Genomic DNA, 57,671 nt, shown 5'->3' on the forward strand with positions numbered 1-57,671 from the left:
ATGGCGGCAACATTAATTGTTGGTACACGGATTGAAAAACCATCAATACGGTTTTCCATTTTGGGCATGACTTGTTTTAATGCACCCAAAGCAGAAGATGTAGTTGGAATAATATTTTGTCCTGAGGCACGTGCGCGGCGTAAATCTCGATGTGCATGATCCAGTACAGATTGATCTGCTGTGACCGCATGAATTTCAGTCATTAATGCGCTGTCAATTCCAAATGCATCATCAATAATTTTGACCAAAGGGACTAAAGCTTGTGTGGTACATGACACACCCGAAATAATTTGATCACTAGCTTTAACATCATGATGATTTACCCCATAAACAATGGCAGCATCAACAGTATCAAAAGGTGCAGCACCGATAATGACGCGTTTTGCACCAGCTGTTATATGTTGTGTTGCAGCGGCTCTTGAACGAAACAGCCCTGTACATTCTAAAACAACATCAATGTTAAGCGCTTCCCAAGGCAATAATTCAGGATTGGCTTGTCTTAAAATTTGCACTTTCAGTTTAATTTGTCGCGCGTCAATCGACATATAAAGCTGTCCATGTTCTTGTACGATATTCACTGCACCGTCAAAGCGACCATGGGTAGTATCGTATTTAAATAAATGAACCAGCGTTTCAACATCTGCAATATCGTTAATGGCAACAATTTCAAAATGGAAGTTTTTCGGATTTTCAAACCAAGCGCGTAATACATTCCGTCCAATTCGCCCGAATCCGTTTATTGCCACACGTTGCATCAGATGTCCTTTTACAGCCAAACTACTTTATGCGCTATATGTTATAAGATTTAGCGTGACTACTGTTAGAATATGCTTTATTTAGTCATAAAAATTTCTCAAAAATAATTTTTTGATTCAGCTAGGATAAAAATAAATGTATCCATCCATTAAAAATATTTTTAAACTAAATCAATTATTTTATCTTTACTGCATGATTTTACTAGCCTTTCTATATACACAACCAACACATGCACAAAATGTCTATTCAAACTGCTCAGAAACTCTGACTCAACAACTCATTCAAAAATTCAACTTAAACACACAACAAAATTTAGATGCGCGTTATCCTGTGTTCCAAACCTGCTTAACGATCAGTAAACACCAACAGATTATTGCAATCAGCAATCCTGTTGCTATGCAATCTGAATTTGCGGATTATGATTTGAATTTATATTTGATCGATACCGCATCTTCAAAAATTTTAAATCATTATACTTATCCAAAAACCATCTCTTCCGATGCCAGTCAGTTTGAAAATTTAAAATTTGATATCAATCCTTACTCTAAAACTCCCCATACTCATGTTATTGGATTGGCCTTAACTTATGGGCATTTAGGTAGAATTGACTATACAATACGTGAAATAAAGTTATTCAAAATCAGCAATCAACAAATGCAATTGGTTTTAGATAAATTTATGACGAATTACTCAGCTAGCGAAAGACCGTCTATATGTGAAAATAATGCACAAACTGAGACTCAAATTTTACTTCACCCCTTAAAACAGCAAAGTCATGGTTTAGCAGATATTCAATTAACTGAAAAATCCGAACGTATAACGCTTGATGAGAAAAACTGTAAAACACACCGTATCGTCAAAAAACAAAGCCATATTATGAAATTCGATGGGAAAAAATATCGTTTTAAACATCTTAATTTTTTAGACTTTGGAATTTGATTAAATTTTGCAATTAAAAAGGTTAGATCATGAAAACATTACAAATTGTATTGAACACTGCACTGCTTTTGATTGCTGGAAATAGTTTTGCAGTACCTTATCAGCGTTGCTCAGACCAACAGCAACAACAATTGATTCAACAATTTAAATTGGTCAATCAGCGTTTTGCCAATACTGAAGCCAAAACATATCAAAGCTGTATCCATTTAGACAATCAACAAAAAATTCAGCTTATTGCGATCAGTCAACCGATTGCTTATAAATCTTATGATGATATGGAACATGATCTAAATTTATACTTAATTGACTCTTCTCAGCATAAAATTCTGCAAAAGTATAAAGCACCAGAAACTTTTTACTCAGATGCAGATCATTATGATGGAGCAAAACTCCACAGCACTAGATTTTCAACCTTGCCGAATACAGATGTGGTCGGCTTAGAGACTTCATCATCACATGAAGGTGGTTTTACCTATAGCCATAATAATCTTGCTTTATTTAAAGTTAACCCTCGCCAACCAATCAAACAAGTTTTTGCGGGTATTGGAACAAATAATAGTGGTTATGAAAGAATTGGAAATTGTGTAGGAAATAATACCAGTTCAGATGTGAGACGTATTTTAGTGCTTTCAAACAAAACCACACATGGTTTACAAGATATTGTATTAAAAGAAACCAAAGACCAAACGAAAACCAACTATAAAACCTGCACTTCGGTAAAAAAACAATATAAACAACAACAGACCATTAAATTTAATGGTCAAGTATATAAATTACAGCATAATGATCTATTGGGAATTGACCCTTTTTAAGCAAGCTTAAATACGATAATGGCAATGTGGCTATGTTTTAAATTTATACAACCAAAATTTACCCCAGATGAAAGTTGAAAATGTATAGAAATACCAATAATTCACCTTAAAATCATTGGTGGACACTACATTTTCCGTTATACTTTGGCGTTTTTAAAAATAAGCCCGTGTGGTGACTGAGCACAAAAATCAGACTCAGCAACGCACTTTTAGCCAATACGAAAATTAAGGAGTGACTTGGTTGTGAGTACTCGTTTTATGACAACTGCTGAAATACGTGAAGCATTTTTGCGCTACTTTGAATCGCAAGGACATACACGTGTCGCGTCAAGTTCACTTGTACCTGCCAATGACCCTACTCTGCTTTTTACCAACGCAGGGATGAACCAGTTTAAAGACTGTTTCCTTGGATTAGAAAAACGTGACTATGTTCGCGCAACGACGTCGCAAAAATGTGTCCGTGCAGGCGGTAAGCACAACGACTTAGATAATGTCGGTTATACAGCACGTCACCATACATTCTTTGAAATGTTAGGTAACTTCTCTTTTGGTGATTACTTTAAGCGTGACGCGATTCGTTTTGCTTGGGATTTCCTTACTGGTGAAGAATGGTTAGCACTACCTAAAGATAAATTATATGCCACTGTTTATCATACAGATGATGAAGCGTTTGACATTTGGAACAAAGAAATTGGCTTAGCTGCAGATCGTATTATCCGTATTGGTGACAATAAAGGTGAAAAATACGCTTCTGATAACTTCTGGGCAATGGGTGATACTGGCCCATGTGGTCCTTGTTCTGAAATTTTCTTTGACCATGGCGATCATATTTGGGGTGGCTTACCAGGTACACCAGAAGAAGATGGCGACCGTTTTATTGAAATCTGGAACAACGTTTTCATGCAGTTTAACCGTACTGCTGATGGCGTACTGCATAATCTTCCTGCACCATCTGTAGATACAGGCATGGGCTTGGAACGTATTTCTGCTGTTTTACAACATGTCAATTCAAACTATGAAATTGACATGTTCCAAGACCTATTAAAGTCTGCTGCTGAAATTATTGGTGTTGATACATCTAAAGCGGTTGCAACCGCACAAGCAAACAATAAACCTATTGAATACCCTGCTTCACTTAAAGTGGTCGCAGACCATGCACGCTCATGCTGCTTCCTGATCGCAGATGGCGTTAACCCTTCAAATGAAGGTCGTGGTTATGTATTGCGTCGTATTATTCGTCGCGCAGTACGTCATGGTAATAAAATGGGCGCAACGGGTACATTCTTCTACAAGATGTTGCAACCATTAATCGATGCTATGGGCACTGCTTATCCTGAGCTTGAACAACGTCGTAATGTAATTGAAGCAGCTTTGATTCGTGAAGAAGAATTGTTTGCCAAAACGCTTGAACAAGGTTTAAAACTGCTTGAAGGTGAATTAGCCAACCTCAAAGGTAAAACCATTCCAGGCGAAACCGTCTTTAAACTTTACGACACTTATGGCTTCCCTGCTGATTTAACCGCAGATATCGCACGTGAACGCGAACTGGAAATTGACGAAGCTGGTTTTGAAGTTGAAATGGCTGCTCAACGTCAACGTGCACGTGATGCAGGTAAGTTTGCTGTTGACTATAACAGTATTGTGAAAGTAGATAGCGAAACTCAATTTGATGGCTATGAAGCAACTCAAGGTCAAGGTCAAATTATTGCGATCTATAAAGATGGCGTACAAGTTGATGAAGTCGTTGAAGGCGATGAAGCACTAATCGTATTGAACCAAACACCGTTCTATGCAGAAAGCGGTGGTCAGATTGGTGATACAGGTCTGTTCAAAAACGATACTGGTATTTTTGAAGTTCAAGATACTAAAAAATCTGGTGGCGCTTTTGTCCATCAAGGTATCGTGACAATGGGAAGCCTAAAAGCGACTCAAAATGTTGAAGCAATTGTAAAAGCAGATCTTCGTGAAGCAACTGCACGCAATCACTCTGCAACTCACCTTTTACATGCTGCTTTACGTCAAGTATTGGGCGAGCACGTACAACAAAAAGGTTCGTTGGTCGCTTCTGACATTTTACGTTTTGACTTTGCCAATGACCAACCGGTGACATTTGAACAAATTCAACAGGTTGAACGTATTGTAAACCGCGAAGTAATTGCAAATACCGCCGTTTCTACTGAACTTTTAGACATCGATGCAGCAAAAGAAAAAGGCGCAATGATGTTGTTCGGTGAAAAATATGGTGATGAAGTTCGTGTACTTTCTATGGGTTCAATCCAAGATGAGAAAAATTTCTCTATCGAACTTTGTGGTGGTATCCATGTAAAACGTACTGGCGATATTGGTCTGTTTAAAATCACCTCTGAAAGTGGTGTTGCAGCAGGTGTTCGTCGTATTGAAGCTGTTACAGGTACCAAAGCGCTTGAAATCGTTCAAAAATTTGATGCAGACATTTTGCACATCAACGATTTATTAAAAGCACAGAAAGATCAAACTGTTGAAAAAGTTCAATCAACGCTAGAAACAGCACATCAATTGCAAAAACAAATTGAGCAATTGAATCAAAAATTGGCGAATTTCCAAGCCTCTGATTTAATCAGTCAAGTGACGGAAATTGCGGGTCGCCAAACACTTATTGCCACAGTTCAAGGACAAGATGCGAAGTCTGTTCGTCATCTTCATGACAGTGTCAAATCAAAATTAGATAATGCAGTGATTGTGCTTGCGGCTGTAGAAGGTGACAAAGTTAGTCTTATCGCATCTGTAGCTAAAGATTTCACTGCAAATCTAAAAGCGGGTGACATCATCAAACACTTAGCAACTGAGCTTGGTGGTAAAGGTGGTGGTAAACCTGACTTAGCACAAGGTGGCGCGCCACTAAACGAGAAGTTTGAACAAGTGATGGCAGATTTAACTGCTTGGCTTGCTAAAAAATAATACTTCACCTTTTGTGTAACTGACCCTAATGCCGATTAGGGTCATGGCTTATATGGAACAACTATGGCATTAATCGTTCAAAAATATGGCGGTACTTCTATGGGTACTCCCGAGCGCATTTTAAATGTTGCTCGTCGTGTAAAGCGTTGGCATGACCACGGCCACAAGGTTGTAGTGGTTGTATCCGCAATGAGTGGTGAAACAAACCGCTTATTGGCTTTAGCGAAAGCCATTACCGAAACCCCTGATCCTCGTGAACTAGACCAAATGGTATCTACGGGTGAACAGGTAACGATTTCAATGTTAGCAATGGCGCTCAATTCAATTGGTGTTGAAGCTAAGTCACTCACAGGTCGCCAAGTTGGTATCAAAACTGACAGCGCGTTTACCAAAGCCCGTATCGAATCTATTGATACAGATGTGATGACAAATCATTTGGATGCAGGTCGTGTCATTGTTGTTGCAGGCTTCCAAGGTTTCGACATTGATGGCAATACAACAACTTTAGGCCGTGGCGGTTCTGATACTTCTGGTGTTGCACTTGCTGCGGCATTAAAAGCAGATGAATGTCAGATTTACACAGATGTGGATGGGGTTTATACCACTGATCCCCGTGTTGCACCTAAAGCAAAAAAAGTTGATCGTATTTCATTTGAAGAAATGCTTGAAATGGCATCTCTCGGTTCTAAAGTATTGCAAATTCGTTCTGTTGAATTTGCAGGAAAATACCAAGTGCCTTTACGCGTATTATCAAGTTTTGATAATGACAATGATGGCGCATTCGACGAAGATTTCAAAAACAATGTCGGAACACTAATCACTACTGAAGCGGAAGACAATATGGAACAGCCAATTATTTCTGGTATCGCATTTAACCGTGACGAAGCTAAATTAACAATTTTAGGTGTACCTGATGAACCAGGTATTGCGTCTAAAATCTTATCGCCTATTGGTGCTGCAAACGTTGAAGTGGATATGATCATCCAAAACGTTGAAGAAGATGGCACAACTGACTTCACTTTTACCGTGAATCGTGGTGAACTTAAAAAAGCCAAAGCAATCCTAGAAGAAACGGCTACAGCGATTGGTGCGCGTGAAGTTGCTACGCGTGATGACATTGTTAAAGTGTCGATTGTTGGCGTTGGTATGCGTTCTCATGCAGGTGTTGCAAGTAAAATGTTTACTGCACTTGCAGATGAAGGGATTAATATCTTGATGATCTCGACTTCTGAAATCAAAATTTCCGTGATTATTGAAGAAAATTACTTAGAACTTGCAGTTCGTTCACTCCATACAGCCTTCGGTTTAGACCGTGAACATGGCGAATCGAGTGCGCGTGCATAATTTTTGATCAAATATAGCAACTTATTCGCTGTTTTGACCAAGAAAAAATCAGAGCCACTATAGTGTTTTCTATAGTGGCTCTGTTATATTAGTTTTTGAGGTTTTAGAGAAATTTCAATAGAGCAATGTGAAAATGAAAAATTTGTCACATTATTCTGTTAAAATTATCGGTGCTATTTAAAGTTGTGTTTTCTAGTTTTTAGAAATTCATCGCAGGTTTAGCTTTTAAGCAAGGAGATAAACATGCTGATTCTGACCCGCCGTGTCGGAGAAACTTTGATGATTGGGGATCAAGTCAGTGTTACTGTGCTTGGTGTTAAAGGCAACCAAGTTCGTATTGGTGTAAATGCCCCAAAAGAAGTTTCTGTACATCGCGAAGAAATTTATCAACGTATTCAACATGAGCGTGCTATGCACGAGCATTTGCAACATATTGATCAAGATTATCAACCTTCTTTTGAAGATGATAATTCGCAAAACACCTATAATCGTTAAGATTATAGTGGTTTTGGAAACTAAAGCGGCTTTTAAGCCGCTTTAAATTTTTATTGATCAGTAAAAAACATCATCCGTTTTATTCAAGACCCAGTGCTTTTTTGACTGGCGAATAGCTACGGCGATGTTGATCAATCACCCCATGTTCAGCGATGGCGTCAAAGTGTGCTTTGGTTGGATAACCTTTATGTTTAGCAAAACCAAATTGCGGATACAACTTGTCTAGCTCAACCATTTCATGATCACGCGTTACTTTGGCTAAAATACTTGCCGCACTGATCTCAGCATGTAAAACATCCCCGCCTACGACCGCATCACAGCTCATGCTTAAGCCTTTAGGAACTTTATTGCCATCTACAAGCACATGTTCTGGTCGCGTTTTAAGTGCCTCTACAGCACGTCGCATCGCCAATAATGAAGCTTGCAAGATATTCAGCTCATCAATTTCTTGATGTGTTGCTTCAGCAATTGCCCAAGCAATCGCTTTTTCCTGAATCTCAATGAATAACTTTTCACGTTTTTTTTCAGTTAATTTTTTAGAATCATTTAACCCTTGAATTGGGTTGTTTGGATCTAAAATAACTGCAGCTGCAACCACAGAGCCAACCAATGGACCTCGTCCTGCTTCATCTACACCAGCAACTAACATTTTCTTTCCTATCCTAAAAGAAGCTCAACAGGTTTTATCTGAGTTTATACATCATCATCTTGAGATGATGACAGATCGAAAGCCCTTTTCTTTCTACATAACTTCAATCAAGTGATCAAAATTTAGAATATTTTGCTTAGCGTGAAAGACGCCATTTAAAGAAAAGAGCATCAGTCCTAAGACCATGAATTTATCAATATACAAAAAACTGTATCAATAAATTCATATGTCTTTGATGCTTTAATGCAACTATCTCATCGCTTCTGCAACACATGCATTAATTGTTTTTGTCACGACATTTGAAACAATCGTAGCACGCGCTTGAGGATCTAAAGCAGCTGTTGCTAAATCTACAGTGCTAACACTTTGTGGTGCCTTTTCACTGACACAACCACAAATTTCACTTTGTACATTGTTTTTCTGGTCTGCAGTCATGACTTTTGTTGCAGTCTTCCAAGCAGGTAAATTATTCAGTTCAGTTGTACATTTCGCATTTATCGCGATTTTAAGCGCAACACCACCTAACTGCTGAGTTGTTGACGCTGCTGCAGCACCTGTTGGATCATTGGTCGCGCAAGCCGTTAGAGCTAAAGCGATTGAAGCAAGAAAGACAACGCGTTTTTTCACAATTTTTTCCTTTTTATGAGATAAAGCTAGGCTATTTTGCCTAAACTAACACTTGGATTAAACTAAAATTTGAATAATCACCTCATTAGACGCTAAATGGATAAATATTTCACAATTATTGCTTTAAGCGTTGCAAATTTAAAACAATACGTTGAGTTTTTAGAACTGATTTCTTTTAATAAAATCCATATTATAAGCACTAAATTAAATTGGAATCTGTGTCATGCAACAAAAATCACAATACTATACAAGGACAGCACAATGGTTGCATTGGATTATGGCAATCATCTTTATTACCGCTTGGGTCATTGGTTTTTATAGTGGCAATTTTTTAAGCTATGATGTCGATGGACCGTTTAAAGGCGATGTCATTACTCTACATAAGAATATTGCATCGGTGATTATCTTTTTGGTCATTATCCGTATCTTTTGGCGTTACACTCACCCTGCCCCTGAACTACCTGAAACCATGTCACCATTGATGAAAACTTTGGCTCATTTAGGTCATTTGGGTTTATATTTCATGCTATTGGCATTGCCAATCACTGGATGTTTATTTAGCTGGAGTGCTGGCCATCCCGTGCCTGTATTGTACTTATTTGAGATTCCAAGACTTGTACAAGATAACCCCGATTTAACAGCGATTGTTAAACCTTTACATATTTATATTTCATGGGCTGCTGGCTTACTTCTTGTCGGACATGTTCTCGCTGCGCTCAAACATCATTTTATTGATAAAGACAATGTATTGAAAAGTATGACACGACAAGGTTAGTCATATACAGATTAAAAAGCCTATTAAAAGCACATCAAAACGGTGTGCTTTTTTTTATATTTTTATTGTGGTTTAAATTTATGGCGCTTTAAATTCTAGATCTTTACTTTAATGCTTCTTTCGCACAACCTTTTAAACTATTCATCACTGCTTGTTGAATCAGCTTATTTTTTGCAGCTTCATTAAAAGTTGCCATCACCAGCTGTTTAGCTGGTACATCGTTCAAAGCATTCTCACTGACACAGCCACAGATTTTTTGCTGTGCATGTTGCTGTTGTGCAGCTGTCCATAAAAATGAGGATGCTTGCCAAATCTTTGACGCTTTTAACTCACTGGCACACTGCTGTTCGATTAAAGGCTTTAGCATTTTCTGCGTAATCGTTTCTGTGCTTGAGTCTGCACATGCAACAGTCACAGGTAAAATAATGAATAAGGTTAAACATGTTGTTAAAAATTTCATTCTATTTCCCTCATGAAAAAAAAGCAGTGTTCACACACTGCTTTTATATGCTTAAAGAATATAGCTTGATTTAAGCCAATTGATCAATTTGATTGTTCCATTTTTGCTTTTCTTCATTTGAAATAAATGACGCTTCAAATGAATTTTTTGCCAATTGCTTTAACTCTGTATTTGAAAGATCTAGTGCTTCAGCAATCGAAATAAAATTATCATTCATATAGCCACCAAAATAAGATGGGTCATCTGAATTGACAGTCACATGCACGCCTTTTTGCAATAAACGGTGAATATTATGTTGAGCCATATCATCCACCACACACAATTTTAAATTGCTCAGTGGGCAAACAGTCAAAGGCATCTTTTCTGCAATTAAACGTTGCATCAGTGCTGGGTCTTCTTCTGAGCGTACACCGTGGTCAATACGGTTTACTTTTAATAAATCTAAAGCTTCCCAAACATATTCAGCAGGCCCTTCTTCTCCCGCATGTGCAACCACCAAGAAACCTTCTTTGCGTGCTTGAGCAAAAACCCGTTCAAACTTAGCTGGTGGATGCCCAACTTCGCTTGAATCTAAACCTACAGCAATAATTTGATCTTTATACGGCAAAGCTTGCTTTAACGTTTCAAATGCTGCTTCTTCACTTAAGTGACGCAGGAAGCACATGATCAAATGAGAGCTTATACCCAACTTTGTTTGAGCATCATCGCATGCACGTTGTAGACCATTGATCACCGTTTCAAAGGCAACCCCGCGGTCAGTATGTGTTTGTGGATCAAAGAACATTTCAGTATGTACAACTTTATCTTCTGCACATTTTTCAAAATATGCCCAAGCTAAATCATAAAAGTCTTGTTCATTGATCAGTACATTTGCACCTGCATAATAAATATCAAGGAAAGACTGTAGATTATGAAAGTTATATGCTTGTTTGACTTCTTCTACAGATTTATACGGGATATCAATTTGATTACGCTGAGCTATTGCAAACATCAACTCAGGCTCAAACGTGCCTTCGATATGTACATGGAGTTCTGCCTTAGGTAAGGCACGAATAAGTTCTAATCTATTCACGTTTTTCCTCAAACTTATTAAATTAAATTTCAATCATCCAAATCACTTGGATTCATTTCAATCTGATTAAAACAAAAAAGGGTGCAAACTTGAGTTTACACCCTTTTCTTATTTAAATTTATTAACCACCAAATGCAACGAATTTAATCACCCAGAGCACAGCAATGATCCAAACCATATATGGAACTGTTTTCGCTTTACCTGTAAATAATTTAACCAATGCATAGCTGATAAAGCCCATTGCAATACCGTCTGCAATAGAATAAGCAAATGGCATAAATACAATGGTTAAAAATGCTGGAACTGCTTCAGTAATATCATCCCATTCAATATTGATAATGCCTTGAATCATCAACACACCAACGAATAATAATGCTGGAGCAGTCGCAAATCCGGGAACAGATTGAGCCAGTGGTGCTAAAAATAAACACGCTAAAAATAAAATACCGACAACAACTGCAGTTAAACCTGTACGACCGCCTGCAGCAACACCCGCAGATGACTCAATATAAGGCGTTGTTGATGATGTACCCAAAGCAGCACCGGCAACAATTGCAGTTGAATCTGCAAATAGCGCTTTTTTCAAACGTGGTAATTTACCATCTTTCAATAAACCAGCACGATGTGAAACCCCGACCAATGTTCCGGTTGAGTCAAATAAATCAACCAAGAAGAATACGAAAATTACGCCTACCAAACTTACCGTAAATAAGTTTTCAAAATTCATTTGCATGAATGTCGGTGCAATAGAAGGAATCGAACCAACAACCCCTTTAAATTCATTTAAACCTAAAGCTGTTGCAATACCAGTGATTGCTAAAATACTGATAATAATTGCGCCACGAATTTTATAGTGGTGCATAATCACGATCAGGAAAAAACCCAATAAGGTCAGTAAGACTGTAGGTTGTTTTAAATCCCCCAAACCCACCAAAGTTGCTTGATTTGCAACAATAATGCCTGAGTTTTTCAATGCAACCAGTGCAAGGAATAATCCAATACCACCACCGATTGCAAATTTCAATGACATTGGAATCGCATTGACAATGGCTTCACGGATTTTAAACATGCTAATTGCAATGAAGACAAGTCCGGAAACAAATACAGCAGCCAAAGCGGTTTGCCACTCAACGCCCATACCTAAACAAACGGAATAGGTAAAATAAGCATTCAGTCCCATACCTGGTGCAAGTGCAATCGGATAGTTTGCAACAACCCCCATGACCAAACAACCAATCGCAGCGGCTAAACACGTTGCCACAAATACGGCGCCATGATCCATACCTGTTTCTGAAAGAATCAATGGGTTAACAATGATGATGTAGCACATTGTTAAAAATGTCGTTAAACCTGCCAGTATTTCGGTTCTAAACGTCGTTTTATTTTCGCTCAGTTTAAATAAGCGTTCAAGCAAACCCGCTGAAGGATTTGGATTCGTCATTGTTGAGCCCCTGTTAAGTTTGAGCTATTCGTTGATAAAATCGAGTTCATTTAAAAAAATGCTAAATGCCGTCAATTAAGGCCATAATTCAGCATTCAATAAACATACCAAAATGACATTTCCGATAAAAAACTTGAATTAAAAAAGCTGCAGATTAGCAGCTTTCATTTTCTAGAAGGTTTAACGGTCGTTATCGATTACATATTACAAATTATAACATACAGTTTAAATAATTTTATCAATCTGATGCTTTTAGTCATCCAATTCATGTGAACTCAGAAGTTTAATGCTTTAAGGATATACAGTACGTAAATCAAATCACCGTATTACTTACTTTTAAATGATTGTGATTATTAGGATTAGACTCAATTTTCCGAATGGTTAAATTCGCATCTTTGATAATATTTTGCATTTCTTGTTGTTTTTTCTGTTGCGAATCGACATAAGAAAAATAGCCTAGAAATATCACACTACTAAACACGAAAAAAGTTACAAGCTTTACCATTTCAAAATCAAATCAGGGTATAAATTTCGCTGATTATACACATAAATGTGACATAAATAACACTTTAACAATAAAATTGTCCGACAAATCACAAGTATTAACTTGCGCTTTCATAGTGCATATCAGGCTTTAAATCCTGCTATACATCTAAAATGGTGCTATTTGTTTTAAATGATGATAAAAAAACAACATGAAACTTGATGAATCATAGGCAATCTTTAAATACATAAAATGTTTAACAACAAGAGTTTAGACAGCTTAGCTTACACACTTTTAAAAGCATGTAAGCTTTTAAATCCATAAGATTTAAATACACTATTCAAAGATTTAAGCCAACTCACTTAAGTTTTACATAGGGCCTTCAACTGATATTTCCACCTAAGGCTGCAATCAGTTGGGCTGTATTTTTTAACTGCAACTGCTTGAGCTGTAAAGTTGCCTGTTCCGCCTGTAAGGTTAAATTCTGTGCTGTGACCACTTCTAAATAACTGACTAAGCCAGCGTTATAGCGTCGAGTTACAACTTGTTCATTTTCTAAAGCAAGTTTAAATAGTTGAGCTTGTTCAAATTGTTGCTGTTTAAAACTGGATGACTGTAAAAGCGCGTCTTCCACCTCTTTCCAACCCGTTAAAACAGCCTGTCTATACGCTGCTGCTTTTTCAGCATAACTCGCTTGTGCTTGTGCAATCTCAGTCTTACGTTTTCCACCGTCAAATATCAATGCCGTTGTTTGTAAGCCAGTCGACCACAAGTACTGTGGTGCTTGAAACAGTTGACTCAACACGCGACTATTTACTTCACCCGTTAAGCCAATACTGAGATCGGGTAACCATGCCGTTTGAGCCAAGCCCAATTGGGCATGTGTTGCAGCCAATTCACGTTCAGCACGTATCACATCAGGGCGCTGGATAAGCATCCGACTTGGTAGCTGAGTTGGTAATATTGGAACTTGAAAGTGCTGTTTCTGTTTGGCCAATTGAAATTGAGCAACCGTTTTACCTTGTACCACAGCTAAAATATTTTCTTGTAAATCACGTTCTCGCTGGGTTTCTATCTGCTGGATTTGAACTTGCTTGAGTTGTGTTTCAGCCTGTATCACATCCGCTCTCGCGATCATCCCTGCAATATATTGGTTATTTAAAATTTTGACGGAACGCTGATAACTGTGTTGGGTTTGTCGTAAAACATCCAACTGCGCATCCAGTACTCGGATATTCCAATAGCTTTCTGTGCCCAATAATTGTTGATTGAGTTTAACTGCAGCTAAGTCAGCCTGTGAAGCCTCTAAATTTGCCTGTTGCCCTTCAACTGCTTTGGCGACCCTGCCCCATAAATCAGGAATCCAACTGACCTGAACACCCGTTGTAAATTGGTTATTTGGCGTACTGTCCTTTGTTCCACTACGTTGTGCAGAACCATTTAACTTTAAACTTGGCAAACGGTTAGCGCGTTGCTGCTCAAGTAAGGCATTGGCTTGTTGATATCGTGCTTCCGCTTGTTTCAGACTCAAATTTTCTTGATTCAATTGTTGCATCAATTGACTAAGAATAGGATCTTGAAAAATTTCCCACCAAGTGTTGGCATTGACTTCCAAGCTTGCGGTTTTTTTCCAATTTAAAACAGCATATTTATAATGATCATCCGTTTGAAGGACTGGCACTTTATATTCAGGCGGATGCAACACAACAGTAGAATTGCATGCAGTCAATATCAATAACACACTAAGGCACATGACATTTTTAACGATTAAACTCTGCATTATATTTTCCTATTTACCTCAATGAAGTGCATATTTATTTTTCAATTTCAAACAAGATTCAGCACATTTTTCCAACACCAAATACAAGACAGGCGTTGTATACAACGTCAATAATTGACCCAAGGCTAAACCACCCACAATGACAACACCCAAAGGCTGACGTAGCTCCGCCCCTTCTCCCCAGCTAAGTGCCAGTGGAATTGCACCCAGCAACGCTGCGGTATTGGTCATCAGAATTGGACGAAAACGGAGAGCTGCGGCAGACAAAATAGCCTGATATGCAGTCTTGCCTGCTCTTCTTTCTAATAAAGTAAAATCAATTAAAAGAATGGCATTTTTTACAACAATTCCGATCAATAAAAACATGCCCAAAAGTGCAATTAAGGTGAATTGGAAATTAAATAACCATAAGGTCAACAAAGCCCCCAAAGCCACTGCGGGTACTGTCGATAAAATCGTCAATGGATGAACCAGACTTTCATAGGTAACCCCAAGAACGATATAAATAAGTAAGATCACCACACAGACAAGTAACGGCGTCGATAAACCAGCCTGCAAACTTTCTGCCTCGACATCTTTATCTGTCATGATAAAAATTTCATTGGGTAACATCACTTCGGGTAAAACACTACGAATAGCCGCATCCGCTTGTTCATAGCTATAGCCTTGTTTAACCACATAACCAATCCCCATTGCGGCATATTGGTTGCGTCGATAAACCCGATCATTGGTAATACCATAAGACCATGTGGCAAAATTACTGAGTGGTACAGCAATCCCTTGTTGGTTTGGAATGCGTACATTTGCCAGCGCTTCAGGATGTTCAGTAAAGTGTTTATCGACTTCCATCACCACATAAAACTGTTGGGTTTGATCATAAATAGTCGAAATTTGGCGCTGCGAAAATGAGTTATTGAGTACGCTTGAAATATTTTCTATATCCACACCCAAACGACGTGCTGCTTCACGGTCAATGTCTAAAGTCACATGCTGAGCACCTTCATCGCCCATGGTTTCAACTTCTTCTAACTCTGCAAGCTTCTGCATTGCCTGAGCAACTTTAGGCACCCACTGACGTAGCAACGCAACATCATCAGATTGCAGTAACAACAAATAATCTTGCCCACTTCCACTTGAAAATGGATCATCCAATTCTAGTTCCTGTTTGACTTGTGCAGAAAAAATCGCACCTGCCAGCCATGGGGCATTTTTTTTAATTCTATCTACAATTTCATGTGAAGATTTGCCATCTCGCTCTGCTTTGGGTTTTAAACTCACCATTAAAAAAGAATTGGTGATTCCACCAGCACCACCAGACGTACCAATCACATCTTTGACTGCGGGATCCTTTAATACACTTTCACTAAAGGTGGCGATTTTGGGTTGCATAATTTGAAAGGAGAAACCATCATCCCCTCGAATAAAAGCTTCAACCCGTCCAGTATCTTGCTCAGGTAATACCCGTTTGGGTAATGTTTGATAGACATATACAGAAGCAGCAATTGCACCGCCCCATAGCAAAATGACCAAATAACCGTGTTTGATCATCCATTTCAGTGAATGCAAATAGAGCTGACTCAAACCCTGCATCAAGCGATGGCTATAGCAATATAAAGCCTGATGTTGATAACGCTCTAATGGTTTTAAACAGCGTGCAGATAAGCTTGGCGTAAGGACTAGGGAGACAAATACAGATAAAATAATAATAAAAATCAGTGTTAAAGAAAACTCTCTAAACAATCGTTCGATTACACCTCCCATAAATAGCACGGAAATAAAGATCACCACCAAAGCCAAATTCATTGCCAGCAAGGTCAGACCGACTTCTCGAATACCATTTAAGGCAGCCTGTATAGGCTGTTCACCCTGTTCTATATGACGTTCAATATTTTCCAAAACTACAATTGCATCATCAACCACGAGCCCAATCGCAACAATCACCGCCATAATCGACAAGTTATTCAATGAAAATCCAGCGAGATAAACCAGGCTGCATGCGCCAATCAAAGTCACCAGTAAAGCAATACTTGGAACAAGAGCACTTTGCAGACGACCTAACATCAGTGCGACCACAATAATCACTAAAAGCATGGAAAATAATAAAGTATCCCTTGCCTCATTTAAGCCCGCCCGAATAATTTCCGATCCATCCATCACTGTGGTCAGTTGTGAATCTGCTGGAATTAATCTGCTTAACTCTGGTAGTTTTTCTTTGATCTTTTCAATTGTGGCAACGGTATTTGCATTGGGTTGACGGCTGATTTTAATAATAACCGCTGGTTTGCCATTGTGAAAACCACTTACATAACGGTTTTCGACCGAATCCTGTACCTCAGCCACATCTTTTAAACGGACAACTGTCTGACCATTTTGATGTATGATCAAATTGGCAAAATCATCCGCTTTTTTTAAACGACTTGGAAGCTCAACTTGCCAACGTAACTGTTCAGTTTCAATTACCCCTAAGGCTTGTACTGTATTACTTTTTACAATCGCTTCACGAACTTGCTCCAAAGACACCCCTTGTGAAATCAAGGCATTTGGATTGAGTTGAATTCGCACAGCTGGCATAGATGCCCCGTCAATGACAACTTCCCCAACCCCATTAATTTGCGCAAGATTTGGCTGCAGCTGATTACTGGCAATTTCATAGAGTTTGCCCGCAGAAAGATGTTCTGAACTCAGTGCCAAATAAAAAATTGGACTCTGGCTTGGATTGATCTTGAAATATTCAGGAGGGCTTGGCATTCCAGAAGGCAGCTGTGACATCGCAGCATTGATTGCAGCTTGGACCTCTCTGGCGGCTTCATTGATGTCAGTCTTTAAATCAAAATGCAAAACCACTTGGGTTGCGCTTTGATTACTTGAAGAATTAATCGCTTTTACCCCTGAAACGCCCATCATGGCACGCTCTAATGGCGTCGCCACGGTGGCAGACATACTTTCAGGACTTGCACCAGGTAAACTTGCTCGCACCACAATCGTTGGAATATCTGCCTGTGGTAAAGCGGCTACAGGTAAGCGAAAATAGGCCAATATACCCAATAATACAATTGCGATTCCCAGTAAAATACTGGCAACAGGTCGGTGAATAAAGGTCGAGAGAAAAGTCAAAACTCTCTCCTTGTCGTATCATGATCTGTGGGTAAATCATCTACAGATAAATCTGAATTGGTATGTTGCAATGAATATTGCAGACGATCAAAAAATAAATAAACCACTGGTGTAGTAAATAACGTCAGGACTTGACTTAAAATCAGACCACCCACCATGACGATCCCAAGAGGCTGACGTAATTCAGCCCCTGAACCCGATGCAAGCATCAATGGAATTGCCCCAACCAGTGCCGCAAGAGTAGTCATTAAAATTGGGCGAAAACGCATCAGTGCGGCTTGATAAATCGCTTGCTGTGGTGACAATCCGTCATTACGTTGTGCAGCCAAAGCAAAATCCACCATCATGATGCCATTTTTCTTGACCAGACCAATCAATAAAATGATCCCAATCAAGGCAATCATGTCCAGTGGTCGATTGACCATAAACAATGCCAACAAAGCACCAATTGCAGCAGATGGCAAGGTAGAAAGAATGGTTATCGGGTGAATAAAACTTTCGTACAGAATGCCCAACACAATGTACATGGTCACTATTGCTGCAATCACCAACCAAAAAGTATGTTGTTGCGAGTTCTCATAGGCAGCGGCTGCACCTTGCAGTTTGACTTTGACTTCTGTTGGTAGATTTAGACGCTGTTGTACGCGATCAATCGCTTTGATCGCATCCCCGAGCGCGACCCCTGATGCAAGATTAAAAGATACCCCATTGGCCGGAAATTGTGATTGCTGTTGCAGAATAATAGGCACGCGTTTTTGCACAATATTGGCAACAGAACTGAGTAATATCGGCTCTCCTTGCTTATTGTGAATATAGGTTTGCCCTAAAGCATCTATACCTAGAGTGAATGTTGGGTCAAGTTCTAAAACAATACGATATTGATTAGATTGCGTGTATAAAGTTGCAATTTGGCGCTGCGCAAATAAATTTTGTAAAGCTAAACTGATATCTTCAATGTTTAAACCCAAACGTGCTGCGGCATCTCGATTGACATCAATAAATGCTTGTAAGCCTTGTCCACCCTCTTCACTGGTGACTTGTGCAAATTCAGGTTGTTGTCGTAAAGCATCAACAAATATAGGGGTCCATTCGGCTAAATCTGTCGTTTTAGCAGCGCTTATACTCAGTTGATATTGAGTACGACTGATTTTATCTTCAATACTCAGCTCTTGTACTGGTTGCATCCAGCCTTGAATCCCTTCAACTTGAGCGAACTGTCCTCTAAGTCGTGCCATAATTTGATCTACAGGATCTCTTTCAGCATGCGGCTTTAGATTAATTAAAATACGTCCATTACTTAGTTTTGGATTATTGGCATCTATACCAATAAATGAAGACAAACTTTCCACAGCAGGATCTTTTAAGATCTGCCCCGCGAGTGTTTGTTGATGCTCACTCATGGCTTGGAATGAAATATCATCAGGCGCTTCAGTCACCACCTGTATGACACCACTGTCCTGTACAGGGAAAAAGCCTTTGGGAATCATCCAATACAGCAGACCCGCTAAAATGACGGTACTCAACATCACCGCAAGAGTCAGTACTTGATGCCGAAAAACCCACTGTAAAGCTTTACCGTATTGCTGGATAATTCGGTCTAGACTCCAGCGACTGTGAGAAGTTGAATGTTTGGCATTTTTTAATAAATATGCGCACATCATTGGCGTCAATGTAAGCGACACCACCAATGAAATTGCGATTGCTGCTGCTAAAGTGACAGCAAATTCATGGAACAGTCGCCCAACCACATCCCCCATAAACAGTAATGGGATTAATACTGCAATCAGTGAAATCGTCAGGGAAATTAAGGTAAAGCCGATTTCTTTAGATCCTTTAAGTGCGGCTTGTAATAAGCTTTCTCCTGCCTCACGATGTCGTGCAATATTTTCCAACATCACAATTGCATCATCGACTACAAAGCCTGTCGCAATGGTGAGTGCCATTAAAGTCAGGTTATTAACAGAGAATCCTAAAAAATACATGACGATAAAAGTACCAATAATCGACAGTGGTACGGCAATACTAGGAATAATCGTAGCGGATAAATTTCTTAAAAATAAAAAAGTCACCATCACCACCAAGCACACGGCAAAAACCAATTCTTTTTGCACATCATCAATGGAGCTGCGAATACTCTCAGTTCGATCGGTTAACACTCGAATTTTGACATTTTCAGGCAGATTTTTTTGTAGCTCAGGCAATATTTGCTTAATCTGATCTGCAACTTGAATCACATTGGCATTCGGTTGGCGCTGTACATTGACCAAGATTGCAGCTTGACTGTCTGCCCAAGCCGCCATATAGCGATCTTCGCTCCCTTCTATGACTTTTGCCACATCTCTAAGACGTATCGGTGCGCCATTGTTCCAGCGTAAAATTAGATTTTCATAATCTGCAATCGAACGAATCTGATCATTGGCATCCAACATGGTGGTGCGATATGGTCCATCAAAGCTGCCTTTGGGTTGATTTGCATTGGCAGAATTAATTGCAGAACGCACATCCTCAGCACTCATTTTATAGGCAGCAAGTGCCGCAGCATTCATTTGCACGCGTATTGCTGGACGTTGCCCACCCGCGAGGCTGACCATCCCGACACCTGAAAGCTGAGAAAGCTTTTGCGCAACTCGGGTATCCACCATGTCGTAGACTGTTGTTAAAGGTAAAGTTTCTGAACTGATCGCAAGGGTAATCACAGGAACATCAGCAGGATTTACTTTACGGTAAACCGGTGGTGCTGGTAGATCATTGGGTAATTTACTGCTGGCTGTACTGAGTGCTGACTGTACTTCTTGTTCAACGACACCAAGTTCTGCGCTCAGTTCAAACTGCAAGGTAATAACGGATGCCCCCACTGAACTACTAGAAGACATTTGCTTTAAACCAGCAATTTTACCCATTTCTCGTTCGAGTGGTGCGGTGATTGTGCGTTGTACTGTATCGGGATTGGCGCCAGGTTGAAAAGTATAGACTTGAATAATTGGATAATCGACCTGTGGCAAAGCAGAGACAGGCAACAACCGCCAAACCAAGAAGCCACTCAACAGCAGTGCTAACATCAATAATGTGGTTGCGACTGGACGTAAAATAAAGAACCGTGAAATATTCATGATTTATCCAGCAGTTGGCTTGGCCGTAGAAATTGGCTGTTGATTCTCTACAACAATTTGAACTTCTTTGCCTTCCGAAAGACGATCAATTCCTTCAAGTACTACTTTTTCGCTCCCCTTTAATCCGTCTAAAACTTCAATTTGACCATTCGATGTCATCCCCAGTTTTAACATGCGAATTTCGGCTTTATTTTGCGGATTGATGATATACACATAGCTGCCTTTTGCACCATGTTGTACAGCATCACTCGGGATACTGATTGCATTTTGAATGGTTTGAGTATTTAAACGCACATTGACAAACTGATTTGGGAATAAGGCATCATCATAATTATCAAAAATTGCTTTTATTTTTAAAGTCCCTGTACTGATATCAATCTGATTATCTATTGCTTGTACATGCCCCAGCGCAAGTTGTTTTTGCTCTGTTTTATCCCAAGCAGTTACCAACACTTTATCGCCATTTTTTAATGCTTGACGCAGGTTTGCTAAGTAGTTTTCTGCCACTGAAAATTGCACAAAAATTGGATGAACTTGAGTGATACTGACTAAACCAGCACTTTCATTGGCTTGAATAAGGTTACCAGCATCTTTCTGTCTAAATCCAACCCGCCCCTCAATAGGCGCATAAATTTTAGTATAAGACAGCTGTAGTTTTGCAGCATCTACTTGCGCCTTGTTCGCCTGTATTTGACCTTTAAGCTGGTTGACCAGCGCCAATTGCTGTTCTACTTGTTGTTTCGCAATTGAATCTTGTTTAAACAGTAATTGATAACGCTGCAACTCTGTTTCAGCATTTTGCAATTGTGCTAAATTCTGCTGCCGTGTTCCTTCAGCCTGTGCAAGTGCGACCTGAAACGGCGCTGGATCAATTTGTGCAAGGAGCTGACCTTTTTTTACGGTTTGCCCTTCTTTAAAATAAATCTGCTGTAGAACCCCGGAAACCTGACTTTGTACATTCACAATATGCGTAGGAATGACTGTACCAATTGCTTTAATTTCAACCTGTAAATCTTGTCGTTGTACTGGTACAGTTCGCACGGGTACAGGTTTACTCCATTGGCTATATTCCTCTGCGGGTTTGGATGAGGTTTTTTTCCAATAGAAGCCTGCTAGTCCGAAAATAATCAGCAGCATAAATCCAATTAAATATTTAAATTTACGGCCAATAAAACTTTTTTTGGGGTTTACATTTACAGATGGCTTACTCATAAAAACTCTTATTCATAAAGTCGCAGAACGATCAAAATTTACAATTGCGAAATAATTAAAGTGAAATTTCACAGATACCCATTGTTCATCTCATTAATAATCAAGAATAAATAAAGGTTAGCTTCGCTAATTATCATGTTGCATTTTGTAATCTTTATTATTGCATTTAATAATCATTATCACTATCATTATTTTCAACACTTTCTTCCTCCAGCAAAACTCCATGTAGTTCGCTTTTTAAACAGGCAACTCTTATGCATTTGAACGTACAAAAGCAGCAATGGTTTGATCATATTTATCAAGACCATCAAAATACTTTACTTTTGTGGTTCAAACATAAACTTCACAACCATCATCACTCTGAAGATCTTAGTCAGGAGGTTTTTTATCGTGCATTAAAAAGTAATTACTGTTTTGAAAATATTAAAGAACCCAAAGCATGGTTATTGGGAATTGCGAAACATGTAATTATTGATCATTGGCGCCACCAACAAGTTGAACACTTATATTTAGATGCGTTAATACATACACCACAGGATGGCTATCCATCTGTAGAACATGAAATATGTATTCGAGAAAGTTTGTATCAAGTTCATCAAACACTAGAAAGACTACCCGAACGCGTAGCACAGGTCTTTTTATTATCTCAAATGGAAGGTATGACCTACCGCGCAATCGGTGAAAAACTTAATATTTCTGAAGCTACGGTAAAACGAGATATGAAACAAGCTTTTTTAGCCTGCTCCAGCATTTATAACACAACCTTTAATTCATAATATTTTTTACCTACAAAACAATAGATTAAATAAAAACTAGTATATAAATCCAATTAAACATATTTTAAAATTTATCTCAAACTTATTTAACATCCATTTACTGATTAAAAAAGTTGTTTTAAGCCCTCTCTATCTCTCACTATTCACTCTTGTGATCGACTGTTTTCGCATCCAAGTACATACACACTATTTAAATAATAAAAAAATGAGCTTTTTTTTAAAAATAAACGACTAAGTACATGAATATGACTCATACGAGAATCTAATGAAGGAACATCAAAGCAAACATGCATTAGCAATTGCAATTCGAACTGCACTTTGGGGCGGATCTATTTGTTTAATACATGGAACTGTATTTGCAGCACCGAACCCATCTGATGACCAAGAACAAAATTCTACTCAGCTTCCTACCATCACTGTATCTGCCAATAATACCAATAGCCTTACAACCGAAGGCTCTGGTTTATATACTGCTAAAGCCACCACAGCATCAACAGGCTTGGCACTCAGCCTAAAAGAAACACCGCAATCGGTTAGTGTGATGACCCACCAAAGAATGCAAGATCAAAATCTTACACAACTGACCGATGTTGCAAACCAAGTTGCAGGATTAACAGTTAGCCAGTCTGGAAATGTAGGTTCTGATTCTTCACCAATTTACTCACGCGGTAAAAGTGTAGATAGCTATTTACTTGATGGTGTAAAACTCCTAAGTACCTACTCTTCTATTTTTCAAAGCCAAGACACTACGCTTTTCGATAGAATTGAAGTGGTACGAGGAGCGACAGGTTTAATGACTGGTGCGGGTTCCGCCAGCGCTAGTATTAATATGGTTCGGAAAAAACCATTACAAGATTTTAAAGCATCAATCAGTACAGATCTTAGCTCATGGGATTCATACCGTTTCGATGGCGATATCTCAACACCTCTTAATCAATCGGGTACGCTTCGTGGACGTGCTGTAGTTGCTTATCAGAACTCGGACTCATACATAGATCGCTTCAATGAAGAACGCAAAGTGGCCTATGCTGTTGTTGACACTGATTTATCAGATAAAACTCAAGCAAGTCTAGGCTTAAGTTATCAACAAATTTATATTACTGGACAAGCTCGTGGCGGTTTGCCTGCTTTTTATAGCGATGGGACACGAACAAACTGGTCCCGATCAGATTCAGCAGCACCCAGTTGGTCTTACTCAGATCGAACAACCACTTCACTCTTTGCCGATGTCAATCATCAGTTTAATGATAACTGGAAATTAAAGGCTTCATTAGCACGTATCATTACGGACTCAGATGAATTAGTTGGCTATGCAAGTGGTGGAACACCCAATAAAGAAACTGGTAGTGGGGTTTCGATTTATTCTACTCACTGGGCTTATAAACCAATTCAAGACTTGTTTAATGTCAGCTTAAACGGCTCATTTGATTTATTGAATCAAACCCATGATGTGATCTTTGGTTCAACATTAACCAGAAGTGAAAATAGCCAGCCGTACTTTACCAATTGGTGGATTGATGGTTGGAGTGGAAATATTGATAATATATATAAATGGGATGGAAATACGCCTGCACGTCCAAATAATCCTGCCGTAGGATGGACCAAAGAAAATAATACAAGTTCATCATTTTATACGGCAGCTCGGTTCAAATTAAGTGATGATTTAGCACTGTTGCTCGGATCACGTTTAGAAAATTGGAAGTTAAAAAAAGAAAATAATGACTATAAAGAAAATAAAATTACAGTCACAACCCGTAAAGAAGAAAATAAACTGATCCCTTATCTTGGCTTAGTTTATGATCTCACCCCTAATTGGTCTGCTTATGCGAGTTATACAAATATATTTTCTCCACAAGATCTAAAAACAAGAGCTGGGGATTATATAGACCCATTAGAGGGAAATAGCACAGAACTTGGAATCAAGGGCGCTTTTTTTGATAATCAACTTAATCTAAGTGCTGCAATTTATGAAAATAAAGAAGATAATTTTGCGGTCGCGATTCCTGAACAGCCTGATAACTCACATTTAGCACCTGATGGATCTCAAGCATATACAGCAGAATCTGGAACCAAGAGTCGCGGTATTGAATTAGAAGCCACAGGAAAACTCACAGATGCTTGGCAAATCTCCTCAAGCTTTGCCCGTAATTTAAGCCGAGATCGTAATGGTAAGCTCTTAAACCCTAATATTCCAAGTAATACTGCCAAACTTTATACAACCTATAAACTTCCTTATCTTAATGAAGCAATAACCGTTGGCGGAGGCATACGTTGGCAAAGTGAAATTCAATCAGCAGATCAGAAATTTACCCAGAGTGAATACAGTGTTGTTGATTTAATGGCACATTATAAAATAAACAATAAATTAACAGCCAATCTCAATATAAATAATCTTTTTGATAAAAAGTATTATTTAACAACAGGCAATAGCTACTACGGTGCACCAACTAATTTTAGAGTGGGGTTAAAATACGATTGGTAATTCTGAAACCTATTTATAATTAGCTAAACATTGATTTAGCTTAAAATAAACCAATGAGTTAGATGTAGAGAAAGTTACCGTTAAGGTGGCTTTCTCTACAAATTCAAATATTATCAAGATAACTAAAATAAACGCCTCTGCTGGTCTAGCAGTAAATCTCATCTAGTTCTTCCGTTGATTTTTAAGCTGCCTATATGGCAGTGAACTATATTAGGCGCAATTGTATTATGGTTATTATTTTCTAAGCTGCCTATATGGCAGTGAACCATTTGGTGCTATGGTTGACATGCATTTGGCTTTTCTAAGCTGCCTATATGGCAGTGAACTTGAAGAAGCGATTAAGAAGTTAAAAGTTTAATTTCTAAGCTGCCTATATGGCAGTGAACCGCAACCTTGTACAAGAGGAAGCATATTTAAATTTCTAAGCTGCCTATATGGCAGTGAACAATAATTTTAAATCAAAAAACGCTCTGATAACAGCAAGTTAAATATAAAAACCACAAAATACCCAAAGTTTTTAAAGCACATATAACCTATTGATTTTATTAAACTATAAAATGATCAAAAAATATTGGGGGAAATTTTGGTACGAATAGAAGAATACCTAAACCCTAAAAAATCATTGTTTTCACTATTTCATACACAGCATTCCATCCATCCAAATAAAAAATACATAGCAAAAAACCATCCGCAGATGGTTTTCATAACGCATGATTTATTACTGAAGTGAGTTTTCACTTCAGTATGATTGATTAAAATTTAAAGGTTGCGCCTACAAATACTTTTTGACGCTCAACGAAGTATGCGTCTGCACCATTTGACAATTTTTTATCAAGTAAATTAGTAAAGCCACCACGTACAGTGAGCTTATCATTCACTTGATAATTGCTTGCTAGATTTACAATCGTATGTGGTTTTTGCATCGTAGGAGTAGCGCTTTTATCAGTTAAATATTGCTTACCTAAATATTGCGCAGACAATTCTACATTGAGTGGATCTATCGGTTGCCAATTTAGGGCTGAATTTACCGTTAATTTTGAAGTGGTCAGTAAGGTTGCACCAGTATCTTCATTTTTTGCTTTTAAGAAATACGTTGCATTATTATTCCATTTTAGATTGTCTAAAACTGGGAAATTTACAACCATTTCTAGACCACGCGTTACTGCATTTTGAATATTTTCATTTCGAGTAAACCAAATACCACCTTCGTGACCTAACGGCGAATAAGTGATTTTATTTTTAAAATCTGTATGGAAGAATGTCAAACCTAGGTCTGTACCAAAACCAGTATAATTTACACCAATTTCATAGTTTGTGCTTTCCTCAGGCTTAAGGTTTGGATTACCTGTCATAAAGCAGCTACCACCCGTATAGGTATCTGGCTTTTGCTTACTGTCATACCAAATTTTACCTCTTAACCCATTGCAACCATTCCCACCAGATTCAGTTGCCCCACCAGGAGATGATTCTTTCACAGTTGGTGCACGGAAACCTTTTGCGATCCCCCCTTTAATCACAAGATCATCCATTGGACTATAAACTAAATAACCTCTTGGACTATGATGCTCACCATATTTATCATCATGATCTAAACGATTCCCTACTGTTAATGTCAAATTATCGAGCAGTGAAATATTGTCTTCAAGAAATAATGCCCAATTTTTATTATCCACCTTAGGGTCGGTATAGCTTTTCCCATCCCAACTGCCACCAGGTAGAGTACCAATCGTATCAGTATTGGTTAATTCTTGTTTTTTCCATTGACCGCCAACAGTTAAGACTTGCTTAAACATTAGCTCAAATGGCATGGTTAAGCTACCCTCAACAATCAATTCATTTGATTTACTCGTAACCTTATTAATACTTGAATCATAATCATTGTAGTATGCGCTTAACTTAGATTTACCAATTGCCCACTCACCATCATGCGATACGCTAAATGAATTATGTTCTAATTTTTTAGCTCCCCAACTGGTCTCTTGTTCTGCACCTGTTTTGGCGTTAATTTGAGAACCTTTTTCATTCTTTTGGATACTGTGCCCTGCTTCAAAACTGAATGACTGTTTATCTGTTGGCTGATAGTGCAACATCGCATTGTAGTTTTGATCTTGAGAACCTGTGGTTCCGTTACCTGCTGAATATTTCTTATCTGCCTCTCGTTCAGTCATCCCTGCCGTCAAGCGTAAACCTAAGGTATCAGTTAATGGACCAGCAGCCATGACACCTGTTTGTAAAGAAGTGCCTAAATCAGACGAAGTTGTTGGCTGAGTATAATTTAAAGTGACATTACCGCCCCAAGCATTGGGAATCTTCTTAGTAATAATATTAATTACACCTCCCATGGCATCTGAACCATATAAGGAAGACATTGGACCACGAACGACTTCAATTCTTTCAATCATATCGGGTGTAATCCAGTTTAAATCCTGACGACCTAAATCTGGACGATAACTTACATCTCTTGAAGACCCGATGCGTTTACCATCAACTAAAATCAGTGTGTAATTGTCTGGTAAACCACGCAATTTAATCTTAGAACCTTCCTTCGAAGGACTAATTCCACCTGTTACCCCAGGGACTTTACTTAATAACTCTCCAAGACTACCCACAGGTTGTTTTTCAATATCTTCGCTTGTAATAACACTAATACTTGCTGGTGCTTCTTTAACATCTACTGCCTGACTACTCGCAGTCACCACAATTGTTTTTAACTTTGTCGCATCTTCAGAAGTATCTTTTGCATATGCTGAAATTGACATTGCTGTGAGTATAGAGATTGACAGCGTTTGAAATCTTAATTGTTTATTCATGTTAATACGCAACTTAAATTACGGAGGAATTGTGAAAGAATTGTTGCGTATTGTATTTGAGCAAAATCTCAAATGCAATTACTAATAATAATAATTATCATTTATATATTTTTAACTTGAGGTAAATTTATGCAAATACACTTAATCTCAAATACATGAAAAGTATTGTTTTTAAAGACCAAATTCAAGGAATAGTTTTATCAAAGTTGAATTCAAAAATTTATTTTTGGGTGCACTTTTTATAGCTTTCTTTTTCTACAAAAAAGAAAGCTTACAAGCCATCAAACTGCTTGTAAGCTTTCCTTTGCTTATTTTACTCACTATCATCAAGATCAAATTGGTCAGTTTTAAAGAATCAAATACATTAAAAATTTATAAATATCAAAATCTTCAATAATTAGTACAATGTTTTTGATCAATCTTACTCAATTTTTTCTGATTCAATAGAAATAAAACCCGCTTTTCCCCCTAAAAGCATAGTCCTATTTCTTGATAAAATAGTTAAATGAAATGTTACTTTTTCGGTAAAGTGGGTTTAGTCGCATAATCTACACCATGCTTTTCTAAATACTCACGAATCAGTTGGCGAACCACTTGTGAAGGCTTTAGATCCTGACGATTGCACAATTCCTCAAAAGCTTCCTTTTTGTTCGGGTCTATCAAAATAGTTAATCTTGCTGTTTTATTTTCCATATCCCCAATCTCTTAATTTATTTAGAAATAGAATTCTAATAACATTTATGAGTTTTTCAATGATATTTTTTTATTTTATAGTATTCATATTTATAACTTTACATTCATAGACTTAAGTCGACTATTTCACTCAAGTTTCAATATCTTTAGATAACCTATATTCGGGCTGTATTTATATGCTAAATATACTTTCTATTTTTGAGTATTGATGATTTAAAATGGCTATTACACCTTATCCAATATAATAGCCAATCGATGTTTTTAGGAAAAATCTAACTCTTTTTCAAAAATTCGAAGTTCATGTCTTGCCATCGCTAAGTTCGATTTTTGGCGATCCAATACCAGATATAAAAATAAATCGCTATTCTTTTCAAGTGGACGTAATAAATGATACTGCTTCCCGAGTGTGATCAAAACATCATCAATCGTATCTTTCAAATCTAGTGCTTTTGCTGTTTTAATTTTTGCTCTTAAAACTTCCGTATTTCCAGCAGCAGCTAGTTCTAAATCGATCCCCGTTCCTTGAGCGGCAAGTGATAATCCACTTGTATAGTCTACAAGTGCTGCTGCTGTGAAGCCATCAATTTCAGCCAATGGATTTAAGTCAATTTTAGCCATTATTTTTTACCCCTTTTATTCAATATAAGATGATTTATATAGATTTATAACACTATATAACAACATAAAAATATCATAAAATGATAATAAAATATTATCTTATTATAATAATATGTGATTTTTTTAATGTTTTTCAGCACCTTGACACACAAAAGCCCTCCAATGAGGGCTCTATCAAGCTTTTGAACTTTTTAGCTCAGTGCTTACATCACTATAGTAAAATTAGATCTTCTTCTTTTAGCAACTTTTATAATTTTTGTTTGTTTTGTTTTTCATAGGCAAATAGTAGATAAGAAATCTGTAAAAATAATTACAGTTCAAAAATATCCAATTAATTTTTAAATCCAACACCATGATTGCATAGCATTTTTTGACAATAAAAATTAGCCAAAAGTACTCTTGGTTAAAACCACAAAATTAGTCGTCATTCTGCTTGAATGATATTTTCATTTGTTTAAAAATCAAGCCCGATGCGATAAAACCAAGGCATCCAATAACGATAAACTCAACAATAGCTTCCGTTAAACCTAGAACAAAAAAAACTATGGATAAGACTACCGATACAGTAAAAACGATCTTCGCAAACATTAGAATTAAGCCACTTTAAAGATCAATGTAAATTTAACTATAAAATCATAGTATATAAGTTTTATGAAATTAAATAAGTAACGATAAATTTCTGTGTAATCGTGACTGCACTAAGCTCAATGATTATCTATGTTTTGGATTTGTAGTCTTGTTTTAATCCACTTTATTTTTATAGCGTTAGATGAAAAATCCTATTTTTAGAAAAATCTGAACAAATTATCAATCTATTAAATTTAGTTGTCCATCCGTTATTTTTAAATTAAATGAAGTTAAGAATTTAGCAGTTCTGTTCTTTTGGAGATAGAATTCCTAGGTTTATATTTATCAACTGCGATACAAACATTATGCTCAAGCTGAAGATATGCCAAAGTTAAGATACGATATCGGCAATAGCTGCAGAATCAAGATAAAAACCCTATTGTATTTTTAATAATTTAGATTCACTTTTCATGTGAATCAATATTAATGATCAGGGAATTGTTGATCTTGTCATGATAAAATCATTTTTTAAAGTAATTCAAAAATCGTTTGGAAGAATTTTTCATGAAACTTATAGTAATTTTATCTACCTTTACGGTTTTACTTTCCGGCTGTGCTGCAATGAGTGTTGAACAATGTAAAACTGCAAATTGGTTTAACGTTGGCGAAAAAGATGGCGCTGCTGGAAATAAATCCCACTTAGATAAATACTATTCCTCCTGTAAAAAAGCCAATATTATTCCTAGTCAAAATCTTTATGAAATGGGTTATCTAAAAGGGTTAGGGGCTTACTGTCAACCTGAAAATATTTTTTATGAAGCTTTAGAAGGTCGCGGTAATTTTCGAGTTTGTCCTGCAGAGAAACGTGAATCCTTACGTCATTATTATCAAGTCGCCAATAACTTTTATCATGCGAATTCAGAATTTAATACCTCACAAAACAACCTAGATTACTATCTTGGAAAGTTAGATAGTAAAGACCTCTCTACCAAAGATCGTGATGACTATAAAAAGAAATTATCTGACCTCCGAAGCAATAGCAGTCAAGTACGCTCACGTTATCAAGATGCACTTCGGAATCTAGAACGTTTTAAAGCTGAGCATGATCTCTATTAGTTTTAAACAAAGTCACAGAGATCTACTCAGTAATGATTTCGAACGTCGCTTGGAATAAATCATTCGAATAAAAAAGCCTCACATCACTGTGAGGCTTCCCCTTAATTTTTGCGCTGATTAAGGATTATTGTATGTTTATTCACTATAATGAATTAACAATCACAGTTTTACTAAATAACGTGAAATGTGTCAATTTTAAAACATGAAACAACCATATTTTTTCAACTATTCACCATCATTCAATGATACAGACTTGTTTTCTTAATGGACTATCATCTGCAAGATCGTCATTAGATGAACCAATACCATGTGTAATGCCATTTTCATCATAAAATGACAAAAATGTATAAGTTTTATTTTTATCACAGTCTACATAATTGATCATTTTCATATATTTAAAAGAATTATCCTGCCTATCCTTAGCGACTCTTAGCATAACTGCTTTATATCTAGGCTGGTCCAATTTTGGCTCTCTTTTTACAAGAAAAAGCGACTTTTTTATTTTAGATGTATGCTTATCATCTAGCTCTTTTTTAAACTTTTTAATATCTAATTTTTCTTCAAGAAAAGTCGGTTTTATTGGATCAGCAAAGCTAAATTTCGAATTCAATAAAAGAAATGCCAAGAGAATTTTTTTTATCATTGATTTGAATGTCATCTACAAAAAAAGTTCAATCATATAAATTAAAGCCCCAACTTTTGATGGGTGCACTCGCCAAGTAATTTTAAAGACTTATATCAATATCGATGTTGTTGGCAATGTCAGAAACAATATCTTTATTCGTATTTACAATCAATCGGCCTGTTTCCACGATCAGATCAACGGCATCCAATGGATTGATCGAATTCACAATATCATTCATTATGCTAGAGTCTTTTTGCTCTTGTTGAGATTGCTGTTCTAAATCTTCATTTTCTAAATTATTCACTTTGTTCTCCCATAAGCCTCATATAAAAATCTCCCAATGATCAGGAGCTATTCAGTTGACTACATCTCGATAGCAGAACTATGCCATATTCCCTCTACAGGACCAATAGCTGACTTCTATTCATAGTCTCGATCCAGCAAATGCAGAGTCTTATAGTGATCTTGTGAATATGTATCTTTTTTTGACATGTGGTTCATCCCCACAATAAAACGAGACAGACTATTGAAATGGTTTTCATCATTGAGTCTTATCTTGATTGAAAAATTAAACCCAATCAAAAAATAAAAGTTGGTTCATTTAGGTGGTGGAATCAAGTTATGGTTATTTCTTTCTAGAGATCTTAAAACTTACAGTGTTTTAATTCCAAAAAACAGAAAATATTTTTTCTTTACCAGCATTTTTGATCCTCACCTTGTAGCCCGCTTTCTTAAATTCTTCACCCAAATTAATTATGTCATGTTGAGCGAAATCTTTAGTGATGTATTCACTTACAAATAACTCTCCTTGATCGGCTTTTAATCTAATTTGTGTTTTCAAAAATCTTTTAAGCTGCTCAATTGAAAAATATGGCGCTTGATTGGAATCAACATTAGTTTCACTCATTTTAGGTATTGGCATTTCAAAACTCACAATCGCAAAGTAAAAAAATATTATGAACAGCTTAACTTTGAATTGGGTATAAAAATTGAAATATCATGTATTCTTTGTCATTTCATTTATATGATTATTTTTTAACAACTTTTAAGCAATGATGACAAACCTCCAACTCGCCATCTTTACAATAATGTGTCTCAATCACACGATGAAAGCCAAACATACATTTTAATAGTTGGATCAAAATCAATCCCTCCATAAAATAAAAAGCCCATCTCAAGATGAGCTTTTCCATTGAACTATTCTACTTTGGAAACCATATTCCAGTTGGCACATTTCCCAACAGGTGTACAAGTAAAGTTAAAACAATAAATACAAAAAAGAAAAAAACGATGTTTATTGATTTGTCTATCATGATTTCACCCTCATTTTATTGTTGTTTCTTTTTTATACAATAAATTATGTAAAATATCAAACAATTTAAGTAACTTAAAATATATTTTTTACCATTTGTTAAAATAAATTATCAAACAATCAGAATAAAAAATCATGGATTATTCAAAATGATCACCATTTCACTGTAACCCAAATGCAGCAAGGCAAAATGAAAAAATATAAAAAAAGACGCCTTAGCATCTTTCATTTATATGAAGTTTATTTAAACAATAATATTTAATTTTTTAAGTAAAAAATTTTTAATAATTTCATTCTCATCTAATAACATCAGTTCATCAGATACCCAAAAAATATAAAATACGTTTTTAAACTGAATCTTTCTTTTAAAATAGTTTGTTGTTGAATTGGGTAATTTGCCTTTTACTTTAAAAGACTTTTTATTATCATTTCCTAGCAACTTACTTCCATGCCAGGGACCGCCTATACAAATATTCATAAGAATTAATTTTAAAGATGTTGTTCTGAATTTACATCAAATCTATAAATAAACAACCCATACCTTCGTATAAATTTTAAGCAAAACAATAATAGGCCACATCATTGGATCAAATAGCGCATTATTTGAACTCCAATGATGTCAAGTTAGAAAGCAGAACATCCGTTTACAGTAGCTATTCCAAATATGAATTCATTCATATTTATTAAAAGTGTGCTTAAAATCACATTAAATCCTCAATATTCTTTCAATAAAGCTTAACTATTCAGCTTTCCATCGATACTAATATTCATTTTTCAAATCGTTTTATGCTTTTAGATAGAAGCCAGATACTTATCATTTATTGATTAGGCTAAAATTAATAAACCCACCTAAAAAATAGGTGGGTTTATTAAAGACTTAAATACCAAGTCAAAGTGAAAAGCACAACCTTCTTCACTGGTTAAATTTTACACAATTCATATTAAGATTCAAGAAAATATTTTACCTTTTGGTAAAGCTTGATATATGTATCGTAAATTTTATGTAACAGACTGCTTAAATCCTTAGCAAATCGCCTAAGGATTGTCGGTCTAAGCGATCTAAAGCTTAAATTTGCACGAATTACAATAACCACGCGCTTAATACCAATATGCCATATCATACATATAAAGAACGGATTTAACCTATTGATTAAATATAATTTATAATTCAAAAACGTAGCCTAATAAACTTTACCAATCACCCCCTAAGTGAAAGTAAACATGAAATATTCAGAGTAATAAGCCTATTACTATAATACTCATACATAAAGTCATTCGCTTTTTAAAATTTTTTTAAGTTTTGGCTATTTATACTCATATGATCATTGATTAGGTTTTGACAAATGATTGACAATCTCACCTATTTTGCAAAAGTTATAAGAGCATATTTTGTCTCTGATAAGGAATATTTAACCAAACGTTTTATTAATAAACTTGGTTATATTCCCAATTTTGATCAACCTAAAAGTTTTAATGAAAAAGTTACAGCACGAATGATTTTCGAAAGAGATCCATTACATACCTTATTAGCTGATAAATTGGCTGTAAGAGACGTGATCAGCAATAAAATTTGTTCTTCTCATCTGGTCCCATTGATCGGTGTATATAAATCTTTCAATGAAATTGACTTTAGTCGAATGCCCGACAGATTTGTTTTGAAATGCAATCATGATAGTGGCAGTGCAATCATCTGCAATGATAAGCGTCAATTTGATCAAAGTAATGCTGAAAATAAGTTAACACATCATTTAAAACAAAATATGTATTTCAGGAAAAGAGAATGGCATTACAAAAATATTAAGCCATCAATTTTAGCTGAGCAATATGTTGAATTATTGATTGACCAAGAGACTAAATTAACCATTACCACATGTAGAGTTCATTGCTTTGAAGGTCAACCCAAATTTATTGAAGTCGATGTACAAGATGGCCTCAAAAATGAATATTCAAATATTTACGATACATCGTGGACTCTCCAACCATTTACAGTTGATTTAAAAAGCAATAGCCCTGCATATTTAAAGAAACCAGCTCGGCTAGGCATCTTAATTGAGCTATCTCAAGCGCTCTGCCTTAAATATAGTTATAGCCGAATAGATTTTTTAATATCAAAAAATAATATCTATTTCAGTGAAATAACCCTAACACCTAATGCTGGAAGAATGGTCATTGAACCTAAAGAATGGGATATGAAACTTGGTAGTTATTGGCATTTATTTTAAAATGATTCAAAAAACACCCACAAAGAGCCAGACTTGTGGGTATATAAATCATGCAAAGCGAGTAAAAAATACGAAGTTTACTTCAATGAAAATCTTACATATTGCATGTAATCTAAATATCACTACACAATAAACTTAAACTCAAATTTCCCTTTATAATCAATATCATCTAAATAATCTTTAATATCATGTGCTATATTCTTAAAGGTTTCTAAAACATCACTTGGTGGATCAATAACGACTTCAATTTTATAATTTTCATCTTCTGTTTTTGTCGTCTGTGTATATACGCCATCACAACTCATTTTTAATTTTAGATAATCCTCTAGCGCTTTAGTTAAATGATTTGTTACCAGCTCAATTTTTGAAAATTTGTGCATATACCCTCTTTCCTAAATCGCTTGTCATAACCGATAAAGAATTTCGTACCTACCACCCAAATACTCTTTAACTTATCAGAAAGATCAGTTATCCAGACATTAGTTCTTAAGTTACGATTCACTATATCGTATTTTATAGATATACTAATTCAAATTCAGGCTGAAAATCAACTACTATTCTTTTGAAATTTCTACCATTTTGAGATTTCATACCAATAAAAATTAATTTTTCACTTATTTTCTTCTTCTATTCTTATATTTCCCAATATATTTATACCAACACAGTTCTTAAAAAGATCTTTCATAAATTAAAAAATAATCATGTGGAGTGAATCATATTGGTATTGAAAGTTCCTCCTCCCTTTGAGAGAAAGCGAGGATGAGGGGGCTTTTATGTTGATCTGTGGTTTTTAAAGGACTTATGAAGAAGTCTAAAATGTAAAAATAAAGTCTTACCTACAATGGTTGTAACTGTTCAGATCATTTTACTCAGCACTAATCCAAGTATGACCCAATCCAAGTGTGATCCAATATAAGTTTGATGAATAAAGCACGGAAAATAATACATCTTCAAATGACAACAAAATCAAAAATATCATTGATTTAAATGAATTAATATTTACACAGCTAGGGATGATGGTTATAAAACCAATGACAATAAATCATTTATCTTCACGCATTAATCTATTTTTTATACAAGACTCATTTAGAGACTACCATAACAATATCTTAAAATTCTCATAACTAATCGACATATAAATAAAAAATTACTGATTGAACTAAGAAACTAATAGATTTTTTAAAAGAGTACTTTTTGTTTCATAACATTTCCAACATATAAGTCTATACATAAAAGTGTTATGGTATAACAATTCAAAAAAGAGTTTTTCATGACAAATCCATATATCAATAGCAAGTTCTATATTCTAATTTTAGTCTTATTTATATCAATTATGACCACTAATGTAATTCATAATGATTTATCAGACACCTTATTAACCATAATTAACTGTTTTATCATCATAAAAATATTACATGTATTGTCTATTCAACTTTTAAACACAATCTTTAAAATTTGTAATCCTTAATTCAATTAAACTATACAGTTATATTTATTCAATATAAATAGAATGTTCTTCAGCAACGATTAAAAAACATTTAAAATAAAACACTTATGAGTACAAATAAGTCTAGAAAATGCTAAAATCATCAATTTAATTTTTATAGAAAAAAGCCCTCAAAACGAGGGCCTTTATACATTTCTTAGTATCCAACAGTAAAACGTTGATTAATATGGTTGTTATTTTCAATTTCATCAGATAATGCTATTGCAAAATCTTCAGCTGAAATTTTACTGCCATCTTTACCAATTATAAGTTCATCTTTTCCTAAACGAAATTCTCCTGTACGTTTACCTGGAGCAAACTCAGCCGAAGGTGATATAAAAGTCCATTCAATATCATCGACTTGTTTAAGTTTTTCAAGGAAATTTACAGCAGCTTCTGCTTCAGGTTTATACGCGGCAGGAAAATCATCCGTATCCAATAAGCGTACATTTTTGTTGGGAATAGTCAGTCCACCAGCACCACCAACAACCAAATAACGCTTAACTTTAGAATCCCGAATTGTGTTAATCAATGCATTCGCATCTAAGCCATGAAAAGGAACAGCACTTATCACGGCATCTTGCCCTTTTAGAGCTTCAACAAGCGCTTCATGATCATTTAAGTCCACATCTACGGATAAAACACGTTCCGTATCAGGTACTTTATGTGTATTACGTGCGATGGCTTTAACGTAATGACCACGTGAAACAAGCTCTTCTAAAATACGTGAACCCGCCATACCTGTTGCACCAATTAAAGCAATCTTCATAATCGTTCCTCACTTATTTAAGATAATTCAAAAATCTTAATCAAATAGTTTTATAAACCATTAAATATAAAACTTATAATGTTTAAAATTTTATAAATAATTTACATATGAAATAATTAACAATTTATAGATTAAGATTGATAACCCATTATCACCTGCATAGCTCTATTTTAAATTATTATTTAAGTTTATTTTCTGTCAAAATCATGTAAACAATGTCACTTTTTAATAGCTCTCATGTATAGGTATTTATTTTTAAATACAATGATTTTAGTAACTGACTTTCACTTAAATAAAGCTTGTGTCTTATTTTAAAATATACCTACTAAGATGGCTGAGTTGCCTTAGCTGACCCTATTAAAGGTGGCCAATAAACAGAAAAACGTTATGATTATTCACTTCGATTAGCTAAACACACAGCCCTAAATTTTTGCATCTTTAAAAACTACCTACCAAGAGTGTAGCATCTTATATTCAGGATGTAGTTTTGATTAGTTAAGATATTCTATGAGGTAACTCTTAGTCACTTTAGACCGATTAAATTAAGGCTAAAATTATAAAAAAGAATTGAGAAGCTAGAATATTTGATTCAAGTGCTTCTCATCATTTGTCGTTGCTGGCGAACTAATCCTAACTGCATCTTTCTCTCAAGTATTTCTTCTTCAGAGAATGATAATGAATCTTTTAATATTTCAATAGGTAATGAACTATTTTCAATCAAATAGCAGTCTTGATCAGTTGACCACTCTGAAATCAATGTTGCTTTTTTGCGCTTATGTCTATGATGCATATAGATACCCTTAATCAAAAACCTTATAGATTTATTTGCCGATCAACCCATTCCAAAAATTTATTTTTATTATTTATTTCTGGTGCGTTGACTATTACTATATTTTTTTTACTGCCAAATTTACCCGAGATTTTGTTTGGTTTCTCAAAATTAAACTCATCATCTGTGCCCTCATTTAAAGCTCTGAAATATTCAGCGATCTTCTCAAAATTTGTTTTGCTATTAAAATCAGGTCTTAAAAGTAAAAAATTATAAATTTGTTCTAAAACAAAATCATAGTTAATATTTTTCATAATATGCTCAGTTCAAATTTATTAAGTAATTTAAGTATTTTCAAATTCATTATATCTAACGATAGAATGACTAAATTCTACCGTTAGATGGTTTATAATGACTATACCTTTCCACGAGAAATAAAACCAATCACAGTAAGGATAACAGCTACGACTAATAGAATAACTGCAAAATCTTTTGAAAGACCTGCTACACCACCAAATCCTAAAAGACTCGCTATAAGTGCTATTACAGCAAATATAATCGCCCAACGAAACATAATATAGTACTCCCTAAAATATATTTTGATTTAAAATAACACTATAAATTAATAATTTAATTCGAGTGTTATTTTATGTGATTAAAATGTTCTAGTTTAGAATATATTTTCACTTAAAATAACACTAAAACTTAAGCATAACAATTAAGATCAACTTACTATTTTAAAAATAGTAATTGCTAAAATTTACTTTTTATATAATTTATTAAGAATAAAATATCGATCGACGCGTGTATCCTTTAATTTAGGCATAATCATTTTTATCATGAATAATACAGAACAAGAAATAAAAAGCATGATGATGACTTCAACAGAGTAACTTATCATGAATAAAAGGCTATAAAACCCTAAAAAGAAAGATAGGCTTAGGAATACCTTTTGTAAATAAATTGTGATCAATACCCCATACAGTAAAGCTGATAAAAACAAGTTGAATTTCTTATTCATCCCCAATTGATCAAAAATAATAATGAGCAATGAAATACTTAAAACAGAGACAATAAAAATAACAATATTTTTTAAAATTTGCATTTCATCCCCTCTTATTTCATATTTATAAAAATGCTCCCCCCTTAGTTGTCCGACTAAGGGGGAAGACTCCCCCAATACACAACACTTTTTATTTAGCACATCAATTTTATAACGAATTTTTTTAATTTAAGCGTTAGCGACAATCACCTTAAATTAAGATTCAGATTTATAATAATGATGAGCACTTGTGGTGTATCTAGGCAGTATAAATAATATGAAATTTAGCGATATAATCCATGGCTTACATGATTGTGAGAAATTTCTTACATTTGTATATTTTTTAACCACATAAAATTCAAAATATGTAAATTAAATATATTATTTTCAAATATTTAATTTTAACAATAGGCTCAATTTGTTTTGTAAAGTAACAAAACACTCAAACAGTGTTAAAAAACTTTACATTTCATGTTTCGACCCATTGGTACGATTTGTTAGCTTTTGATTAATTATCAATGTATTGTAGTCATCGTTACTAATCTTTCTATGTGAATACATAAAGCTTATTAATAAAATTAAAGCGTTAGCACTTAGTTCGAAGTAATTATTTATCGTGGAAGCCTTCTAATGGAATTTGTAAGAGTTTTATATGCAAGTAAAGCTACGAGTACTCATCCAAATCTTAAGAATGATTTGATAGAAATTCTTAACACAGCTGTTGATTTCAACTCTCGCAATGAAATCACAGGCGTTCTTTACTATGGACATGGATATTTTGTTCAATGTCTTGAAGGACATAAAAGTAAAGTTGATGATCTGTTCTATAATCAAATTTTAAAAGATCAACGTCATCAAAACTGTGAGATTTTATATTACGAAAAATGCGACATAGGTTTGTTTAAGCATTGGAATATGAAATTTGCCCCTGTCAATAAAAGACTTGGTGACTTTTTCCTAGAAAATCATCGTGATGATTTCAATCCATTTCTTCTTTCTAGTGAGACGATCCCTTCTTTTATCGACCTTTTAGCGGGTGAATACGCTATTGAGCCATATAATTTTGATTTCAATGAATAAGATTTTTTATACGAATCTACGTAACTTGAGGAAAGATGTATGCTAATTCGATTGTGCTATGCGAGTACTCGAAATGAATTAGCCAATGACCTTATTGAAGATTTAAATGCTATCTTAAATACTGCGCGTGATTTTAATGGAAAAAATAAAATTTTTGGCGTTCTATATTATGCCAATAATCATTTTTTTCAATGTCTTGAAGGTGAAAAGTCTATAGTTCAAGCGTTATTTCAAAGTATAAAAAATGACGCTAGGCATAATAGCATTATAGAATTTGAAATCATGGATATTGACAAAATTAGTTTTAAAAACTGGTCAATGAAATACGTGCAAAAGTGCTCAAAAGTTGATTTATTTTTTAATCAGCTTGGCTATGACTCATTTACGCAAGCGGCTCTCAATGACGTTCATTTAAATAGCTTATTAAATGAGCTTTTGAAAGAAAAGCAAACTCGAGTGCGTAAAAAGGTCGGTTTAAATCAACGAGGAATCTCCTCATTTCTTTAAATATCAAAAGAGAGGGTTATGGACCCTCTCTTTTAAAGAATTTTAAAGTTTGACTGATTGACTCGAACCCAGTTGCTCTGATTCACCAGATATAAATGCTTTCACTAATTTAAAAAAGTGACAAGCTTCCCAGCGCCATTACAAATCGAGACTAGTTAATGAATGGATTAATCTCTTGTTGGCCGCTTGTTAAGTTTTCACTTTTAATTTCCTATATCTATAGAAATGTATTGTTACCATCCCTAAATAGATAAAGTTAAATCGTTTTTACCTTAGGTACATGTTTTAAATTATTATGAAAATTATTTATCTTTAATATAATTAAGTTTTATGAGTAATTTATTTTATTGTTATTATTAATACTAACTACTTTAAAGTTACAATTTTTATAATTAATATTTTCGTTTATTCTTGCATGATCAAGTTCATCCCATAATTCAAAGTAAAAAAATTCAGATGTGTCTGAGTAAATCCAAAACCACAAAGTAGATTCATCTTTTTTGACTGGGTCATAAATACTATCTTTAACTTTGACAAGTTTATGTAAATGAAATTTATCATCTTGAAGTACTATTTCATGAATACTCAATAGTGTGATTCCTGCAATTTAAAATCATTTAGACTATAACTCATTTTTATTTCTTTTTTTTATTATGATTTTTTTAAAAATGTAATTTAATGATTAAATGTACATATATCTTTATATATGTAAGTTAAATTTAAGCTAAGGTGGAAAGATTATTGAGTAATATCTCAATAACGTGAATAGATTTTAATCCGTATTAAATTCAATATAGTAGAACCTAATTTAAAGTCGCACGTGTATGCTATGAGTCCTAACAATAATACACTCTTCTAAGGTATCTCCTGTTCCAGCATCACGAAGATGTTTGTACTTGACTTGAAGACACCAAAAATTGCCACATGATCTCGATATTTTTATTTTGTTGCTAACTTATTGCAAACATGTTGAATATACCTCCATTTTCTGCAATTTTTCTGAATTCACGTATAATAGAGATGCAACAAAAGCAAAAAAAAGACCTATAAGCTTTTGAATCACTTATAAGTCTTTAAAAATCTTGGTAGGTATATCCAGACTCGAACTGGAGACCTCTACGATGTCAACGTAGCGCTCTAACCAACTGAGCTATACACCTGAAGTGCTGAGAATATTATTCATTTTTTAATAAGATGACAAGCCTTATTTCTTTACTTTTAATGCATTCGCACACTCTTTAAGCAATTTCTTGATATTTTGAATATCCTGTTGATTTTCATTACCTAAATAGACAATTTTTTGAAAAATCTGATTCACTTGCTCAAACAGATGTTTTTGTTCAGTCTGTAAGGCTAAACGCTGCATCCATTGTTGAAAGGTTTCTGATTCAGCTTTTTGATCAACCTTAGATAATTGATGATTAAATTGAGCAATGATTCGCTCAAGCCCCGACATTTGACGAGTACGCCAAAATTGCGTCACACCCCAATAGATCAACAGTAATCCAAGAATTCCAAAAATTAAAACCAAACCATAACTATAAGCCGATGTTAAGCCAAGCTTCTTCATCCAGCCACTTTGCTTCTCTGCATCGTAACCGACAACCTTACTCTGCCATTGAAAACTGGCATAGTCACTCCAAACACGCAGCGTTCTAAGCAGCGATGAATGCTGGAAACGCAAATTTGAATAACCTGCATCACCAAAAATCGAACGATCGTCATTCATCACATTTTGCATACCACGATCAATACGCATTGGTGCAATGATGGCTGTTGGATCAATACGTTGCCATTGCCCGTGTTGGTAAACCTCAGCCCAAGCATGTGCATCTAACTGGCGTACTTCCCAACTTTGACCATCAGGAGACAGCTCACCGCCTTGGTAGCCTGTGACCACACGCGCTGGAATTCCAACATAACGCATCAGCAAGACAAAGCTTGAGGCATAATGTTCACAAAACCCCTGCCGAGATTGAAACAAGAACTCATCAACGCGGTTATTCCCCAACCTTCCTGGTGCAAGTGTATAAACAAACTTTTCTTTCTTGTACCAGTTCAATACATTCTGAATATAAGCTTCAGGATTAGACTGGCTCTGCTGATACAGATTTAAAGCAAACTTCTGGGCTTGTAGATCACTCTTTTTCGGATAACTGAGGTTATTTTTCAGCATCATCTGTTCAAAATGTGCATCCTGAATATCTCGAACCCGATTCCCCACCCACTGCAATTCAATTGGCTGGGTACGCTGTACCAGTCGTTTAGGTGTAATCGACCAATCTTGGTGTAACTCAAAACGTTGTTCTATTGGAATGGACTTTTCCAAACCGGTAATCCATTGCTGACTTGGATCACTGGCAAGATATTGATAATGAAATCCATCAATCTGCCCTGCGATCTTGGAATAAGCTTTTACCTGTTTATTGGCAAACTCACTTGTCCACGTTGTACCATCATAACGATCAAGCACCATCGCTCGCCAATACAGCTCATTACGATTTGGCAATTGCTGCATATTGCCAATAACTCGAAATGCCAATGCACTTGACTGTGAAAGCTCAGCAATATCACCCGGTGACATGCGATCACTTAATCCCGTTACCGCTTTATTATTGGGAATGGGGATTTGCCAAAGTGGTGGCAAACGCGGGAAAAACATAAACAGTAAAACAAAGAATGGCAGTGCCAAAGCAATAAATTTAAGAATATGCAATGAATCACTTTTAAGTGACTGGAAAACAGGTTGCTCTATTTCAAAATTGGCGATTTGTACACGATACAGTCCAACCAAACAGCTGATTAAACAACATAAAACCAACAGTGCCATCCAAAAGGCTTGGCTGTGTAAAAATAAACTGGCACTGACGAACAAAGCAAAGTTAAAAAGAATAATAAAGTCACGCTTTGATTTGGTTTCTAGTGCTTTCGCAAATAAAAATGTGGAGAGAACCGCTGTACCTGCTTCTACGCCTAAAAAAGTGCGGGAATCAAAGTAAATAATAAGTAAGGCTAAAAGTGCAAAAACTAATTTTGGGGTTTGTGCAAAGAATCGAGGCAGATTATAGACTTGATGTTTATTGGTTTTGTCATAATACAGTGCCAAAGCCACTATATTCATGAGGAATAAAATAGACAATGCCACAGGCATATAAGCCAGTTGTGCCAGCCAAATCAAACTCAGCACAACTAAAATTGAAATTTGTATCGATTTATTCATTGTTCATCCTCACGCTTGCGCCAATAAGGTTTTGATATGAATATAGTGCTGTTCTCCAATCCCGTTTTCAGTTTGTGCATGTGGTAAAATGATGCTGTACGGCGTTTCCGTTTGATGACATCGATCGACCAACTCCATCATAAAACTTAGCTTCTCTTCATGGTCTGCGCTTGGCATTTTGCTATATTCAATTTGCATCGCATGGGTATCAACCAAATCATCGAATTGCTTTACAAATAATCCTTGTCCACGCGCGGCCTGTTTCCAAGAAATGCTTTGCAATGAATCACCTGATTTAAAAGTCCTTAACTCTTTAAATTCATCTAAATCAGGCTCACCTGTATTGGAATAATTCTGTGATTGATGCGTTAAAGACTTCGCTTCAGGGGCAATCCAGTAACTGTCAGTTAAATAGATATAGGTCCATGCCCGCACTAAACCAAGCGGATAGGTGGAGTAAATTTGAATTGGAGGAACTGAAAATTCCCCTCGTTGTTGTGGAATAAAATTCAATTCAAAACTTTGTTGTTTTTCTTCAAATAGAAAAGATTGTAATTGTTCATCAATTTTAAAGTTTAAAAACTTAGGCGTAGCACGGTCTTGTTGTAGGTTAACTCTCACCTTAAAAACTTCATTGACCTTACCCACTTCATCAACAACCACATCTAATGTAATCGCATGTAATTGTTTAAAACTGAGATAGAAACTAATACATAAAATCGCACTGATTAAAAAACAAAAACCAAGAATTAAATTGTTGGCATAATTAATCCCAGCGATAAAAGTAATCAGAATAAGGACCAGATACAAAAAACCTTGTTGGTACATAAACACCAACACTTGGTTTTGTTTCAGTGTACGGATTCCTGTATAGCGAAACCGAAGATGCAGCCATTTAACAAATCGTTGACCTAACATAAGCGTTTCCAATTAGCCCTTAACAGGAACTTTTTGCATAAGTGCTCGTGTCTCAGATTCACCTAATCCTATACGATGCGACACCACAGCAACAAACACTGCTTGTACATCATCTGCAATTACAAATTGTCTTTTTTCAATCAAGGCATAGGCTTGTGCTGATTTTTTTAACGCCAGTAATCCACGTGGAGATAAGCCATGACGACCTTTACGTGTTTCTTCTGCTAGATCAAGCATATATTCAAAAACAACATCACTCAATGTAATTTGATTTACCACACATTGTAATTGCAAAATTTCCTGATGTTGGAAAATCGCTTGCAACTTTTCGATCAAATCATGTCGCGAGTTTTGTTGTAATAATAATTTTTCTGCTGCGCGTGATGGATAGCCTAAAGACAGTCGCATCAAAAAACGATCAAGTTGTGACTCTGGCAAACTATAGGTTCCACTTTGAAAAAGTGGGTTCTGTGTTGCAATCACCCAAAATGGTTGTGGTAAAGGGTAACGTGTACCATCTATAGTGACATTGCCCTCCTCCATTGCTTCAAGCAAAGCACTTTGGGTTTTAGGGCTACAGCGGTTAATTTCATCTGCAAGCAGAATTTGGGTAAAGATTGGACCATGTTTAAACTCAAATTGATGTTCTTTTTGATTAAACATATTGATCCCAATCACATCACTTGCCAGCATATCATTGGTAAACTGAATCCGTTGAAAATCGAGACCTGCTAAACGTGACAAGCTGCTGGCTAAGGTGGTTTTTCCAAGTCCGGGTAAGTCTTCAAAAAGTAAATGTCCGCCAGCCAATAGACTACATAACGCCAGTTTAGTCTGATGACTTTTATCTAAAATAATTTGGTTGATTTGACTTAAAAAATCATCAATTTTTGGATAAAACTGAGTGAGGTCTAAATTTGATACAGTGCTATGTTGTTCTGATGCTTTTACTTGTGTTGTTCCCCAAATCACCTTTTATTTCCCCAATAAAATTATTGTAACTTCCTTAACATACACGGTTTTAAGGAATACTCAATCTTGACTGCGATAAATCCTTATTTTCATTTGCTGAATACACTTCAACATTTATAGCTTCCCCTATCAGCCAAAATTTACACTTTTAATTTTGCGGCATGTTTTAACTTTGTTTTTAAATCATCTGCACCAATTGAAAATTCACTTCCTGAAATTTCAGCCTGTTTAATCAATTCGATTAAGGTTTTATTGATAGGTGCTTGTTTACCTAACTGTTGGGCGAGCTGAACAACTTCCCCATTGATCCAGTCCACTTCTGTTGTTCGCCCTGCCATCAAATCATCTTGCATAGATGAACGCGCCAAGGGATCAATTGCCAACATTTTACGGCTTAATATTTTAAAAATGAAATTGGGCAAACTGATTATTTTAGGCAATAGATGTGTCGAAATTGCTGTGAGTTTTGCTGGCTTAATTTGTGCTAAATCTAAGAGATGTAAAGTTTCTTGTTGCGCCATAGCAAGGCATTGTCGATATTGATGATTAGACAATTGTTGTTTTAACGGTAACTTTGATAAAGCATTGATTGAATTATTTAAATTCAGCAAAATCTTTGCCCATTGCACCGCAAGCATATCCTGATCAAAAACAATCTCTAATTCAGCTTGTTTAAAAAGCTTGGCTAAATCCTGTTGCTGTGTATATGCTTTCACATGCAACGCACCAGATGACCCTTGATGAAAATGCCCAACTTCTTGAAATGCAACATTAAAAGGCACCATGCCTTCTAAAATCCGATGATGCTTTAAAATCCGCTTTAAAATTGGAACATTACTCAACCCATTTTGAAAACTCACAATATAGGGCCTGTGAACACCCAAGTTGTCATAAAGTTCCTTGGCCACTTGCTCAGTCGCAGCCGATTTTACACATACAAAAATAATGTCGGCATCTGTGACTATTTTAGGATCAACACTGAGCTGTAAATCATTTGCCGCGATTTTTATCGTTTTACCAGTGTAATCTGTCAGTTTTAAACCAGACCTCCTCAATTCTTCATATACACGAGGACGTGTAATAAAACTCACATCAACACCTACCGCTGCTAATCGACCGCCAATATAGCATCCAATACTACCCGCACCATAAATACAGATTTTCATAGCAGTCTCCTTTCATTTATATCTATTAGATGATTCTAGCGGAGTTAGTCTTTGCCAACTGTCAGTTATCCGACAAGTCTAATCATGAAGTACACTGTTATTGCGTTAAACCGATAAATCGCTTCGCTCATATTCAAAAAAAAACGGCACCCAAGTGCCGTTCTATTTAAGCTTTAAATCAACGGGTACATTCTATCAACATGGACACTTCTTCATTGTTCCACCAGCCGTTGGATAGCGGGCATCTACACAATAGCGATGAAAAGTCTTTTCATCCATTGCATCCATATCGGGATGATGCTTTTTCATGTGTTCCAGATAATTTTGATAATCTGGAACACCCACCATCAAACGGAAACTTTGCTGTAAGCGTGTCCATAATGTTGCAATTCTAGACCAATTTTTAGGATTAAAAATTAGCTCCTTTTGCGACATGATGGTCATCTTGATGATTTTATAAATCACCGTTTTACCACCTTGAGCAAATTTAAGCTTCATCACTCACCTCTCACTCTATCTGTAATATCAACTTAGTGTGATTTAGAAACAGATACTTCTTCAGGATCTGCATACACCGCTGGAGCTTCATTTACTGTTGGTGTAGGACTTGCCAATGCACGACGAATTGCGCCAATAGCAGCAAACAGCATCACAATCGCAACAACCATAAAGAATGCACACAGTGCAGCATTGATTTGATTGGACAATACAATGGTTTGCATTTCTTCAAGTGTTTTGGCAGGTTTTAAAATTTCACCATTGGCAATTGCTGTTGAAAATTTATCCGCCTGAGCCAAGAAACCAATCTTAGGATTGGTATGGAAGATTTTTTGCCAACCCGCAGTCATACAGGTAATGAATAAGAAAATTGTTGGGATAATGGTGACCCATACATATTTCTCTTTCTTCATTTTAAATAAAATCACTGTACCCAAGATCAAAGCCATTGCCGCAAGCATTTGGTTACCGATACCAAACAAAGGCCATAAGCTGTTAATACCACCAAGTGGGTCGACTACACCTTGATAAACAAAGAAACCCCATCCAGCAACAGCAACCGCTGTACCGATCATATTCCCCACAAAGTTGTGTGAGTTTTTAAGTGCTGGAACAACGATACCCACCGTATCCTGTACCATAAAACGACATGCGCGAGTTCCGGCATCGACAGCGGTTAAGATAAACAGCGCTTCAAATAAGATCGCAAAATGATACCAGAATGCCATCATTGAACGATTATTAAAAATATCCGTGATGATGTGAGCCATACCAATTGCAAATGTTGGCGCACCACCAGTACGCGAAAGAATCGTACTTTCACCCACTTCTTTTGCCAGCAAGCTCAATGTCTCAGGTGTAACCACAAAACCAAGTGTACGTACTGCTTCTGCTGCGCTCTCTACTGTAGTACCCAATACTGCCGCTGGCGCATTAATCGCAAAATAAACACCCGGTTCAAGCACTGTTGCACAAATCATTGCCATGATTGCAACGAATGATTCCATCAACATACCGCCATAACCAATGACACGAATATTGACTTCGTTATCAATCAGTTTAGGAGTAGTTCCAGACGAGACTAAGGCATGGAAACCAGAAATCGCACCACAAGCAATAGTAATAAATAAGAATGGGAACATGGATCCAGCAAATACAGGACCAGTACCATCAACAAAATGCGTAACAGCCGGCATTTTTAACATTGGCATTGCAACAATAATACCCACTGCTAAACCCGCAATTACACCAATTTTCAAGAATGTTGATAAATAATCACGTGGTGCTAATAACAGCCAAACAGGTAGAACCGAAGCCACGAATCCATAAATGATGAGTGCCCAAGTAAGTTGTGTTCCTGTTAATGTGAAAAATGGTCCCCAATAAGGATCAGCAGCAACATTTCCACCATAAACAATGGCAGCCATCATCAACACAAAACCAATGATAGAAACTTCTGCAATCTTGCCCGGACGGATATAACGCATATAGATGCCCATAAATAAGGCAATCGGTATCGTCGCTGCAATACTAAACACACCCCATGGACTATGTGCCAGTGCTTTCACCACTACCAGTGCCAATACAGCAAGGATGATAATCATCACACCTAATGCACCAAGCATCACCACCACACCAGCAAATGAACCCAGCTCTTGCTTTGCCATTTCACCAAGTGAGCGCCCATCTCGTCGTGTAGAGATAAATAAAACCAAGAAATCCTGAACTGCACCAGCAAGAACAACCCCGACTAGAAGCCAAATTGTTCCTGGTAAATAACCCATTTGGGCAGCAAGAATAGGCCCAACCAATGGCCCCGCTCCTGCAATAGCAGCAAAATGGTGACCAAAAAGTACATATTTATTGGTCGGGACATAATCCAAGCCATCTGCTAAACGATGTGCTGGTGTTAATCGCCGAGAATTCAGTTCAAAAACTTTGGTCGCAATAAATAAACTATAAAAACGATATGCGATGCTATAAACACATATCGCTGCAAGCACTAGCCAAACCGCATTGACATGCTCACCCTTGCTGACTGCAAGTATTCCAAAAGATACTGCACCAATTATGGCGACAATCACCCAGATCAATTTTGATAAGGGTGATGATTTTGTTTGAATATTTTCCATTAAAACCTCACATCTTGATTACAAAAAGCAGTTCCATTGTTTTTATAAAGCGTAATGCATTTCCGTGACTCATTCCTTGGTGACTCTACTCCTCATTTTTTTGTTTTCATCTAAGACTTTGGCATTAAAACTGGTCTGAATATGTACTATTAGCATGACATCACAATGACTTAAATCGCGACTTTGTTATTTTTATCATCAATGTAATTATCTGACTCTCTGACTCTACTATTAATTATAGGCTGTCGATCTACGACTTTAGTCGAAAATTTAGCCGATGTTCGCTATTTTTATAAAGGCGTGTACTTTTAAAAAAGCCGTATACCAACTCAATTTATGCACAATAAAAAAGGGATGATTTTCATCATCCCTCAGCGCCATCATTTTTCAATAAAATGATTAAGCACGCTCTAAGTAATCACCAGTACGGGTGTCTACACGAACGCTTTCTTCTTGCTGTACAAATAATGGAACACGTACAACTGCACCCGTTTCAAGTTTAGCTGGTTTACCACCACCACCTGAAGTATCACCACGTACACCTGGATCAGTTTCAACGATTTTCAATACAACGAAGTTTGGCGCACTAACGTTTAATGGAATACCATTAAATAGCATAATTGTGCATTTTTCGTTTGAATCGTCTTTTAACCATTTTGCAGCATCGCCCATTGCAACTTTATCAGCAGCAATTTGTTCGAAAGATACTGGATCCATGAAGTTCCATAATTCGCCATCGTTGTAGAGATAATCCATTTCTACTTCTACAATATCAGCTGCTTCTAAAGATTCACCTGATTTAAAAGTTTTTTCTAATACTTTGCCAGATCTTAGGTTACGTAGTTTTACACGGTTAAACGCTTGACCTTTACCTGGTTTTACATATTCGTTTTCCATGATTGAACATGGGTTACCATCAAGCATAACCTTTAGGCCAGCTTTGAAATCATTTGTAGAATAATAGGCCATGAAAGGCACACTCCGAACTTACTAATTTAAATCTCTACTGCGATGCTATCAGCAAATCACCCGATTTGTGACAGTGATCATTCCAAACAGCAAAGAATGTATTTTACATTTTTCGTATTCTAAATGAGCAATACATCGTGAAGCAATGAAAAATTACCCATGTTCGGTCAGATTGAGGGTAAAATCTTCGATTCATTGGTGATTCACAGCTGTTCAATACAAATCAGCTGTACTGAAAGCATTTTTCCAGTGAAACATTTCAGATTGAACCTGACAGATTCAATCTGAACAAGCAATACCACCCGCTTTCCCCTATCTTCAACTATTTATCGCACGTGGCATGTTAAATTACTTATATCAAGAGCAAAATTGGCAATCTCAACTCAGTGATTTAATTACTGACCCATTAGAACTGTTAGAAATACTCGAACTTTCTAAAGCACAGTTATTGTCTGGTGCAATCCTTGCGTCTGGACAATTTAAACTACGTGTGCCCCGTGCATTTGTCAGAAAGATGGAAGTTGGCAATCCCCTAGATCCACTTTTACTGCAAGTTTTACCACATCATCTAGAAATGGAAGAACACGAAGGCTTTGTCACAGATCCACTTGATGAAGAACAAGCCAATCAAATTGCTGGGGTCTTACATAAGTATAAATCACGTTTTTTACTGACCCTCACTGGTGCATGTGCCGTGCATTGCCGTTATTGCTTTCGTCGTCATTTTCCATACCAAGAAAATTTACCTAAAAATGAAGACTGGTTGAACATTAAAGGCTATTTAGAAGCTCATCCTGAAATCAATGAAGTGATTTTAAGTGGTGGCGATCCATTAACTTTATCTAACCGAAAATTAGCCACGTGGATAGAACGTCTAGAATCTCTCAGTCAGATTAAGATCTTGAGAATTCATTCACGCGTTCCAATTGTAATTCCAGAAAGAATCGATGAAGAGCTGGTTTCTTTATTGAAAAACAGTAGGCTACGTGTAATTCTAGTGGTACACTCGAACCATCCTGCAGAATTAGATAATTTGACCTGTGCAAAGTTATCTCATTTAGCAAAACAAAATATTCTTGTGTTGAATCAAGCCGTTTTACTTAAAGGTGTGAATGATTCTGCACAAACTCTCGTTAATTTGAGTCAACGACTTTTTGAAGCACAAATTTTACCGTATTATCTTCATGTTTTAGATAAAGTAAAAGGTGCGCATCATTTCGATTTAGGGGCGGAAAAAATTGATCAGATTTATAAGGATGTATTGGCCAGTTTACCGGGTTATCTAGTTCCTAAATTGGTTCGAGAAGTCGCGGGAGAAAATAATAAAACACCGCTGTTTGGAGTCACAACCTTTTAAGAGTTGAAATGCTCATGATAAATAAAGAAATTTCAGAAATTTTTCAAAATATCACGGTTCTACAACGAGAAAGTCTAAGTTTTGCAGAAAATTCGGTGGCATCTGTTAATGCATGGGTGGCCACACTATCTATTATGCAACTTGGCGATACCTCAGAGTCGGTCTTAAAAGCCATTTGTGAAATCAGCGAACTCGATTGTAGCGAAATGCTACGCTTCGATTTAATTCAAGTTTTACACCCAATTACCGAAAGCATTTTATCAAGCCTTGAAAAAAACATCTTAAATCAAGGTCTTTCTCAAAATGCGCGTATTGAACATATTATTGATTTATCCTCTAGAATTCGTACCTATTTTGCCAACGTCTATATCAATATTGTGCGAAGAAGTCATCAGACACTGGTTTCAAATAAATTCTCATTTTTTAATTTCAAACAAAAACGAAATTTACAAACAGCCCGTACACTTGCAACCTTTTATGCTTTAGAACAACTTGGTTTATTGTTGGTTCAACAGCAAATGCTCTACAGTGGTCCATTGACCCATCAATGGCTCACTACACATCATCTTTATGAGCTTGCGGTTAAAAACCAAGAATTTAATATCAATATCAACCAATTACAAGGTACACACTTTACCATTCAAAATATCCAGCAAGCCTATGCGCAAGTGCTGCTTTTGGATATTTTTAATACGCACCAGATTCGCCCTTCAGAAACACAAGCACTTTATCAATGTACTTTTGATTGGGTCAAACTGATCCAAATTTTACCAAGAGAAACCAGCTTATCGCGTTATGTGATTGATGGCTCTAAAGACGTTCCACCAATTTATAATCGCAAACAACATGCGAATTTCCGTACTTCTTTGTATATTTCTACACAGAATCTGCTCGAACATATTAATTCAACGATTCATAAAGACGAATATCTGTCTAAAAATGAACAAATCTATTTATCTGCTGCCTTAAAATTTCATGTACAAAATGTCTTGGGTACAACAACTGAACGTCAACATGAGCGTTATGAATACTCTGCACAACTTCAAATTTGTTTTAGCTTACAAACCGCACACTTCTATTTATCCAAAGCTAAAAATTTCTATGAAACACTTAATTTAAATAATAATTATGCATTTCAGTCTGAGTCCAATATTCATTCATCGATTTCAACAGGTTCAAGCACAGCATCGAACTTAGGACAAATCAAAACTTTAGACCGTGAAGCAAAACAGATCTATCAAACCCAAGTACTGGATATTAGTGTAAACGGTTATCGTATTCGCTGGTCAGATGAAACCCCACGAAATTTACGCACGGGTGAATTTATCTTGGTCAACGAAAGCCTCAATGACAAATGGAAAGGTGCGATCATTCGTTGGATCAAACAATCGGTTAAAAAAACCTATGAAGTGGGTTTAGAGGTTTTAGCTCAAGACATCTACCCATGTGCAGTAAAAGTTCCAGCTGATCGTTCGACGATTAACTACCACCCTTGCCTTATGGTTCAAGTGCAAAATTTAAATGAATCCAATGTTTCTATTATTTTGCCAAATTTACCGTTCTTCAAAGAACAACAAGCAATTTATCTACGTTTAGACACTGAAGAAATTAAGGTGTATTTAACAAAAACATTGTTAATTACCCAGAGCTTTATTCAGTACGAATTTGAATTGATCAATGATGAAGAAAATGACCGCATTGATCAATTCATTCAACACCAATCTGCCAATTTGAATAATCAAGATGTATGGGAAGCTTTAAAGTGAGAAATTTATTATTATCGAAAAAATTAAAACTCTCTGAAACTAGATTACTCATTATTGATGATAACCAGATTCGTTATAATCAAATTATTGATCTTTTTCAAAGTAAGAATCATCAAGTACAAGCGCTTTTATTGGATGATTTAAAAAGTTTTGAAAAACAACTCAATACCTCATGGGACTTGATTATTTTTGGTCGTGCTTATGACATCAAGATTGAGCAAGCTATTACCTTGATTCAAGCCTCTGCTGATATTGATCTGCCTGTTTTGTTCTTAGAACCTGAAGATTATCAAACCAACCAATATCAATCCTATATTCAAAAAGGCATCTATGATGTCGTTAATTTAGAATATACCGATCGTTTTTATATTAGCTTAATCCGTGCGTTGTCATATAGCCGTACCTTACAAGCGAAAAAGCACCTTTTAAACGATCTTGAAAGTGCAAAGAATCAAGCCCAAGCCTTGGTTGAAGAACAACATAAAGCGATTGCCTTAATTCAGGAAGGTATCCATACCCAAGCCAATGCTGAATATTTAAAATTGTTTGGTCTAAAAGATGAAGCAGAAATTATCGGATTGCCTGTATTAGATATTTTAAAACCGAAGAATATCAATGATTTTAAACAACGTTTTAAAAAGATTTCTCAAGGTAATTTTGATTTAGCACGTTTTGAAATTGATACACTGAATAGCAATGCTAAATCAGAAAATCCATTAAAAATTGAATTTCTGCCTTCAGATGAAGAAGACTGTATCCAAATCACCATTGAAATCAATTCTGCAAGTCAAAAACCGCAAGCACAATCCTCCGAATCGAATAAGAAAAACATCAGTGCTGTTGCAAGTAGTTTGCAAAAAATTCAGTACGCTTTAATTAACCAACCTGCCAAATCGAATGCATTGGTGCTGTTTAGCTTTGCCGCTTGTCCTGAGAATATTTTAACTTCTCCTTGGAAAACAGCCGTTCAATACTTAGATGGCTTTAAAAATTTTATTCAAGAACAAACCAATACCACGGTATATCAAATTGATATGTTGTTGTATGCTGTGATTTTACAAGCTGAGTCTGACACCATTTTAGAATCTCGTATTCATGGGCTGCATGCTTTAGAAAAGCCCCAATTATTGGAAATTGATGGTCATACTTACCCACTGAATATCAAGATTGGCTATTCAAACATACAGCAAAACAGCTTTACAGAAGCAAGTTTTAACGACGTTTTAGAACAGGCTTATAATCATCGTCTGGCAAAAAAAGACTCTGTATCCGAGCAACAATTAACGGCAACTTTACAGGACACTAAAATTGAATTGTCATTGCTTGAACCAAAATTAGATCAAGCAGAACCGCTGCAAGTGCAAAGTAACTCCATTGAATTTGCCCCAAAACCTCAAGTTGAAAATACAGCTGTAGAGAAACAAGTTCAAATTCAAGAAACACCAGCGCCACATATCTTTAAAACCTCCGCGATTCTTGGTCAAATTGCTCAATCTCTTGAAAAAGGTGAGATTCAGCTAAAATACCAGCAGCTTTATGACAAACAAGATAGCAATTTAAATACCTATGAAGTCAGTAGCGGTTTTATTTTTGAAAATCAGTGGAAAAAAGTAAGTAATTTAATTGATTTAGATGATGATATTGAACTTTCAATTAAATTAGATCGCTGGATTTTAGTTGAAGCATGTAAGCAATTACATAACTTTATCACTCAATATCCAGAAGCAAAATTAATCGTCAATTTAAATCGTCATGTGCTGTTCCATGACAAACAGTTCCCTGAGCTTATTTCTAAACTATTGACCATTGTTGGAAGCCGCCAATCTCATCCACTGATTTTACAATTTGATGAAGAAGATATTGCAAAAAATATCTTAGAAACTCAAAAGCAAATTAGCGTTTTACGTGATCATGGTGCCGAAATTTCAATTCGACGTTTTGGTTCGAGCATTTCAAGTGAAGCAATCTTAAAACAATTGGATGTGAGCTTAGTAACGCTGGATGAGAAGTTTACAAAGCAGCTCAATAGTGATGCGACTATGACGCAATTCCAGCATACCCTTGAAAAATATCATGCAATCAAGCCAATTGAATTGCTATTGAAAAATCTAAATGATATGAACTCTTTTGCAAATGCGTGGAATGTAGATGTCAGATTCTTGCAAGGTGAATATTTCCAAAAGAAACTGGATCACTTGACTGATGTTCAAGATCAATAAATTCTAATACTAAAAAAGGTTGAGTGTTTTAAATGCTCAACCTTTTTTTTAAATCTATCACTTTGTCTAATCCTGAAATAAATCAATACGAGATAAAATTCAGCAACAAAAAAACGGGCTAAAGCCCGTTTTTTATGTTTTGTCGTATTAACGCTTAACAGAACGTGACATACCAGCAAAACGTTGTTTGAATTTATCGATACGGCCGCCAGTATCAACATTCTTCTGTTTACCAGTATAGAATGGGTGGCAAGCTGAACATACGTCTAGATAAAGTGTTTCTTTACCTAAAGCTGAACGAGTTTCGATAACGTTACCACATGAACAAGTAGCAACTAATTTTTCGTATTTTGGGTGAATATCGGCACGCATGGTCGATTCTCCTAAGTTAAGAAAGGTTTAGCTGTCATCGCAATTAACCACTCTCAAAATCTAATAAAACTTTGAGGAAAGCAGATTTAAATTAAAAACCAGCAGGTTAACACCACAACAGACCATTTCTTTTGGCCCACCGAGACTATAAGCGTCAGAGCTAAGCACAACAAGTGGGCAAGATTATACTCGAAATATTTATAAATTGCGAGCCAATCGATACTAATTTATTCGTCAGGATGCTTTTGCTTAGACCAGTAGTTTGCAATCACCCCACAAACCATTAACTGGATTTGATGGAAAATCATAATCGGTAACACAATCATACCTAAAGGTTGCCCAATAAATAAAATCTGCGCCATAGGCACACCACTGGCAAGGGTTTTCTTCGATCCACAGAAGAAGATTGAAATCTGATCTGCTTTGCTAAATCCAAGCCATTTTGGAACATACAACGCCAACAGCATAATCACCGTGAGTAGAATCGAACATGCCAAGGTGAGGTAAATCAATGTAGATAAGCTGACCTGATGCCATAAACCTGCCACCACTGCCCCACTAAATGCACCATAAACCACCATCAAAATCGAGCCTTGATCAAAAACTTTGACGATCTTTGGCATTTTCTGCATCAATGGAAATACATAGGGGCGTAATAGTTGCCCTAAAACAAATGGAACTAATAACAACAAGGTAATTTCGATAATAGAAGAAGTTGGATCGTAATTATGCTTAGATTGACCGAAAATAAATATGCTCACCAAAATCGGAGTAATAAACATACCGATCAGGTTTGAAAATGAGGCACTGCAAACAGCCGCTGCCACGTTCCCTTTTGCAACAGAGGTAAATGCAATTGACGATTGTACTGTCGACGGCAAAAAGCACATAAACAGAAAACCCCAATACAACTGTTGACCCAGCAAAGGTTCAAGCACAGGTTTTGCCATTAGTCCCAATAAAGGAAAAACTAAAAAGGTAAAAGCAAAAACCAATCCATGCAATTTCCAATGCAAAATCCCCTCAATCACGGCTTCACGTGATAATTTTGCGCCATGTAGGAAAAATAAAATCGCAATCGCAATTGTGGTGATTTTTCCAAAGATAAGCGCTGCCTGACCTGAAATCGGTAAAATAGAAGCTAAAACCACCATCGCGATTAAAAGTATCGTAAAGCGATCCAATGCTAATAATTTCAACA

At 36.1% G+C, this 57,671-nt stretch carries 48 protein-coding genes and 1 tRNA gene (2 of these 49 running past the window's edge); 15 read left to right on the forward strand and 34 right to left on the reverse strand.

Annotated features, from left to right (window positions below; translation table 11 throughout):
* A protein-coding gene (locus F981_RS10090) for a type I glyceraldehyde-3-phosphate dehydrogenase (protein WP_004721166.1) crosses the window boundary here: on the reverse strand, nucleotides 1-755 show its 5' portion. 268 nt of this gene lie to the left of the window's left edge; 755 of the gene's 1,023 nt are visible here — the first part of the coding sequence; it begins with the start codon at nucleotides 753-755; its stop codon lies off the left edge, out of view.
* A 193-nt stretch (nucleotides 756-948) separates the two neighbouring features.
* On the opposite strand from F981_RS10090, the gene F981_RS10095 reads away from it, so the two are divergent.
* The 5 genes from F981_RS10095 to csrA all read left to right on the forward strand — a co-directional run bounded on the left by F981_RS10095 (nucleotide 949) and on the right by csrA (nucleotide 7,283).
* A complete protein-coding gene (locus F981_RS10095; protein WP_228129023.1) occupies nucleotides 949-1,695 on the forward strand; it encodes a PA3715 family protein in 747 nt (248 codons plus the stop codon).
* A 29-nt stretch (nucleotides 1,696-1,724) separates the two neighbouring features.
* On the forward strand, nucleotides 1,725-2,507 hold the full coding sequence (locus F981_RS10100) for a PA3715 family protein (protein ID WP_004721168.1): 783 nt from the start codon (nucleotides 1,725-1,727) through the stop codon (nucleotides 2,505-2,507).
* Nucleotides 2,508-2,750: 243 nt separating this feature from the next.
* The gene (gene alaS / locus F981_RS10105; RefSeq protein WP_016539072.1) at nucleotides 2,751-5,444 is read left to right on the forward strand and encodes an alanine--tRNA ligase; all 2,694 of its coding nucleotides are present in this window, start codon (nucleotides 2,751-2,753) and stop codon (nucleotides 5,442-5,444) included.
* A 63-nt stretch (nucleotides 5,445-5,507) separates the two neighbouring features.
* On the forward strand, nucleotides 5,508-6,788 hold the full coding sequence (locus F981_RS10110) for an aspartate kinase (protein WP_004721171.1): 1,281 nt from the start codon (nucleotides 5,508-5,510) through the stop codon (nucleotides 6,786-6,788).
* Nucleotides 6,789-7,031: 243 nt separating this feature from the next.
* Nucleotides 7,032-7,283 carry a carbon storage regulator CsrA gene (gene csrA / locus F981_RS10115; protein ID WP_004721174.1) on the forward strand — a complete coding sequence of 84 codons (252 nt, stop codon included), beginning with the start codon at nucleotides 7,032-7,034 and terminating at the stop codon, nucleotides 7,281-7,283.
* Nucleotides 7,284-7,362: 79 nt separating this feature from the next.
* On the opposite strand, the gene rnhB is transcribed toward csrA, so the two are convergent.
* A complete protein-coding gene (gene rnhB / locus F981_RS10120) occupies nucleotides 7,363-7,932 on the reverse strand; it encodes a ribonuclease HII (protein ID WP_004721177.1) in 570 nt (189 codons plus the stop codon).
* A 249-nt stretch (nucleotides 7,933-8,181) separates the two neighbouring features.
* Nucleotides 8,182-8,559, reverse strand: coding sequence for a hypothetical protein (locus F981_RS10125; RefSeq protein WP_004721179.1), 378 nt, complete (start codon nucleotides 8,557-8,559; stop codon nucleotides 8,182-8,184).
* Between the two features lie 223 nt (nucleotides 8,560-8,782).
* Between F981_RS10125 and F981_RS10130 the strand changes: the two genes are divergently transcribed.
* Entirely contained in the window at nucleotides 8,783-9,334 is a 552-nt protein-coding gene (locus F981_RS10130) for a cytochrome b (protein WP_004721181.1), read from the forward strand.
* Between the two features lie 103 nt (nucleotides 9,335-9,437).
* On the opposite strand, the gene F981_RS10135 is transcribed toward F981_RS10130, so the two are convergent.
* From F981_RS10135 to F981_RS10170, 8 genes are all read right to left on the reverse strand, one after another.
* On the reverse strand, nucleotides 9,438-9,794 hold the full coding sequence (locus F981_RS10135; RefSeq protein ID WP_004721183.1) for a hypothetical protein: 357 nt from the start codon (nucleotides 9,792-9,794) through the stop codon (nucleotides 9,438-9,440).
* A gap of 70 nt (nucleotides 9,795-9,864) precedes the next feature.
* Complete coding sequence (locus F981_RS10140) at nucleotides 9,865-10,866, reverse strand: adenosine deaminase (protein ID WP_004721186.1); 1,002 nt, start codon at nucleotides 10,864-10,866, stop codon at nucleotides 9,865-9,867.
* A gap of 121 nt (nucleotides 10,867-10,987) precedes the next feature.
* Entirely contained in the window at nucleotides 10,988-12,307 is a 1,320-nt protein-coding gene (locus F981_RS10145) for an NCS2 family permease (RefSeq protein WP_004721188.1), read from the reverse strand.
* Between the two features lie 313 nt (nucleotides 12,308-12,620).
* Nucleotides 12,621-12,812 (reverse strand): hypothetical protein, encoded by a 192-nt coding sequence (locus tag F981_RS10150; RefSeq protein ID WP_004721190.1) that lies wholly within the window; start codon nucleotides 12,810-12,812, stop codon nucleotides 12,621-12,623.
* 361 nt (nucleotides 12,813-13,173) lie between these two features.
* Nucleotides 13,174-14,571: an efflux transporter outer membrane subunit gene (locus tag F981_RS10155; protein WP_004721192.1), complete on the reverse strand. Its 1,398-nt coding sequence runs from the start codon at nucleotides 14,569-14,571 to the stop codon at nucleotides 13,174-13,176.
* Nucleotides 14,572-14,589: 18 nt separating this feature from the next.
* Nucleotides 14,590-17,685 (reverse strand): efflux RND transporter permease subunit, encoded by a 3,096-nt coding sequence (locus tag F981_RS10160; RefSeq protein WP_004721194.1) that lies wholly within the window; start codon nucleotides 17,683-17,685, stop codon nucleotides 14,590-14,592.
* On the reverse strand, nucleotides 17,682-20,795 hold the full coding sequence (locus F981_RS10165) for a multidrug efflux RND transporter permease subunit (RefSeq protein WP_004721196.1): 3,114 nt from the start codon (nucleotides 20,793-20,795) through the stop codon (nucleotides 17,682-17,684). Before F981_RS10165 ends, F981_RS10160 begins: the two co-directional genes overlap by 4 nt.
* Before the next feature lie 3 nt (nucleotides 20,796-20,798).
* Nucleotides 20,799-22,007 carry an efflux RND transporter periplasmic adaptor subunit gene (locus F981_RS10170; protein ID WP_004721199.1) on the reverse strand — a complete coding sequence of 403 codons (1,209 nt, stop codon included), beginning with the start codon at nucleotides 22,005-22,007 and terminating at the stop codon, nucleotides 20,799-20,801.
* Nucleotides 22,008-22,261: 254 nt separating this feature from the next.
* Between F981_RS10170 and F981_RS10175 the strand changes: the two genes are divergently transcribed.
* Nucleotides 22,262-22,783, forward strand: coding sequence for an RNA polymerase sigma factor (locus F981_RS10175; RefSeq protein ID WP_004721201.1), 522 nt, complete (start codon nucleotides 22,262-22,264; stop codon nucleotides 22,781-22,783).
* A gap of 265 nt (nucleotides 22,784-23,048) precedes the next feature.
* The gene (locus tag F981_RS10180) at nucleotides 23,049-25,265 is read left to right on the forward strand and encodes a TonB-dependent siderophore receptor (protein WP_004721203.1); all 2,217 of its coding nucleotides are present in this window, start codon (nucleotides 23,049-23,051) and stop codon (nucleotides 25,263-25,265) included.
* Between the two features lie 752 nt (nucleotides 25,266-26,017).
* Here the strand turns inward: F981_RS10180 and F981_RS10185 are convergent.
* The 3 genes from F981_RS10185 to F981_RS10195 form a co-directional block, all read right to left on the reverse strand.
* Nucleotides 26,018-28,075, reverse strand: a complete 2,058-nt coding sequence (locus tag F981_RS10185; protein WP_004721205.1) for a TonB-dependent receptor domain-containing protein — start codon at nucleotides 28,073-28,075, stop codon at nucleotides 26,018-26,020.
* Nucleotides 28,076-28,588: 513 nt separating this feature from the next.
* The gene (locus F981_RS10190) at nucleotides 28,589-28,768 is read right to left on the reverse strand and encodes a ribbon-helix-helix protein, CopG family (RefSeq protein WP_004721206.1); all 180 of its coding nucleotides are present in this window, start codon (nucleotides 28,766-28,768) and stop codon (nucleotides 28,589-28,591) included.
* Between the two features lie 261 nt (nucleotides 28,769-29,029).
* The gene (locus F981_RS10195) at nucleotides 29,030-29,386 is read right to left on the reverse strand and encodes a hypothetical protein (RefSeq protein ID WP_004721210.1); all 357 of its coding nucleotides are present in this window, start codon (nucleotides 29,384-29,386) and stop codon (nucleotides 29,030-29,032) included.
* Nucleotides 29,387-30,517: 1,131 nt separating this feature from the next.
* On the opposite strand from F981_RS10195, the gene F981_RS10200 reads away from it, so the two are divergent.
* Complete coding sequence (locus F981_RS10200) at nucleotides 30,518-31,069, forward strand: DUF2799 domain-containing protein (protein WP_004721211.1); 552 nt, start codon at nucleotides 30,518-30,520, stop codon at nucleotides 31,067-31,069.
* Between the two features lie 235 nt (nucleotides 31,070-31,304).
* On the opposite strand, the gene F981_RS10205 is transcribed toward F981_RS10200, so the two are convergent.
* The 3 genes from F981_RS10205 to F981_RS10215 form a co-directional block, all read right to left on the reverse strand.
* Entirely contained in the window at nucleotides 31,305-31,712 is a 408-nt protein-coding gene (locus tag F981_RS10205; protein WP_004721214.1) for a hypothetical protein, read from the reverse strand.
* An 82-nt stretch (nucleotides 31,713-31,794) separates the two neighbouring features.
* Entirely contained in the window at nucleotides 31,795-31,998 is a 204-nt protein-coding gene (locus tag F981_RS10210) for a hypothetical protein (RefSeq protein ID WP_004721216.1), read from the reverse strand.
* 357 nt (nucleotides 31,999-32,355) lie between these two features.
* Nucleotides 32,356-32,616, reverse strand: coding sequence for a hypothetical protein (locus tag F981_RS10215; protein ID WP_004721218.1), 261 nt, complete (start codon nucleotides 32,614-32,616; stop codon nucleotides 32,356-32,358).
* A 1,733-nt stretch (nucleotides 32,617-34,349) separates the two neighbouring features.
* Here F981_RS10215 and F981_RS10225 point away from each other — a divergent pair.
* Entirely contained in the window at nucleotides 34,350-35,228 is an 879-nt protein-coding gene (locus F981_RS10225; protein WP_004721220.1) for an ATP-grasp fold amidoligase family protein, read from the forward strand.
* A 122-nt stretch (nucleotides 35,229-35,350) separates the two neighbouring features.
* On the opposite strand, the gene F981_RS10230 is transcribed toward F981_RS10225, so the two are convergent.
* The 6 genes from F981_RS10230 to F981_RS10255 form a co-directional block, all read right to left on the reverse strand.
* On the reverse strand, nucleotides 35,351-35,608 hold the full coding sequence (locus F981_RS10230; protein WP_004721221.1) for a hypothetical protein: 258 nt from the start codon (nucleotides 35,606-35,608) through the stop codon (nucleotides 35,351-35,353).
* Nucleotides 35,609-36,871: 1,263 nt separating this feature from the next.
* Nucleotides 36,872-37,483, reverse strand: coding sequence for an NAD(P)-dependent oxidoreductase (locus F981_RS10235; RefSeq protein WP_004721223.1), 612 nt, complete (start codon nucleotides 37,481-37,483; stop codon nucleotides 36,872-36,874).
* 589 nt (nucleotides 37,484-38,072) lie between these two features.
* The gene (locus F981_RS10240) at nucleotides 38,073-38,273 is read right to left on the reverse strand and encodes a hypothetical protein (RefSeq protein ID WP_004721224.1); all 201 of its coding nucleotides are present in this window, start codon (nucleotides 38,271-38,273) and stop codon (nucleotides 38,073-38,075) included.
* Nucleotides 38,274-38,296: 23 nt separating this feature from the next.
* On the reverse strand, nucleotides 38,297-38,566 hold the full coding sequence (locus F981_RS10245; protein ID WP_004721225.1) for a hypothetical protein: 270 nt from the start codon (nucleotides 38,564-38,566) through the stop codon (nucleotides 38,297-38,299).
* 101 nt (nucleotides 38,567-38,667) lie between these two features.
* Nucleotides 38,668-38,826: a DUF1328 domain-containing protein gene (locus F981_RS23300; protein ID WP_004721227.1), complete on the reverse strand. Its 159-nt coding sequence runs from the start codon at nucleotides 38,824-38,826 to the stop codon at nucleotides 38,668-38,670.
* A 186-nt stretch (nucleotides 38,827-39,012) separates the two neighbouring features.
* The gene (locus F981_RS10255) at nucleotides 39,013-39,357 is read right to left on the reverse strand and encodes a hypothetical protein (protein WP_004721229.1); all 345 of its coding nucleotides are present in this window, start codon (nucleotides 39,355-39,357) and stop codon (nucleotides 39,013-39,015) included.
* Nucleotides 39,358-39,924: 567 nt separating this feature from the next.
* Here F981_RS10255 and F981_RS10260 point away from each other — a divergent pair.
* Both F981_RS10260 and F981_RS10265 read left to right on the forward strand, forming a co-directional pair.
* A complete protein-coding gene (locus tag F981_RS10260; protein WP_004721230.1) occupies nucleotides 39,925-40,374 on the forward strand; it encodes a BLUF domain-containing protein in 450 nt (149 codons plus the stop codon).
* Nucleotides 40,375-40,413: 39 nt separating this feature from the next.
* Nucleotides 40,414-40,881, forward strand: coding sequence for a BLUF domain-containing protein (locus F981_RS10265; protein WP_004721233.1), 468 nt, complete (start codon nucleotides 40,414-40,416; stop codon nucleotides 40,879-40,881).
* Nucleotides 40,882-41,209: 328 nt separating this feature from the next.
* On the opposite strand, the gene F981_RS10270 is transcribed toward F981_RS10265, so the two are convergent.
* From F981_RS10270 to efp, 9 genes are all read right to left on the reverse strand, one after another.
* A complete protein-coding gene (locus tag F981_RS10270) occupies nucleotides 41,210-41,470 on the reverse strand; it encodes a hypothetical protein (protein ID WP_004721234.1) in 261 nt (86 codons plus the stop codon).
* A gap of 494 nt (nucleotides 41,471-41,964) precedes the next feature.
* A tRNA-Val gene (locus F981_RS10275) sits at nucleotides 41,965-42,041 on the reverse strand.
* 44 nt (nucleotides 42,042-42,085) lie between these two features.
* On the reverse strand, nucleotides 42,086-44,101 hold the full coding sequence (locus F981_RS10280) for a transglutaminase TgpA family protein (protein ID WP_004721236.1): 2,016 nt from the start codon (nucleotides 44,099-44,101) through the stop codon (nucleotides 42,086-42,088).
* Between the two features lie 9 nt (nucleotides 44,102-44,110).
* Complete coding sequence (locus F981_RS10285; protein WP_004721237.1) at nucleotides 44,111-45,019, reverse strand: DUF58 domain-containing protein; 909 nt, start codon at nucleotides 45,017-45,019, stop codon at nucleotides 44,111-44,113.
* 12 nt (nucleotides 45,020-45,031) lie between these two features.
* Entirely contained in the window at nucleotides 45,032-45,991 is a 960-nt protein-coding gene (locus F981_RS10290; protein ID WP_004721240.1) for an AAA family ATPase, read from the reverse strand.
* A gap of 140 nt (nucleotides 45,992-46,131) precedes the next feature.
* A complete protein-coding gene (locus F981_RS10295; RefSeq protein WP_004721241.1) occupies nucleotides 46,132-47,157 on the reverse strand; it encodes a 2-dehydropantoate 2-reductase in 1,026 nt (341 codons plus the stop codon).
* 195 nt (nucleotides 47,158-47,352) lie between these two features.
* A complete protein-coding gene (locus tag F981_RS10300; RefSeq protein ID WP_004721243.1) occupies nucleotides 47,353-47,655 on the reverse strand; it encodes a YbdD/YjiX family protein in 303 nt (100 codons plus the stop codon).
* Between the two features lie 32 nt (nucleotides 47,656-47,687).
* The gene (locus F981_RS10305; RefSeq protein ID WP_004721245.1) at nucleotides 47,688-49,787 is read right to left on the reverse strand and encodes a carbon starvation CstA family protein; all 2,100 of its coding nucleotides are present in this window, start codon (nucleotides 49,785-49,787) and stop codon (nucleotides 47,688-47,690) included.
* Nucleotides 49,788-50,186: 399 nt separating this feature from the next.
* A complete protein-coding gene (gene efp / locus F981_RS10310; protein ID WP_004721246.1) occupies nucleotides 50,187-50,756 on the reverse strand; it encodes an elongation factor P in 570 nt (189 codons plus the stop codon).
* A 340-nt stretch (nucleotides 50,757-51,096) separates the two neighbouring features.
* Between efp and epmB the strand changes: the two genes are divergently transcribed.
* The 3 genes from epmB to F981_RS10325 are packed head-to-tail and all read left to right on the forward strand — an operon-like array spanning nucleotide 51,097 to nucleotide 56,098.
* Entirely contained in the window at nucleotides 51,097-52,113 is a 1,017-nt protein-coding gene (gene epmB, locus F981_RS10315) for an EF-P beta-lysylation protein EpmB (RefSeq protein WP_004721248.1), read from the forward strand.
* Nucleotides 52,114-52,127: 14 nt separating this feature from the next.
* The gene (locus F981_RS10320) at nucleotides 52,128-53,879 is read left to right on the forward strand and encodes a hypothetical protein (protein ID WP_034612070.1); all 1,752 of its coding nucleotides are present in this window, start codon (nucleotides 52,128-52,130) and stop codon (nucleotides 53,877-53,879) included.
* A complete protein-coding gene (locus tag F981_RS10325; protein WP_004721252.1) occupies nucleotides 53,861-56,098 on the forward strand; it encodes an EAL domain-containing protein in 2,238 nt (745 codons plus the stop codon). The genes F981_RS10320 and F981_RS10325 overlap by 19 nt, the downstream gene beginning before the upstream one ends.
* A gap of 147 nt (nucleotides 56,099-56,245) precedes the next feature.
* On the opposite strand, the gene rpmE is transcribed toward F981_RS10325, so the two are convergent.
* Together rpmE and F981_RS10335 are read right to left on the reverse strand one after the other, a co-directional pair.
* Complete coding sequence (gene rpmE, locus F981_RS10330; RefSeq protein ID WP_004721254.1) at nucleotides 56,246-56,470, reverse strand: 50S ribosomal protein L31; 225 nt, start codon at nucleotides 56,468-56,470, stop codon at nucleotides 56,246-56,248.
* A 227-nt stretch (nucleotides 56,471-56,697) separates the two neighbouring features.
* A protein-coding gene (locus F981_RS10335; protein ID WP_004721256.1) for a bile acid:sodium symporter family protein crosses the window boundary here: on the reverse strand, nucleotides 56,698-57,671 show its 3' portion. 7 nt of this gene lie beyond the right edge of the window; the window shows 974 of its 981 coding nt (coding positions 8-981); its start codon lies beyond the right edge, outside the window; it ends in the stop codon at nucleotides 56,698-56,700.

The sequence above is a fragment of the Acinetobacter guillouiae CIP 63.46 genome, assembly GCF_000368145.1.
Lineage (GTDB): Bacteria > Pseudomonadota > Gammaproteobacteria > Pseudomonadales > Moraxellaceae > Acinetobacter > Acinetobacter guillouiae.

What these genes read in the sequence shown, in the direction of transcription:
- F981_RS10095 (WP_228129023.1), top strand. Translation starts at nt 949, where the DNA reads ATGATTTTACTAGCCTTTCTATATACACAACCAACACATGCACAAAAT.
- F981_RS10100 (WP_004721168.1), top strand. Translation starts at nt 1,725, where the DNA reads ATGAAAACATTACAAATTGTATTGAACACTGCACTGCTTTTGATTGCT.
- F981_RS10110 (WP_004721171.1), top strand. Translation starts at nt 5,508, where the DNA reads ATGGCATTAATCGTTCAAAAATATGGCGGTACTTCTATGGGTACTCCC.
- csrA (WP_004721174.1), top strand. Translation starts at nt 7,032, where the DNA reads ATGCTGATTCTGACCCGCCGTGTCGGAGAAACTTTGATGATTGGGGAT.
- rnhB (WP_004721177.1), bottom strand. Translation starts at nt 7,932, where the DNA reads ATGTTAGTTGCTGGTGTAGATGAAGCAGGACGAGGTCCATTGGTTGGC.
- F981_RS10130 (WP_004721181.1), top strand. Translation starts at nt 8,783, where the DNA reads ATGCAACAAAAATCACAATACTATACAAGGACAGCACAATGGTTGCAT.
- F981_RS10135 (WP_004721183.1), bottom strand. Translation starts at nt 9,794, where the DNA reads ATGAAATTTTTAACAACATGTTTAACCTTATTCATTATTTTACCTGTG.
- F981_RS10145 (WP_004721188.1), bottom strand. Translation starts at nt 12,307, where the DNA reads ATGACGAATCCAAATCCTTCAGCGGGTTTGCTTGAACGCTTATTTAAA.
- F981_RS10150 (WP_004721190.1), bottom strand. Translation starts at nt 12,812, where the DNA reads ATGGTAAAGCTTGTAACTTTTTTCGTGTTTAGTAGTGTGATATTTCTA.
- F981_RS10155 (WP_004721192.1), bottom strand. Translation starts at nt 14,571, where the DNA reads ATGCAGAGTTTAATCGTTAAAAATGTCATGTGCCTTAGTGTGTTATTG.
- F981_RS10165 (WP_004721196.1), bottom strand. Translation starts at nt 20,795, where the DNA reads ATGAATATTTCACGGTTCTTTATTTTACGTCCAGTCGCAACCACATTA.
- F981_RS10170 (WP_004721199.1), bottom strand. Translation starts at nt 22,007, where the DNA reads ATGAGTAAGCCATCTGTAAATGTAAACCCCAAAAAAAGTTTTATTGGC.
- F981_RS10175 (WP_004721201.1), top strand. Translation starts at nt 22,262, where the DNA reads ATGCATTTGAACGTACAAAAGCAGCAATGGTTTGATCATATTTATCAA.
- F981_RS10180 (WP_004721203.1), top strand. Translation starts at nt 23,049, where the DNA reads ATGAAGGAACATCAAAGCAAACATGCATTAGCAATTGCAATTCGAACT.
- F981_RS10185 (WP_004721205.1), bottom strand. Translation starts at nt 28,075, where the DNA reads ATGAATAAACAATTAAGATTTCAAACGCTGTCAATCTCTATACTCACA.
- F981_RS10190 (WP_004721206.1), bottom strand. Translation starts at nt 28,768, where the DNA reads ATGGAAAATAAAACAGCAAGATTAACTATTTTGATAGACCCGAACAAA.
- F981_RS10195 (WP_004721210.1), bottom strand. Translation starts at nt 29,386, where the DNA reads ATGGCTAAAATTGACTTAAATCCATTGGCTGAAATTGATGGCTTCACA.
- F981_RS10200 (WP_004721211.1), top strand. Translation starts at nt 30,518, where the DNA reads ATGAAACTTATAGTAATTTTATCTACCTTTACGGTTTTACTTTCCGGC.
- F981_RS10205 (WP_004721214.1), bottom strand. Translation starts at nt 31,712, where the DNA reads ATGATAAAAAAAATTCTCTTGGCATTTCTTTTATTGAATTCGAAATTT.
- F981_RS10215 (WP_004721218.1), bottom strand. Translation starts at nt 32,616, where the DNA reads ATGCCAATACCTAAAATGAGTGAAACTAATGTTGATTCCAATCAAGCG.
- F981_RS10225 (WP_004721220.1), top strand. Translation starts at nt 34,350, where the DNA reads ATGATTGACAATCTCACCTATTTTGCAAAAGTTATAAGAGCATATTTT.
- F981_RS10230 (WP_004721221.1), bottom strand. Translation starts at nt 35,608, where the DNA reads ATGCACAAATTTTCAAAAATTGAGCTGGTAACAAATCATTTAACTAAA.
- F981_RS10235 (WP_004721223.1), bottom strand. Translation starts at nt 37,483, where the DNA reads ATGAAGATTGCTTTAATTGGTGCAACAGGTATGGCGGGTTCACGTATT.
- F981_RS10240 (WP_004721224.1), bottom strand. Translation starts at nt 38,273, where the DNA reads ATGCATCATAGACATAAGCGCAAAAAAGCAACATTGATTTCAGAGTGG.
- F981_RS10245 (WP_004721225.1), bottom strand. Translation starts at nt 38,566, where the DNA reads ATGAAAAATATTAACTATGATTTTGTTTTAGAACAAATTTATAATTTT.
- F981_RS23300 (WP_004721227.1), bottom strand. Translation starts at nt 38,826, where the DNA reads ATGTTTCGTTGGGCGATTATATTTGCTGTAATAGCACTTATAGCGAGT.
- F981_RS10255 (WP_004721229.1), bottom strand. Translation starts at nt 39,357, where the DNA reads ATGCAAATTTTAAAAAATATTGTTATTTTTATTGTCTCTGTTTTAAGT.
- F981_RS10260 (WP_004721230.1), top strand. Translation starts at nt 39,925, where the DNA reads ATGGAATTTGTAAGAGTTTTATATGCAAGTAAAGCTACGAGTACTCAT.
- F981_RS10265 (WP_004721233.1), top strand. Translation starts at nt 40,414, where the DNA reads ATGCTAATTCGATTGTGCTATGCGAGTACTCGAAATGAATTAGCCAAT.
- F981_RS10280 (WP_004721236.1), bottom strand. Translation starts at nt 44,101, where the DNA reads ATGAATAAATCGATACAAATTTCAATTTTAGTTGTGCTGAGTTTGATT.
- F981_RS10285 (WP_004721237.1), bottom strand. Translation starts at nt 45,019, where the DNA reads ATGTTAGGTCAACGATTTGTTAAATGGCTGCATCTTCGGTTTCGCTAT.
- F981_RS10295 (WP_004721241.1), bottom strand. Translation starts at nt 47,157, where the DNA reads ATGAAAATCTGTATTTATGGTGCGGGTAGTATTGGATGCTATATTGGC.
- F981_RS10300 (WP_004721243.1), bottom strand. Translation starts at nt 47,655, where the DNA reads ATGAAGCTTAAATTTGCTCAAGGTGGTAAAACGGTGATTTATAAAATC.
- F981_RS10305 (WP_004721245.1), bottom strand. Translation starts at nt 49,787, where the DNA reads ATGGAAAATATTCAAACAAAATCATCACCCTTATCAAAATTGATCTGG.
- efp (WP_004721246.1), bottom strand. Translation starts at nt 50,756, where the DNA reads ATGGCCTATTATTCTACAAATGATTTCAAAGCTGGCCTAAAGGTTATG.
- epmB (WP_004721248.1), top strand. Translation starts at nt 51,097, where the DNA reads ATGTTAAATTACTTATATCAAGAGCAAAATTGGCAATCTCAACTCAGT.
- F981_RS10320 (WP_034612070.1), top strand. Translation starts at nt 52,128, where the DNA reads ATGATAAATAAAGAAATTTCAGAAATTTTTCAAAATATCACGGTTCTA.
- F981_RS10325 (WP_004721252.1), top strand. Translation starts at nt 53,861, where the DNA reads ATGGGAAGCTTTAAAGTGAGAAATTTATTATTATCGAAAAAATTAAAA.
- rpmE (WP_004721254.1), bottom strand. Translation starts at nt 56,470, where the DNA reads ATGCGTGCCGATATTCACCCAAAATACGAAAAATTAGTTGCTACTTGT.